The 54,489-nt window shown below is 51.4% G+C and carries 63 protein-coding genes and 2 tRNA genes (1 of these 65 cut by a window edge); 36 read left to right on the top strand and 29 right to left on the bottom strand.

The genetic code is table 11. The features are described 5' to 3' along the window. Positions 1–78: 78 nt before the first annotated feature. Positions 79–154 (bottom strand) — tRNA-Thr (locus ACP15Y_RS10830). A gap of 173 nt (positions 155–327) precedes the next feature. Between ACP15Y_RS10830 and ACP15Y_RS10825 the strand changes: the two genes are divergently transcribed. Further along, complete coding sequence (locus tag ACP15Y_RS10825) at positions 328–1,104, top strand: NAD kinase (RefSeq protein ID WP_424983079.1); 777 nt, start codon at positions 328–330, stop codon at positions 1,102–1,104. Positions 1,105–1,114: 10 nt separating this feature from the next. Here ACP15Y_RS10825 and ACP15Y_RS10820 read toward each other — a convergent pair whose 3' ends face one another. The 3 genes from ACP15Y_RS10820 to ACP15Y_RS10810 all read right to left on the bottom strand — a co-directional run bounded on the left by ACP15Y_RS10820 (position 1,115) and on the right by ACP15Y_RS10810 (position 3,882). Then, entirely contained in the window at positions 1,115–2,323 is a 1,209-nt protein-coding gene (locus ACP15Y_RS10820) for a DUF2336 domain-containing protein (protein ID WP_424983078.1), read from the bottom strand. Positions 2,324–2,416: 93 nt separating this feature from the next. Continuing rightward, positions 2,417–3,238, bottom strand: coding sequence for a lytic transglycosylase domain-containing protein (locus tag ACP15Y_RS10815; protein WP_424983077.1), 822 nt, complete (start codon positions 3,236–3,238; stop codon positions 2,417–2,419). Between the two features lie 65 nt (positions 3,239–3,303). Continuing rightward, entirely contained in the window at positions 3,304–3,882 is a 579-nt protein-coding gene (locus ACP15Y_RS10810) for a nitroreductase family protein (protein WP_424983076.1), read from the bottom strand. A gap of 116 nt (positions 3,883–3,998) precedes the next feature. Here ACP15Y_RS10810 and ACP15Y_RS10805 point away from each other — a divergent pair, with 116 nt between their 5' ends. Together ACP15Y_RS10805 and ACP15Y_RS10800 are read left to right on the top strand one after the other, a co-directional pair. Continuing rightward, entirely contained in the window at positions 3,999–4,967 is a 969-nt protein-coding gene (locus tag ACP15Y_RS10805) for a hypothetical protein (RefSeq protein WP_424983075.1), read from the top strand. A gap of 57 nt (positions 4,968–5,024) precedes the next feature. Further along, complete coding sequence (locus ACP15Y_RS10800; protein ID WP_424983074.1) at positions 5,025–5,534, top strand: hypothetical protein; 510 nt, start codon at positions 5,025–5,027, stop codon at positions 5,532–5,534. A gap of 1 nt (position 5,535) precedes the next feature. On the opposite strand, the gene thrS is transcribed toward ACP15Y_RS10800, so the two are convergent. The 3 genes from thrS to ACP15Y_RS10785 form a co-directional block, all read right to left on the bottom strand. Beyond that, positions 5,536–7,494, bottom strand: a complete 1,959-nt coding sequence (gene thrS, locus ACP15Y_RS10795) for a threonine--tRNA ligase (RefSeq protein ID WP_424983073.1) — start codon at positions 7,492–7,494, stop codon at positions 5,536–5,538. Positions 7,495–7,580: 86 nt separating this feature from the next. Beyond that, positions 7,581–7,889 (bottom strand): membrane protein insertion efficiency factor YidD, encoded by a 309-nt coding sequence (yidD, locus tag ACP15Y_RS10790; protein ID WP_424983072.1) that lies wholly within the window; start codon positions 7,887–7,889, stop codon positions 7,581–7,583. Beyond that, the gene (locus ACP15Y_RS10785) at positions 7,886–8,329 is read right to left on the bottom strand and encodes an iron-sulfur cluster assembly scaffold protein (protein ID WP_424983071.1); all 444 of its coding nucleotides are present in this window, start codon (positions 8,327–8,329) and stop codon (positions 7,886–7,888) included. The genes yidD and ACP15Y_RS10785 overlap by 4 nt, the downstream gene beginning before the upstream one ends. 169 nt (positions 8,330–8,498) lie before the next feature. Between ACP15Y_RS10785 and folE the strand changes: the two genes are divergently transcribed. Both folE and hisI read left to right on the top strand, forming a co-directional pair. Continuing rightward, the gene (gene folE, locus ACP15Y_RS10780; protein ID WP_424983070.1) at positions 8,499–9,125 is read left to right on the top strand and encodes a GTP cyclohydrolase I FolE; all 627 of its coding nucleotides are present in this window, start codon (positions 8,499–8,501) and stop codon (positions 9,123–9,125) included. Between the two features lie 47 nt (positions 9,126–9,172). Then, entirely contained in the window at positions 9,173–9,625 is a 453-nt protein-coding gene (gene hisI / locus ACP15Y_RS10775) for a phosphoribosyl-AMP cyclohydrolase (RefSeq protein WP_424983069.1), read from the top strand. Here hisI and ACP15Y_RS10770 read toward each other — a convergent pair. After that, positions 9,622–10,362 carry a rhomboid family intramembrane serine protease gene (locus tag ACP15Y_RS10770; protein ID WP_424983068.1) on the bottom strand — a complete coding sequence of 247 codons (741 nt, stop codon included), beginning with the start codon at positions 10,360–10,362 and terminating at the stop codon, positions 9,622–9,624. The two genes, hisI and ACP15Y_RS10770, sit on opposite strands and share 4 nt — an antisense overlap. 202 nt (positions 10,363–10,564) lie before the next feature. Here ACP15Y_RS10770 and ACP15Y_RS10765 point away from each other — a divergent pair, with 202 nt between their 5' ends. The 3 genes from ACP15Y_RS10765 to ACP15Y_RS10755 all read left to right on the top strand — a co-directional run bounded on the left by ACP15Y_RS10765 (position 10,565) and on the right by ACP15Y_RS10755 (position 12,732). Beyond that, on the top strand, positions 10,565–11,221 hold the full coding sequence (locus ACP15Y_RS10765) for a PAS domain-containing protein (protein WP_424983067.1): 657 nt from the start codon (positions 10,565–10,567) through the stop codon (positions 11,219–11,221). A 92-nt stretch (positions 11,222–11,313) separates the two neighbouring features. Then, a complete protein-coding gene (locus ACP15Y_RS10760) occupies positions 11,314–11,940 on the top strand; it encodes a PilZ domain-containing protein (protein WP_424983095.1) in 627 nt (208 codons plus the stop codon). A 174-nt stretch (positions 11,941–12,114) separates the two neighbouring features. Continuing rightward, positions 12,115–12,732 (top strand): transglutaminase-like cysteine peptidase, encoded by a 618-nt coding sequence (locus ACP15Y_RS10755; RefSeq protein ID WP_424983066.1) that lies wholly within the window; start codon positions 12,115–12,117, stop codon positions 12,730–12,732. A gap of 80 nt (positions 12,733–12,812) precedes the next feature. Here the strand turns inward: ACP15Y_RS10755 and ACP15Y_RS10750 are convergent, their stop codons facing one another. Then, a complete protein-coding gene (locus tag ACP15Y_RS10750; RefSeq protein WP_424983065.1) occupies positions 12,813–13,337 on the bottom strand; it encodes a gamma carbonic anhydrase family protein in 525 nt (174 codons plus the stop codon). 4 nt (positions 13,338–13,341) lie between these two features. Continuing rightward, positions 13,342–13,665 (bottom strand): DUF6949 family protein, encoded by a 324-nt coding sequence (locus ACP15Y_RS10745; RefSeq protein WP_424983064.1) that lies wholly within the window; start codon positions 13,663–13,665, stop codon positions 13,342–13,344. A gap of 159 nt (positions 13,666–13,824) precedes the next feature. Between ACP15Y_RS10745 and ACP15Y_RS10740 the strand changes: the two genes are divergently transcribed. After that, a complete protein-coding gene (locus ACP15Y_RS10740) occupies positions 13,825–14,445 on the top strand; it encodes a hypothetical protein (protein WP_424983063.1) in 621 nt (206 codons plus the stop codon). Here ACP15Y_RS10740 and ACP15Y_RS10735 read toward each other — a convergent pair. The 4 genes from ACP15Y_RS10735 to ACP15Y_RS10720 form a co-directional block, all read right to left on the bottom strand. Continuing rightward, positions 14,442–14,663: a DUF3126 family protein gene (locus ACP15Y_RS10735; RefSeq protein ID WP_424983062.1), complete on the bottom strand. Its 222-nt coding sequence runs from the start codon at positions 14,661–14,663 to the stop codon at positions 14,442–14,444. The two genes, ACP15Y_RS10740 and ACP15Y_RS10735, sit on opposite strands and share 4 nt — an antisense overlap. Before the next feature lie 81 nt (positions 14,664–14,744). After that, on the bottom strand, positions 14,745–15,083 hold the full coding sequence (locus ACP15Y_RS10730; RefSeq protein ID WP_424983061.1) for a hypothetical protein: 339 nt from the start codon (positions 15,081–15,083) through the stop codon (positions 14,745–14,747). A 24-nt stretch (positions 15,084–15,107) separates the two neighbouring features. Beyond that, on the bottom strand, positions 15,108–15,935 hold the full coding sequence (gene cysE / locus ACP15Y_RS10725) for a serine O-acetyltransferase (RefSeq protein ID WP_424983094.1): 828 nt from the start codon (positions 15,933–15,935) through the stop codon (positions 15,108–15,110). A 28-nt stretch (positions 15,936–15,963) separates the two neighbouring features. Further along, the gene (locus tag ACP15Y_RS10720; protein ID WP_424983060.1) at positions 15,964–16,725 is read right to left on the bottom strand and encodes an alpha/beta fold hydrolase; all 762 of its coding nucleotides are present in this window, start codon (positions 16,723–16,725) and stop codon (positions 15,964–15,966) included. Positions 16,726–16,862: 137 nt separating this feature from the next. Here ACP15Y_RS10720 and ACP15Y_RS10715 point away from each other — a divergent pair, with 137 nt between their 5' ends. Then, positions 16,863–17,108: a zinc-finger domain-containing protein gene (locus ACP15Y_RS10715; protein ID WP_424983059.1), complete on the top strand. Its 246-nt coding sequence runs from the start codon at positions 16,863–16,865 to the stop codon at positions 17,106–17,108. 25 nt (positions 17,109–17,133) lie between these two features. Beyond that, entirely contained in the window at positions 17,134–18,336 is a 1,203-nt protein-coding gene (locus ACP15Y_RS10710) for an FAD-dependent monooxygenase (RefSeq protein WP_424983058.1), read from the top strand. Here the strand turns inward: ACP15Y_RS10710 and ACP15Y_RS10705 are convergent. After that, positions 18,331–19,194: a pirin family protein gene (locus tag ACP15Y_RS10705; protein ID WP_424983057.1), complete on the bottom strand. Its 864-nt coding sequence runs from the start codon at positions 19,192–19,194 to the stop codon at positions 18,331–18,333. The two genes, ACP15Y_RS10710 and ACP15Y_RS10705, sit on opposite strands and share 6 nt — an antisense overlap. Before the next feature lie 190 nt (positions 19,195–19,384). On the opposite strand from ACP15Y_RS10705, the gene ACP15Y_RS10700 reads away from it, so the two are divergent. Beyond that, positions 19,385–20,665 (top strand): TCR/Tet family MFS transporter, encoded by a 1,281-nt coding sequence (locus tag ACP15Y_RS10700; protein WP_424983056.1) that lies wholly within the window; start codon positions 19,385–19,387, stop codon positions 20,663–20,665. 2 nt (positions 20,666–20,667) lie between these two features. Here ACP15Y_RS10700 and ACP15Y_RS10695 read toward each other — a convergent pair whose 3' ends face one another. Next, entirely contained in the window at positions 20,668–21,603 is a 936-nt protein-coding gene (locus ACP15Y_RS10695; RefSeq protein WP_424983055.1) for an ornithine cyclodeaminase family protein, read from the bottom strand. 143 nt (positions 21,604–21,746) lie between these two features. Here ACP15Y_RS10695 and ACP15Y_RS10690 point away from each other — a divergent pair, with 143 nt between their 5' ends. Continuing rightward, complete coding sequence (locus ACP15Y_RS10690) at positions 21,747–23,069, top strand: UDP-glucose dehydrogenase family protein (RefSeq protein ID WP_424983054.1); 1,323 nt, start codon at positions 21,747–21,749, stop codon at positions 23,067–23,069. On the opposite strand, the gene ACP15Y_RS10685 is transcribed toward ACP15Y_RS10690, so the two are convergent. Then, on the bottom strand, positions 23,066–24,502 hold the full coding sequence (locus ACP15Y_RS10685) for a mannose-1-phosphate guanylyltransferase/mannose-6-phosphate isomerase (RefSeq protein ID WP_424983053.1): 1,437 nt from the start codon (positions 24,500–24,502) through the stop codon (positions 23,066–23,068). The two genes, ACP15Y_RS10690 and ACP15Y_RS10685, sit on opposite strands and share 4 nt — an antisense overlap. A gap of 173 nt (positions 24,503–24,675) precedes the next feature. Here ACP15Y_RS10685 and ACP15Y_RS10680 point away from each other — a divergent pair. Continuing rightward, positions 24,676–24,762: transfer RNA gene (locus ACP15Y_RS10680), tRNA-Leu, on the top strand. Between the two features lie 40 nt (positions 24,763–24,802). Here the strand turns inward: ACP15Y_RS10680 and ACP15Y_RS10675 are convergent. The 4 genes from ACP15Y_RS10675 to ACP15Y_RS10660 are packed head-to-tail and all read right to left on the bottom strand — an operon-like array spanning position 24,803 to position 27,592. Then, positions 24,803–25,879 (bottom strand): hypothetical protein, encoded by a 1,077-nt coding sequence (locus ACP15Y_RS10675; RefSeq protein WP_424983052.1) that lies wholly within the window; start codon positions 25,877–25,879, stop codon positions 24,803–24,805. Beyond that, positions 25,866–26,294 (bottom strand): DUF2721 domain-containing protein, encoded by a 429-nt coding sequence (locus ACP15Y_RS10670; protein WP_424983051.1) that lies wholly within the window; start codon positions 26,292–26,294, stop codon positions 25,866–25,868. The genes ACP15Y_RS10675 and ACP15Y_RS10670 overlap by 14 nt, the downstream gene beginning before the upstream one ends. 30 nt (positions 26,295–26,324) lie before the next feature. Beyond that, positions 26,325–26,822 carry a xanthine phosphoribosyltransferase gene (gpt, locus tag ACP15Y_RS10665; protein ID WP_424983050.1) on the bottom strand — a complete coding sequence of 166 codons (498 nt, stop codon included), beginning with the start codon at positions 26,820–26,822 and terminating at the stop codon, positions 26,325–26,327. Continuing rightward, positions 26,819–27,592, bottom strand: a complete 774-nt coding sequence (locus tag ACP15Y_RS10660) for a competence/damage-inducible protein A (protein WP_424983048.1) — start codon at positions 27,590–27,592, stop codon at positions 26,819–26,821. The genes gpt and ACP15Y_RS10660 overlap by 4 nt, the downstream gene beginning before the upstream one ends. A 63-nt stretch (positions 27,593–27,655) precedes the next feature. Here ACP15Y_RS10660 and sfsA point away from each other — a divergent pair, with 63 nt between their 5' ends. The 3 genes from sfsA to radC are packed head-to-tail and all read left to right on the top strand — an operon-like array spanning position 27,656 to position 29,959. Further along, complete coding sequence (sfsA, locus tag ACP15Y_RS10655) at positions 27,656–28,366, top strand: DNA/RNA nuclease SfsA (protein ID WP_424983047.1); 711 nt, start codon at positions 27,656–27,658, stop codon at positions 28,364–28,366. 36 nt (positions 28,367–28,402) lie between these two features. Continuing rightward, a complete protein-coding gene (gene map, locus ACP15Y_RS10650) occupies positions 28,403–29,233 on the top strand; it encodes a type I methionyl aminopeptidase (RefSeq protein ID WP_424983046.1) in 831 nt (276 codons plus the stop codon). Then, entirely contained in the window at positions 29,234–29,959 is a 726-nt protein-coding gene (gene radC, locus ACP15Y_RS10645) for a RadC family protein (RefSeq protein WP_424983045.1), read from the top strand. Between the two features lie 413 nt (positions 29,960–30,372). On the opposite strand, the gene ACP15Y_RS10640 is transcribed toward radC, so the two are convergent. Continuing rightward, the gene (locus ACP15Y_RS10640; protein WP_424983044.1) at positions 30,373–31,110 is read right to left on the bottom strand and encodes a cytochrome c biogenesis CcdA family protein; all 738 of its coding nucleotides are present in this window, start codon (positions 31,108–31,110) and stop codon (positions 30,373–30,375) included. Between the two features lie 200 nt (positions 31,111–31,310). Here ACP15Y_RS10640 and rpe point away from each other — a divergent pair, with 200 nt between their 5' ends. From rpe to ACP15Y_RS10620, 4 genes are all read left to right on the top strand, one after another. Next, complete coding sequence (gene rpe / locus ACP15Y_RS10635) at positions 31,311–32,003, top strand: ribulose-phosphate 3-epimerase (protein ID WP_424983043.1); 693 nt, start codon at positions 31,311–31,313, stop codon at positions 32,001–32,003. A 25-nt stretch (positions 32,004–32,028) separates the two neighbouring features. Next, positions 32,029–33,198: an MFS transporter gene (locus ACP15Y_RS10630; RefSeq protein ID WP_424983042.1), complete on the top strand. Its 1,170-nt coding sequence runs from the start codon at positions 32,029–32,031 to the stop codon at positions 33,196–33,198. After that, a complete protein-coding gene (purB, locus tag ACP15Y_RS10625; RefSeq protein WP_424983041.1) occupies positions 33,195–34,499 on the top strand; it encodes an adenylosuccinate lyase in 1,305 nt (434 codons plus the stop codon). The genes ACP15Y_RS10630 and purB overlap by 4 nt, the downstream gene beginning before the upstream one ends. Before the next feature lie 253 nt (positions 34,500–34,752). After that, positions 34,753–35,631 (top strand): EamA family transporter, encoded by an 879-nt coding sequence (locus ACP15Y_RS10620; RefSeq protein WP_424983039.1) that lies wholly within the window; start codon positions 34,753–34,755, stop codon positions 35,629–35,631. On the opposite strand, the gene ACP15Y_RS10615 is transcribed toward ACP15Y_RS10620, so the two are convergent. After that, positions 35,628–36,098: an SRPBCC domain-containing protein gene (locus ACP15Y_RS10615; RefSeq protein WP_424983038.1), complete on the bottom strand. Its 471-nt coding sequence runs from the start codon at positions 36,096–36,098 to the stop codon at positions 35,628–35,630. The two genes, ACP15Y_RS10620 and ACP15Y_RS10615, sit on opposite strands and share 4 nt — an antisense overlap. Next, on the bottom strand, positions 36,091–36,396 hold the full coding sequence (locus tag ACP15Y_RS10610) for an ArsR/SmtB family transcription factor (RefSeq protein WP_424983037.1): 306 nt from the start codon (positions 36,394–36,396) through the stop codon (positions 36,091–36,093). Before ACP15Y_RS10610 ends, ACP15Y_RS10615 begins: the two co-directional genes overlap by 8 nt. A 118-nt stretch (positions 36,397–36,514) precedes the next feature. Here ACP15Y_RS10610 and ACP15Y_RS10605 point away from each other — a divergent pair, with 118 nt between their 5' ends. Then, on the top strand, positions 36,515–37,066 hold the full coding sequence (locus ACP15Y_RS10605) for an RBBP9/YdeN family alpha/beta hydrolase (RefSeq protein WP_424983036.1): 552 nt from the start codon (positions 36,515–36,517) through the stop codon (positions 37,064–37,066). A gap of 6 nt (positions 37,067–37,072) precedes the next feature. On the opposite strand, the gene ACP15Y_RS10600 is transcribed toward ACP15Y_RS10605, so the two are convergent. After that, positions 37,073–38,473 carry an MFS transporter gene (locus ACP15Y_RS10600; protein WP_424983035.1) on the bottom strand — a complete coding sequence of 467 codons (1,401 nt, stop codon included), beginning with the start codon at positions 38,471–38,473 and terminating at the stop codon, positions 37,073–37,075. 100 nt (positions 38,474–38,573) lie between these two features. Continuing rightward, a complete protein-coding gene (locus ACP15Y_RS10595; protein ID WP_424983034.1) occupies positions 38,574–38,900 on the bottom strand; it encodes a DUF1476 domain-containing protein in 327 nt (108 codons plus the stop codon). Positions 38,901–39,152: 252 nt separating this feature from the next. On the opposite strand from ACP15Y_RS10595, the gene purC reads away from it, so the two are divergent. From purC to ACP15Y_RS10540, 11 genes are all read left to right on the top strand, one after another. Then, positions 39,153–39,917, top strand: a complete 765-nt coding sequence (gene purC / locus ACP15Y_RS10590) for a phosphoribosylaminoimidazolesuccinocarboxamide synthase (protein WP_424983033.1) — start codon at positions 39,153–39,155, stop codon at positions 39,915–39,917. Positions 39,918–39,939: 22 nt separating this feature from the next. Continuing rightward, positions 39,940–40,182 carry a phosphoribosylformylglycinamidine synthase subunit PurS gene (purS, locus tag ACP15Y_RS10585; protein ID WP_424983032.1) on the top strand — a complete coding sequence of 81 codons (243 nt, stop codon included), beginning with the start codon at positions 39,940–39,942 and terminating at the stop codon, positions 40,180–40,182. A gap of 435 nt (positions 40,183–40,617) precedes the next feature. Beyond that, positions 40,618–41,697 carry an acyltransferase family protein gene (locus tag ACP15Y_RS10580; RefSeq protein ID WP_424983031.1) on the top strand — a complete coding sequence of 360 codons (1,080 nt, stop codon included), beginning with the start codon at positions 40,618–40,620 and terminating at the stop codon, positions 41,695–41,697. Positions 41,698–41,866: 169 nt separating this feature from the next. Continuing rightward, positions 41,867–42,556, top strand: a complete 690-nt coding sequence (gene purQ, locus ACP15Y_RS10575) for a phosphoribosylformylglycinamidine synthase subunit PurQ (RefSeq protein ID WP_424983030.1) — start codon at positions 41,867–41,869, stop codon at positions 42,554–42,556. Then, entirely contained in the window at positions 42,557–44,764 is a 2,208-nt protein-coding gene (gene purL, locus ACP15Y_RS10570; RefSeq protein WP_424983029.1) for a phosphoribosylformylglycinamidine synthase subunit PurL, read from the top strand. It abuts the gene before it with no gap. 24 nt (positions 44,765–44,788) lie between these two features. Next, a complete protein-coding gene (locus ACP15Y_RS10565; protein ID WP_117395507.1) occupies positions 44,789–45,019 on the top strand; it encodes a BolA family protein in 231 nt (76 codons plus the stop codon). Positions 45,020–45,024: 5 nt separating this feature from the next. After that, the gene (locus ACP15Y_RS10560) at positions 45,025–45,654 is read left to right on the top strand and encodes an HAD-IA family hydrolase (protein ID WP_424983028.1); all 630 of its coding nucleotides are present in this window, start codon (positions 45,025–45,027) and stop codon (positions 45,652–45,654) included. Beyond that, positions 45,651–46,511, top strand: a complete 861-nt coding sequence (locus tag ACP15Y_RS10555) for a GNAT family N-acetyltransferase (protein ID WP_424983027.1) — start codon at positions 45,651–45,653, stop codon at positions 46,509–46,511. Before ACP15Y_RS10560 ends, ACP15Y_RS10555 begins: the two co-directional genes overlap by 4 nt. A gap of 93 nt (positions 46,512–46,604) precedes the next feature. Next, positions 46,605–46,940: a Grx4 family monothiol glutaredoxin gene (grxD, locus tag ACP15Y_RS10550; protein ID WP_424983026.1), complete on the top strand. Its 336-nt coding sequence runs from the start codon at positions 46,605–46,607 to the stop codon at positions 46,938–46,940. Beyond that, complete coding sequence (locus tag ACP15Y_RS10545; protein WP_424983025.1) at positions 46,940–47,401, top strand: YtoQ family protein; 462 nt, start codon at positions 46,940–46,942, stop codon at positions 47,399–47,401. Before grxD ends, ACP15Y_RS10545 begins: the two co-directional genes overlap by 1 nt. Before the next feature lie 94 nt (positions 47,402–47,495). Then, a complete protein-coding gene (locus ACP15Y_RS10540; RefSeq protein WP_424983024.1) occupies positions 47,496–48,731 on the top strand; it encodes a multidrug effflux MFS transporter in 1,236 nt (411 codons plus the stop codon). Here the strand turns inward: ACP15Y_RS10540 and ACP15Y_RS10535 are convergent. Beyond that, a complete protein-coding gene (locus ACP15Y_RS10535; RefSeq protein ID WP_424983023.1) occupies positions 48,697–49,638 on the bottom strand; it encodes an AEC family transporter in 942 nt (313 codons plus the stop codon). The genes ACP15Y_RS10540 and ACP15Y_RS10535 overlap by 35 nt on opposite strands. 193 nt (positions 49,639–49,831) lie before the next feature. On the opposite strand from ACP15Y_RS10535, the gene ACP15Y_RS10530 reads away from it, so the two are divergent. Beyond that, the gene (locus tag ACP15Y_RS10530; RefSeq protein WP_424983022.1) at positions 49,832–51,061 is read left to right on the top strand and encodes a multidrug effflux MFS transporter; all 1,230 of its coding nucleotides are present in this window, start codon (positions 49,832–49,834) and stop codon (positions 51,059–51,061) included. Positions 51,062–51,168: 107 nt separating this feature from the next. Beyond that, positions 51,169–52,407 (top strand): MFS transporter, encoded by a 1,239-nt coding sequence (locus ACP15Y_RS10525; protein ID WP_424983021.1) that lies wholly within the window; start codon positions 51,169–51,171, stop codon positions 52,405–52,407. A 14-nt stretch (positions 52,408–52,421) separates the two neighbouring features. Here ACP15Y_RS10525 and ttcA read toward each other — a convergent pair whose 3' ends face one another. Then, the gene (gene ttcA / locus ACP15Y_RS10520; RefSeq protein WP_424983020.1) at positions 52,422–53,231 is read right to left on the bottom strand and encodes a tRNA 2-thiocytidine(32) synthetase TtcA; all 810 of its coding nucleotides are present in this window, start codon (positions 53,229–53,231) and stop codon (positions 52,422–52,424) included. 63 nt (positions 53,232–53,294) lie between these two features. Next, positions 53,295–53,684 (bottom strand): hypothetical protein, encoded by a 390-nt coding sequence (locus ACP15Y_RS10515; RefSeq protein WP_424983019.1) that lies wholly within the window; start codon positions 53,682–53,684, stop codon positions 53,295–53,297. Positions 53,685–53,878: 194 nt separating this feature from the next. Between ACP15Y_RS10515 and sbmA the strand changes: the two genes are divergently transcribed. Continuing rightward, positions 53,879–54,489: the 5' portion of a peptide antibiotic transporter SbmA gene (sbmA, locus tag ACP15Y_RS10510; RefSeq protein ID WP_424983018.1), read on the top strand. The gene runs 613 nt beyond the window's last position; only the first 611 of its 1,224 coding nucleotides appear in the window; its start codon is at positions 53,879–53,881; its stop codon lies beyond the right edge, outside the window.

The following is a 54,489-nucleotide window of genomic DNA, read 5'->3' as shown; positions in this document are numbered from 1 at the left end:
GACTTTTTTCAGTCGGACGTTCACGTTTGTTCTTTTGGGGAAATGTGGCTCAAAGCCTTGATTTTCCTAGAGGAAAAATGGTGCCGGTTGAGAGACTTGAACTCCCGACCCACTGATTACAAATCAGTTGCTCTACCAACTGAGCTAAACCGGCTCCGAGGCGCTTGCTATCACCCTAATTTAATTTGCGCAAGACTGATTTTCCAAAAATTTTTCGAAAAATCCAAGCTCTTGGAGAAACTATGTGTTTTTCACCGAATTAGACTTCCACTTCCGCCCCTGAGTATGCAATCAATAGAGCCATCAGCATCGACAAGGGTTGCGGTCGTGTCTCAGGCGAAATTTGAAAAAATCTGCTTTATTTCCAATGGTTCCGACCAGTCCAAAGCGGCATTGCAGGAGCTGGTGGTGCTCTATGGCAATTGCGAATTTGAAGATGCGGACATCATCGTGCCCTTGGGCGGCGACGGGTTGATGCTAGAAACATTGCACCGCGTGATGGACCGAGGCATCCCAGTTTATGGCATGAATTTCGGCTCCATCGGCTTTTTGATGAATGAATTTCGCACGGAAAATTTGCGCGAACGTCTACAAGCCGCAGAACAAAGTGATATCCACCCTTTGCGCATGAAGGTCACAACCAAAGCAGGTGAAACCCACGAAGCACTGGCGCTGAATGAAGTGTCTTTGCTGCGTGCATCTTATCAGGCGGCTAAATTGCAAATCTTGATCGATGGCAAGTCTCGCCTAGACGAGTTGGTGTGTGACGGCATATTGGTGGCCACCCCAGCAGGGTCAACAGCGTACAACCTTTCTGCACATGGGCCGATTTTGCCCATCGATTCGCCTCTGCTGGCCCTCACCCCAATTTCGCCCTTCCGGCCGCGGCGCTGGCGCGGGGCAATTTTGCCCAATAAAGCGGAAGTGACACTGATTCCACGCGAAGTGGACAAACGCCCAGTCAATGCGGTGGCAGACAGCAAGCCATTCAAGAAGATCACACGTGTCTCCATCAAAGAAGACCGCACGCACAAAGTGAGCTTACTTTTCGATCCGGGCCATAGCCTAGACGAACGCGTCCTCAATGAACAATTTGGCTATTAGAATTAGTTTGCTAAGCCGCTGGCAGCGCTAAGGCTTCACCGCGCAACTGCGTCACCGCCATGCGCGCTTCATTCGGTGCCCGATCGCAGAATGTAGCCATCACGCCCCGCGCCGCATTGCGCGCCAATGTCACGTTCAATTCGTTGAGATAAGCAAAAATCGCTTCCAACGTCTCAGGCACATCGCCCTCATGCTCATCAATCAAAGCCGTGATCAATTGTGACACCACAAAATGGCGCGCCGCTTGATCTTCAGCCAAGTGGTGATGACGAGAAACGGTCACCAAGCGACACATCAAGTTGCTTAACGGTGCATCAAACCCACATTTGAGGAACAAAGCATACATGCCCCGGCGAGAGCCTTTATCCAAGATGCCGCTCACTTTGCGATACGGCACGCGGGCCAATTGCCCCACACAGGCATCAAAGAAAATATGGCGGCCAAACAAATATGATTGAATCAGCAAGCGCGGGGTCAAACGCCCGCTCTCGATCAATGCTTCAATATAGGCATGGTTGCTTTGATCAGCGATGTCATCGCCAATATGGGTCGTTGCATCATCGACAAGATCCCGCATAATCCGCTTTAAGCGCGCAGGCTGTATCGCGCCTTTCACATAGCGCATCTCTGCCAGGTCGGCCGCGATTTGCTCGGTCAGCAAATATCGTCCAGCCGCTGGCAGGCTCGTCTTGTCCAGCAATGCGCCGCGCACGTCCGCATCGTCCGTCCAACGGTCACAAAGTTCCAACAAGCTACTTTCAGACAAGCGCTCAGCATTATGTTCAATCAAACGCAAATCAACCGCGCGGTTTTGCTTGGCCAATAACGCGACCACCAGTTTGGGCGAAAGCGTTTGTCGGCCCGCAATTGAAAGCAAAACAGGTTCATCCCCTGCCTTGATCAACACATTGAGATCAGCTTCCTGCAAAACAGGAGAATATTGTACAACTGCCGTTGCGATAACGGGATCATCTTGCGCAAGGGCAAACATCACAGGTCGTGGCGCATAGGCAGAGCGCAAAAGCTCATAGGCCAATGCTGCCCGCACTTTCACACTCGTATCGTCGAGAAAGCTCAACACCGCCGCATAAAGTGCCGCGTGCTCATCTGCCGGCCCATCATGGTCGAGATAGGCGCGCGCCGCGATACGCGCTGCCTGCCCACGATCTTCGGCATGGGGAGACTGAGAAAGATCAAGATAATCTTGATAACCAAGCACGCAAATTACCCTTTTACTCACAAACTAGCCCATAGATTAGCGTGCAAGAATTAAAGAAGCGTTCACCATAAATGTGGCGGTGCGGCTTTTGAGTTATTTCTTATAAAGAGAACTGAAAAAGCTTTGTTTTTCAGTACCTTTGCTAGACTCGTCAGGTGCGTAGCTGGTGGATGGCACGCCGGTGGGACGATAAAGAGATTCAAATGGATTGACCAAACTCGCTGGTTGGCGCACCGCAAAAGGCCCTTTGCTATCCAGCGCCATCTGCTGCGCCGCAAACTGGGTAGCCGCCGCTTGATCTGAGTTTTCAGGCGCGTGATGGCGCACCAAAACCTGATAAACTTCCTTGATCGTGCGCGGTTGATCGCCCTTGTAAAAAATGGGTCGGTTCGCACGGGCTTGTGGGCCAAAATGCTCTGCCGCAATCGCATTGGGCTGTTCTAGTCCCAGACTAAACAGCTTCTCCGCCCCGCCTGCACCAAGAAAATGCGCTATATAAAGTTCGCCCGGACTCGGCATACGGCCAAATTTGTCTTTCAAATATTCGCCGTTGCGCCTTGTGAACGCCGCTGCCAAATCTGCCGCCAATGCCGGATCTTCGCGCAACGCCAAAATGCCCGCCTTCTCCTGCGGGTTGATCACTTCATAGCCACGGTCTGTGCGGGTAATCTTGTTGGCCAAGTCTCCATAGCCGAGCTTGCTGCCCTCTTCCTTAATCACCTCAAGCCAGGTGCCCTCCAAAAACTGGAACAGCCCCACCGCTGAGGAAGTGGCAGCCTTAGCTTCTGGATCAAGGGAGCTTTCGCGCATGGCCGTTTGCAACAAATAGCCAAAATCCACGCCATTCTTATCCCCTGCACGCGTCAGGGCACGCGTCAGTTCTGGCGGCAAGCTATTTGGATCAATGGTGGGCACGTTAGACCCCGCAAATTATTGGTTTATCGGGTATAATAATAGCAAACTTTGCATAGTTTGCCCAATTATTCGTGCCAATAGCTCACCACATCACGAAGATTTGGTCGATCACGCTCCTGCGGGGCAACTTCAGCTGTGCCCATATGCACGAAGCCAACAAATTGTTCGCCATCTTCCGCACCTAACATTGCGGCAGCATCTGCATCGAAGCTGAACCAACGGGTCACCCAATGCGCGGCATAACCGTGCGCATGCGCAGCATGAACCAGATTAAAGCACACACAACCGGCAGACAGCATCTGTTCCAGCTCCGGCACTTTGGGATGAGCTTGCGGCTTTGCCAAAACGCCGATAGTTACGGGTGCCGGTAAAAAGCGCTTGCGCTCTACCTCGAGAACTTCATCATCCGCTTCCGGGTGCTTCTCTTTCCAAATCTGCGCCAGCTTGTCGCCAATGGCTTCCCGCATCGCACCTTGATACACCACCGTGCGCCACGGCGCGATTTTGCCATGATCTGGCACCCTGATGCCAATTTCCATGATTTGATCAAGCTCAGCCACGGTTGGCCCAGGCGTGGTCAAAAAGGGCCCGGTAACAGATCGGCGTGTTTTCAAATACTCAATCAGCGCGTCTTGATGCGGCATCAGCAATTCCTTCTGATCTGGACTTTTTATAAACCAATTGCACTTATGTCATAGCTGATGCACATTCTGAATATGCATTGCCAAATTTTGAACCAAATCTAAGCTAAAGTGCACTTATGGTCATCACAAAACGCCGCTCCGCTCCATTGGCAGCATCCCTTTTTCTTGCTTTGGGCCTTTTGGGCCAAAGCGTAGCAGCCTTTGCGCAGGAAGTGGCTCCCGTGCCGCCGCCACGGCCCGCAGGATTGGAAGGCGCGACCGAAGCACCATCGCAAACGACCACCCCGCAAACACCAACACCGACAGTGGAAAACACGCCAAAGCCCGGCAAACCCCAGCCAGTGACCATTTCCGCGAAAGTAGCGGAAGATGGGGAAATTATCCCCCAAGGCATTGTGTGGCGCGTGTTCAGCACCACGCCAAATGAACAAGGTGAGCTGGAACTGTTGGATAAATCCGAGGCGACCCCGGCAATTTTCAGCCTATCACCCGGCCAATATGTGGTGCATGCGGCCTATGGCTTGGCGCAAGCATCTGACACGGTCACGGTGGAACCCGGCCCGAATCAACTGGACATCATTTTGGATGTCGGCGGTCTAAAACTGGGCGCAGCCATTTCTGGCGACATCAACATTCCAGACCGTTTTATCCGCTTTAATGTGAACACCCGCGATGCGGAAGGACAATCTGTTCTCGTGGCACGCGCTGTGCAACCGGGACAATTGCTACACCTCAATTCCGGCACCTATTCGATCACTTCCTATTTCGGCAACGTCAACGCGACCGCCAAGGCGGATTTGCAAGTTAAACCGGGACAATTGACCGAAGCGACGCTTTATCACCGAGCCGCGCAAGTCACCTTTAAACTCGTCTCAGAGCCCGGCGGAGAAGCCATTGCCGACACCAGCTGGATCGTGAAAAACCTTTCCGGCGAAACGATTTACGAAGAAGCCACCGCTTTCCCAGCAACGGTGCTGGCGCAAGGCGAATATATATTGCTGGCCCGCCTGGGCGACCGTGTGTTCAACCGAGAATTTGAGGTTTTGCCCGGCCTGCCACGTGAAATTGAAATCATCACACAGTGATTCAACTAATCTGACTGCCCGCATTGCGCGTAGATAGCCCAAACAATGGAGTTATCTATGCGCAAGATCTTTTTGATTATGGCAACCTTTTTCTCTTTCGCCGCTGCCAGCACTGCAACTGTGGCCCAGCAATTTCCGAACCTCGACACAAAGGATTTGAACGGAAGAGAGCTCAGTCTCCCGACAGACTTTAACGCCAATCGCGCCCTTTTGCTCATCGCGTTTGAGCAAGAGCAGCAACCCCAAATCAACACTTGGCTGCCCTTTGCAGAGAAGTTGGAAAATGCAGGCCAAGCAAAGTTTTATGAATTGCCCGTTCTGCCCTCAGCCTTGCGCTTGATGGGCGGGATGATTGAAAATGGTATGCGTTCAGGCATTCCATCGCAAGCAACACGCGCGAAAACCCTGACGCTTTACACCAATGTAACGCGCTTTCGCAAAAATCTCGGGCTGGGTGGAAAAAACCAAATTTATGCCGTGGTGATTGATCGGCAAGGCCGCGTTCTAGCGGTGCAAAGCGGCGCATATTCATCAGCCAAAGCCAAGCAAATACGCGCCGCTCTATAATCTATTTCAAGTCAGGAGGTGTGGCTTCCGCCGCCAAAGCAGCAACCGCTTCTTCGACGCTCACCACCTTCTGGCCTTTTTCGCCAAGGCGACGAACTGAAACGGTGCCTTCTTCCGCTTCACGCTCACCCAGCACCAAAATTGCTGGCACTTTTTGGGTTGAATGCTCACGCACCTTATAGTTGATCTTTTCGTTGCGGAAATCAGTCTCAACCCGTAGGCCAGCCGCTTTCAGCTTCTCAACCACTTTCATGGCTGCAGGATCAACATCAGAAATAATGGTCGCGACCACAACTTGTGTAGGTGCCAACCACATGGGCATACGGCCCGCATGGTTTTCAATCAAAATGCCGATAAAGCGCTCCAAAGTGCCCAACACAGCGCGGTGCAACATAACTGGGCGTTGGCGCGAACCATCTTCTGCGATGTAAGACGCGTCCAAACGTTCCGGCAACACAAAGTCGAGCTGCAAGGTGCCACACTGCCATGAACGGCCAATGGCATCTTTCAAATGGAACTCAAGCTTCGGGCCATAAAATGCGCCCTCGCCTTCGGCAATTTCAAACTCACGGCCAGTTGCCCGCAAGGCATCGCCCAAGCCTTTTTCTGCCTGATCCCAAGTCTCGTCGCTACCTGCCCGCATATCAGGACGTGTCGCCAACAAGATTTTGACCTCGGTAAAGCCCAAATCCTGATAAACAGAATCAAGCAATGCGCAGAAAGCCTCAGTTTCTGAGGTGATCTGATCTTCACGACAGAACACGTGGCCATCATCCTGGGTCATTTGACGTACGCGCATCAAACCATGCAATGCACCATGCGCTTCGTTCCGGTGGCAACAGCCAAACTCGGCAAAGCGCAATGGCAAATCGCGATAGGATTTAATGCCCTGATTGAACACCTGAATATGCGCTGGGCAATTCATCGGCTTCAACGCCATCAATTTGGAATCAGGTGCCACATCCAACTGCTCAGCATCAGAGGCAAATTCCAAATCCGGCACCACAAACATGTCCTCACGGAACTTGCTCCAGTGGCCGGATTTTTCCCACAATTTGCTGTCCATCAGCTGCGGGGTTTTGATCTCTTTATAACCAGCAGCATTCACCTTGCGGCGAATATAGCTTTCCATTTGATTATAGATGTTGAAGCCTTTTGGATGCCAGAATACAGAACCCTGCGCCTCTTCCTGCAAATGGAAAAGGTCAAGCTCTTTACCCAATTTGCGGTGATCGCGCTTTTCAGCTTCTTCGATCATGTGCAAATAGGCTTTAAGCTGCTTTGGGTTGACCCAAGCAGTGCCATAAATGCGCGATAGCATTTTGTTGTTGCTGTCGCCGCGCCAGTAGGCACCTGCTACCTTGGTCAGTTTAAACGCCACACCAACATCTTTGGTGCTGCGCATATGCGGACCGCGGCACAAGTCAAACCATTGACCCTGCTTATAAATTTTCAGGTCTTCATCACCGGGAATGGCGTCGATCAATTCAACTTTATAGTCTTCGCCTTTGGCCGCAAAAACGCGCTTGGCTTCCTCGCGATCCCAAACTTCCTTGGTGAACACCGCACCACGCTCAATAATTTGAGCCATTTTCTTCTCAATGGCTTCAAAATCTTGCTCGGTAAAATGCTGATCACGCGCAAAGTCGTAATAAAAGCCATTCTCGATCACTGGACCGATGGTCACTTGAGTGTCCGGCCAAAGCTCTTGCACGGCCTCAGCCAACACGTGAGCACAATCGTGGCGGATCAATTCCAGCGCAGCTTCATCGTCGCGTTGCACAAATTCAATTGCGCAATCCTCATTCAATGGATCGGACAAATCAGCCAACTCGCCATTGATCCGCATCGCAACGGTTTTCTTCGCCAATGACTTAGAAATGGAGTCTACGATGGTGGTGCCGGTGGTACCCCGAGTATACTCTCGAACTGCACCATCAGGAAACGACACATTGACCATGATCTTTCTCCATTTCATCTCGTCAATTGCCACGCGCACTATTGCGTCGTGGTCCGTCAAAGAGGTTGCTTTAGCATGTTTTGAAATTATTTCCAGCGCCCAAACCGCCAAGGGGCATACCATTTTGCCTTTTTTGGCAAAGTTTCTGGCACTGGATCAAAACCTTTGGTCCCCCCGGGGCGACATCGGTAGATCCGCGCTGCCCCCATCCAGCCCCCGGGCCAAAAGCCATATTGCTTGATCGCCAACAGCGTAAATTCGGAGCAAGATGGGGCATGACGGCACGTTCGGCCCATAAAAGCCGACAGCGTGTAGCGATAAAGAGTGATCAACCCGATCGCCAGCCAGCGAAAAGGAAAATCAACAATCCGACCAATCAGCCGCAAAATGCTCATGCGCTTTTCGCTTGCAACTCAATCTGGTCGAGCGCATCACAAATCGCCTCAAAAACCAACATCACAGACGCATGGCGTTGCGGAAAGTCTTTGACTGGCTCCAAATATTTCAAATCTTCGAACCGTCCAGTTGGCGGCGGCCCATCCGCTTTAAGCATGGCTTGCATTTGCGTGCGCACAAGCCGCAACTCATCCGCCGTTGCGCCCACAATATTGTGCGCCACAATGGAGGCAGATGTCTGCCCCAACGCGCATGTCGCCACTTCATGGCCATAGGCAGCGACAGTTCCATCTTCCATCTTCAAATCAATCTCGATGGTAGAGCCGCAAACCCGCGAATGTCGGCGAGCGCTGGCATCTGGTGCATCCAAACGCGGCAAATCAGGCAAATTGCCTGCATATTCGAGAATCATTTGATTGTAGATATCGCCAAACGACATTGTGAACTCATCTGGTACGGGAGAAGACTTGTTTCTTTTTAGATAAGCATCATATAGTGCAGGTCAATCAAAACCAAGCCAGTGCCCGGAATTTCACTTTGGCGTGTGAAATGGCAATCCGTTCAGTCTCTGGCTCCGTATAATAGGTCGACGCCATCAGGAGATGATCATGGATGCGACCGTTAAACCCATAAAAAAAGACATTTCTGAGCCCAAGCCTGTCGCACGTCCTTCGCGCGCGCAGGCAGAAGAAGCCGTGCGCACCTTGCTCGCGTGGGCGGGTGAAGATGTAACCCGCGAAGGCTTGTTGGAAACCCCTAAGCGGGTGGCAAAAGCATATGAAGAATTCTTCGAGGGCTACAATCTTGACGCAGAAGAAGTGCTCAATAAGACCTTCCGCGATGTGGGCGGCTATGACGATATGGTGCTGGTGAAAGACATTCCGTTCTTTTCACACTGCGAACACCATATGGTACCGTTCGTGGGCAAAGCGCACATTGCTTATCTACCAACAGACAGCGTTGTCGGCCTATCCAAACTGGGCCGTGTAACCGATGTGTTTGCTAAGCGTTTTCAAACTCAAGAGAACCTAACCCAGCAAATCATTGATGCGATCAATGACAATCTAAATCCGCGCGGCGCCGCCGTGATGCTGGAAGCAGAACATATGTGCATGTCGCTCCGTGGCGTAAAAAAACATGGCGCGACCACCCTCACCCAACGCTTTACGGGTGTGTTTGCAGAAGAGCCAAAAGAGCAGGATCGCTTTTTCCACCTGCTCGCCCTGCAAAAATAACCACATTCGATATAGAAATCTTCATAGGCGCATTCTATAAAGCGCCTATGAGCAATTTGATCGATCCCAAATCCATTTCAAAGACTGAACTTGAAGCTGGCGAAATTTTCGCCCCGCGCTTTGATGAACATGGCCTTATTCTCGCCGTCGTCACCGATGCGGAGAGTGACGCCATATTGATGGCAGCCTATATGAATGAGGAAGCTCTTCGCCTCACCTTCGACACAGGTTACGTGCACTTTTTTTCTCGCTCTCGCAATAGCTTATGGAAAAAAGGCGAATCATCAGGCGAACTGCTGAACTTCGTTGAAATGCGGGTAGATTGCGATCAGGACATTTTGCAGGTCCGCGCCACCCAGTCAGGTTCAGGCGCCGCATGTCACACAGGCCGTAAAACCTGCTTCTACCGTGCTGTAGAAAAATCAGGTAATGGATTTGCCGTGCAAGATCTTGGCATCAATCCACTTTTCGATCCAAAAGAGCGTTACAGCAAAGGCTAAAACGGCCGCCGCTCCAACCACGCCACAGCGAAGAACCCAGCGATGAAACCCGCAATATGGGCTTCCCAAGCAACATTTGCGCCTTCCATGCCCATAAGCTGCGGAAACAGGCCGAACAATAAATTGACGCCCATCCAAACCACGGTAAAGCCGACAGCACGTTGATCTTTCAACAATTCTGCAGGGGTGGCTAAGCGCCGACCTAAAATGTGCACCTCGCCTGTCTCCTCATCCACTTCCTTCAAAAGCGGCTGATACATGAAGCGCAACGCGCCCCCCATCAAAGCGGACACCGCACCGGATGCACCGATCAAAACGGCGACAGAATTAAAGTGCAGAATCATATAGCCGATCACGCCACCAATAAGGCCCAATCCGAATACGATGGCGAATCCAACGGGCCCATAACGGCGGGCGATGGGTGTGCCGAAAACGGCGAGCCAAAGCATGTTGAAAGTGAGGTGCATCCAATCGGCATGGAGGAACCCATGCGTGAAGGGCGTCCAGAACAAGGCACCCACTCCGCCGGGCATTTCCGGCGCATATTGCAACCGCAACGGTGCAAAGCCAAAAGTTAAGAAAAACCGGTAAAATGACTCATCGGACAGAATCAGGCTGGCGCTGAAATGAAGCAAAACCATAAAAATGATGAGCGCCGTCACGACAGGCGGCAAATTCACAATCGGTGGATTTTGCCCTGAATTCTGCGGCTTTTGCTCATTTTGGGGATTATTCATGTCTACTCCAAATCCTGTAAGGTCCCGTTTATGCCCGCTATTTTCGAATTTTTCCACATCTTGCCCACCGCGTTAACCTTAATAAAGGTTTAAGGGCGATTTTTCCGATCGTTTGAGTCACATTGAGCCCAACTTAAAGATCAAAAAAACGGCGTCGAAATTCCCATCAAATTTTGACGAACCAGTGGGGCGAAACGAGACCATGCAGAAGCTAAGCACGCGCACACTCTATAATTACTGGAACAATCTACGGGGCACCCGCAGCGCGCCTGAGCGTCGCGACGTGGACCCTACTAAGATTCGTCATGCGCTGGCCAATACCTTTATTCTGGAAGCAGACAAGTTGGGCACAAGTTTCAACTTCCGTCTCGCTGGGTCACATATTTGTTCTGCCTATAATCGTGAGCTGAAAACCCGCCCTTTCCTTGATTTGTGGCGCCGCAAAGATCGCGACGCGATTGAAACATTGATCAAAGCTGTGACAGATGATCACGCCGCCGCATTGGTGACCTTCACTGGCACAAGCCAGCACAATCATCCGCTGTCATTCGAGAGCATTCTGCTGCCATTGCGCCACAATGGCGCCACCAACACCCGCATCATCGGGGCGATCACAGCCGTTGAGGAGCCCTATTGGTTCGGCACGCACCCAATCATGGATCAGAAGATCACTGGTTTGCGCCTCATCTGGCCTGACGATCACCCAACAGATCTGTCCGGTCGTGACATGCAGGCAGAGGTTGCTCCAGAAAATGACCTGGTGGACTTGCAGGAGAATTATGGCGGCTCAGTGTCTGTGTTTGGGCGCTCTGCCCGGCGCTACCAGCACTTGGCAGTCATTGACGGCGGCAAGCAATAAAAATTTGAACAATTTCAACTCACTTACACTCGGTTAACCAAAAACCGATATGGTTTGTCCACGATCTTAGTTTTGTGGATAACCTTGTGAGTATGTTGAACGCGACCGCACAGAAATTTGCTGCTCATATGCCCCCCAGTTTTGATGAGTCCCGCTTCCAAAGCGTAAAGGTCTCTCTTTTGGGGCGTTATATGCTGGAAGATCGGCGCGAATTCCCTTGTCAGGTTATCGAAATGTCGCCCGGCGATGCGCATATTATTGCGCCTGCCAGCGGACAAGTCGGCGAAAAGATCATCGCATATCTCGATCATATTGGCCGAATTGAAGGCACAATCATCGAATTGATTGATGGCGGCTTCCATATGGAAGTGAAAGTGTCGCCACGTAAACGCGACAATATTGCGGCCCAACTTACTTGGTTTGCGAACAAAGACATTCTCAACCTGCCAGAAGATCGTCGGCATGATCGGCAAGTGCCCGACATTCGCCATTCGAGCATCATTCTGGACGATGGGCGCAAATATAATTGCAAGATCATCGATATTTCTTTGTCTGGCGCGGCCATCGAAATCGATGTGCGCCCACAAATGGGTACGCCCGTCACCCTTGGTCGCATGCGCGCGCGTGTCGTGCGTCACTTTGATGATGGGATCGCGGTCGAGTTCTCCTCTGTGCAGGAGGTGTTTTCCGTGGTGCAAAGAAACCTGCACACAAACTAGCATACCGCCCCAAGCATCATTAGAACAATAGTCCCGCGGCCCCGCCGATCGGGGCTTTTTCATGCTTAACAAGCGTTGAATCTATTGGTTCAATCTTGATTAAAAGCTGAACATATTTTTTCGCGAGGGCGAAAAGTCTCTTCTTCATTCTGGTCTCTGTCAGGGAGATTTGAAATGAAGAACTTTTACGCCACTGCGCGAAAACTATTTTTGGCTATGAGTGCGTTGCCCGCTCTTTGGGCTGCACCAGCTTTGGCCATCAGCGAAGACCAAGCCTTTGTGTTGGATGTACGCGAAACATCCATCCCCATTGGACACGCACAATTTTGCCAATCTCGCCCAGCTGAGTGTGGTCAGAACTCCAATCTGATCACTTATGAGAACTTGACTCAGGCGAAATGGGATCAATTGCTGCAGGTCAACGCCCATTGGAACGAAACCATCCGCCCGATCAATGATATTGATCTGTACCAAACTGAAGAGTTTTGGACCTATCCCCGCGAATATGGCGACTGTGAAGACTATGTGCTGGCCAAGCGCCGCAGCTTGATTGAGCGCGGCTGGGCCCCAAGCACCCTTTTGATCACTGTTGTGAAGCAAGCCAATGGCGAAGGCCATGCCGTGCTGACCGTTCGCACAGACCGCGGCGACCTGATTTTGGACAACCAAGAAGGCTTGATCAAAATCTGGAGTGAAACCAACTACACCTACGTTAAGCGTCAATCTCAGCAGCATCAGGGCCGCTGGATGGAGCTTGCAGACAATCGTGGGGTTATCCTCGCGTCACGCTAATTCGGCCACCCTTCCAACCCCTGACACTCTCGGCCGAATAGAAGGGTCAGCTTCCCCGAGCTGGCCCTTCGCCTTTTCAATCAGCCTATCTCTCTTAAATCTTTTGCAAAATGCTGCGCCCGTTCAATATAACGCTGCGCCTGATCAATTCGTTCATCCATGGTGCTGGCGTCCAAAGTCTTTTTAATGCGCCCAGGCTGCCCCAACACCACGGAAAATGGCGGCACTTTTGTTCCTTCAGTGACAATCGCCCCAGCACCGACAATGCTACCCTCGCCGATCACCGCACCGTTCATCACAATGGCGCCCATGCCAACAAGCACACCTTTTTCCAATGTGCAGCCATGCACGATTGCTGAATGCCCAACAGTGCAATAGGCCCCAATAATAGCTGGAAAGCCTGGATCGCAATGCACCACTGCATTGTCTTGCACATTGCTGCCTTCACCAATGGAGATATGATCTGCATCGCCACGCAGAACGGCGCCAAACCAAATGCTTGTTTGGTCAGCAGCCGAAACCTTGCCCATCACCGACGCGGTTCGCGCAACAAAGATGGAATGGATATTTGGCTCTTCCGCGCTTAGCTGATAAAGCGGCGCCATGGGCTTAAGCGCCCAAGATGCTCAGGAATACGCTTAGCGCCAGCAAGCCCGTGATAAAGCTCCAGCCAAATGCGATGAAGGCAGATAACAAGACACCACTCATCGACAAAGAGCTTTGGCCTTCATTGCGCCAGCCCAAATGCAACATGATCATCGGCCCGCAAAGAAAGCTCATCAACAAATGACCAAGCGAGCCCAAATATGATGCGCCATCAAAGCGCAACATCGCTTCTTGTTTGAAAATCATTTGATAAAGATAGGTACCAACACCGGCCACGGCCAATCCAACTGCGACGATATAAAGTGCAATAAAGAACTCGATGGACATGGCTTCCCCGTTTGCATTTTAGAAATTTCTTAACACTTTGTTAAACATATTTCCGCCTACATCAAAAGTCACGTCCCAAAACTACGAATGGTTAATGCCGAAAGCTAGAAATTGGCCCGCAAGAAACTAAGAAAAAATACTAAAAAACAAAGTGTTATCATGAACAGCCTGTTCCTGATGGCCTTGTTATCGATTGTTGGGCTGGGGATAATTTATGGATTTGAGGCGTTAAAGCCGGAAAAAATCCAAGTTGATCCAGAATTTGTCGGCAAGAAACGCCAAATAACATTGGGCTTTGGCGAAATTTATGTGCCCGAAAACTGGATGGTCACTGAATTGGACGATGCCCAACATGCGGTAGAGGGATTGCAATTGCTGATTCCGGTCCAACTGGATTCGGAGGTGGCAGAAATCAATGTGGATTTAGTGCAGGCCAGCCGCACAACGCCAAGCGCATTTCTGCTCGACGCGCTCTATATACATCGCTTCTCATCTGACCCGGCAAAGTACCAATATGGACTTGTTGGTCGTCAGCTAAAGGATGGTGATGGATATAAGGATGAAAGTGTCTGGTATGATCCATTACGGCCACAACCCTTTGTTGCCAAGTGCGTAAAGCCATTGGCGGATGAAATTGAAGCACCAAATTGTTTGGAAACAAAGCTGGTCACCAAGCGTGTCGCTGCGGTGATCAAATTTCCGGAGCAAGTTTTGCCCCAGTGGAAGGCGTTTGACGCACAAATGCGCGCCAAACTCAACATCATGACAAAGGCGGATTAACCCGCAACTTCGTCCAAATCGATATCCAAAATTGCCATTTGGAAGTTGAAAGAGCGCTCGCCCTCATCTTCATCCAGATAAAGCACGCCGATAAACTCTTCACCGAGATAAACCTCAGCCGAATCTGTCTTTTTAGGGCGCGCCTTCACCAGCAATTGCGGATTGCCAAATTTTGCCTGCAAATATTTCTGCAGGTTCACCAGTTCTTCTTTTGTCATTATGCACTCCGCATCTTCTAATTCGTTTGATGGGGCAAGATAGTCAGTTTTGCCCAAGCCTCAAGTTGTGGTGAGATATTTTTAGAAACTATCCTCACCTTCCACAAAAATATGGAATTGTTTGCGCCATTCGTCCTTTTGATAGCGCCACAAAGACATATGTGTCGTCAACCGACCATCTGCCTCAGGCACGCGAAAGGCCAAACAATAGCTGTCTTTTTGCCCCTGCTCGCACCACATTAGACGTGCGTCATCTGCAGACAACCGAGCGGAACGCAGCAGCGCGGTGAATTGTTCCCCATCAAGCGCGTTGCCATTTGGAGCAAAGCTCACAAAATCCTCAGCAAAAGCGGTGCCAGCAATTTCGCCATGAGCCAAGACTTTTTGCTCACGCGCCCAGACCATTTCTGCCGCGTTCATTTGATCACCTAAATCCATAATAAATTAGTTGGGCTCGTCGATCAGCATTTGGTCCATGCGCAGCGCTGGCTCAGCGCATCCAGCCTCGCCCACCACTTTGGCTGGCACACCAGCCACGGTCATGCAGGTTGGCACGTCTCGCAACACAACAGAACCAGCAGCCACGCGAGCGCAATTGCCAATCTTGATGTTGCCCAAAATCTTCGCCCCAGCACCAATCATAACGCCAGAACCGATTTTTGGATGCCGGTCACCATCTTCTTTACCCGTCCCACCAAGAGTTACTGCATGGAGAATAGAGACATTGTCGCCAACCACAGCCGTTTCGCCAATCACCAGGCCAGTCGCGTGGTCGACCATGATACCAGCACCAAGCCGCGCGGCAGGGTGAATGTCCACTTGAAATACCTGAGACACGCGACTTTGCAGATATTTCGCAAAATCCTTGCGCCCCGCATTCCACAACTCGTGGAAGAAGCGATAGGTTTGAATGGCTTGAAAACCCTTGAAATAGAGCAAAGGCTCAATCGCGCGATTGGTCGCGGGATCACGTTCCAATGTCGCCGCCAAATCTGTGCGGAAATAGTTCGCCAATTCAGGCTTCGCCTGCAACATATCGTCAAAGGCGCGGCGGATGATCGCTGCCGACATATCCGCATGTTCCAACAGTTCAGACAAACGATAGGCCATCGCCTCTTCTAAACTGTTATGATTCAGCACATTTGAGATCACAAAGTTGGAAAACGCAGGTTCATCAGCCATGATTTGCCGCGCTTCAGCGCACACATCATGCCACACCGGGTCCACAATTCTGGGTTTTTCCTCGCGGTTGACGTTGCCAGCCATAGCCATATCCAATTCGTTCATCAAAACTATTGCTCTATCCTGCGGGATAGACGCGTTTAAAGAAGTCTAGCACACCTTCTTTAAACTGTTTATCCCCAGTCGCGCGCATGTGATCACGCCCTTCAATCACAAGACTTTCACCACGATCCATCAAGGCAGCCAAGGGTTCTGGCCGTCCGCCAACTTCATCCTCGCTACCAACAGCAACCAAAACGGGCACGTCAATTTTGGCAACATCTTGTTCAGAAATCTTTTGCCGAGAACTACCCATACACGCCGCCAAGGCCTTCAAATCACTCTTGGTATGTTCGGCAAAAATGCGAAAGGTCCGCCCCGTGCGATCTGTCACCGCTTCCAAGGTTGGCGCCAACAAGGCATCAACGATTGTAGTTGAATTGCTCATGCCCACAGTCATGCGTTCGCCCAGCCCGCCAAATACCGCACAAGCGATCTTGTCCGGCGCAGTCATTGACACATAGGCTGAAATGCGTGCGCCCATGGAATAACCCATAATCGCGACTTGTTTAACGCCGAGATAGTCAATCAAATTGATCGAGTCTTTAGCCATCTCACTAGAGGGATAAGCGCCAGTATCATAGATTTTTTCTGATTTACCATGGCCGCGATTATCAATGGTCACCACGCGATAGCCCGCTTCAACCAGCGCATCCACCCAACCAGTATCAACCCAGTTCACTTTGCCATTGGAGGCAAACCCGTGCACCAAGAGCACTGTTGGCCCTTCACCATAGATCGAAAAGGCAATTTCATAGCCTTCAGATGTAAAAGTTGGCATCGCGCGTTATTCCCTGTTCAACAAACCAAAACTTTACACTTTCAAGTGGTGTTTGCTCTGGTTTTTTCCATTTGTCTCGGTTAATGTCCGCCACACTTAACCTCTCGCATTCAATTGGGCAATGAGTCGATAAGACAATGGCAAATCAAATCACACCACATTTTCAAAACAGCATGGGCGTCGCTAAAATTGAAATCGGCACCAAAGAGTTTAAGTGCATCGGTGCGCTGCCGCCATATGATCACCCACATGTCTATTTGGACATGGGCGATGAAACTGAAATTGTGTGCCCCTATTGCTCGACCCATTATGTGTATAATGCAGACCTCGACAGCGCTGCCGCGTCCCCTGCTGAAGCAGCCTATAACAAAAAGTCAGCTTAATTCTTAATCAAAGCTGGAGTGCCGAATGGCCAACAGCGACAAGACGATCTCAATTGCCGGGGCTGGCATTGCGGGCCTCACCATGGCTATTGCGCTGGCCAAGTTTGGCTTTCGCGTTGTGGTGGCGGAAAAGCAAAGCACGCCAGGTGAATTTGGTGCAGGATTGCAAATCAGCCCGAACGCGCGACGGGTCATCAACACCCTTGGCCTTGATGAAGATTTTGCGGCCAACAGTTTCGCGCCCGAAGCCGTAGACATCTATCCGCACAAGCACCAAACACCCATTAATTCAGTGAAATTGGGCGAATTTGCCACCAAACGATATGACGGCGTGCCCTACGCCGTGGCGCATCGGGCTGATCTTCTAAACTGCCTTTATCGCGCGGCAAAAAAGTTTGCCAATATCGATATGCATTTTGGGATTGAAGAGATTGACGCCACCCAAACTGCAGATGGCGTTTCAATTCTATTGAAAGACAAATCCGGCGCGCCCTATCCGGTGACAGCCCGCGCCCATATCGGTGCCGACGGCGTGCGCTCACAAACGCGCATTGACCACATCAATGGCAAAAAACCTAATTTCACTGGATATGTGGCTTGGCGCGCCCTCGCGCCCATTGATCACATCGCCAAATTTTTACCAACGGATCACACGTCACTTTTTTGGGGACCAGACTACCACGCCGTCCTCTACCCGCTGCCACACCAGCAAAGCGTCAACATCGCCCTATTTTCAACGCATAGGCACAAATCAATCGCACGCAACCAAGAGCTGAATCTAAATCCGGACAAGCTTTCTATTAAAGAAAACAGCACTTTATCGCCCCTTCTAGATTCACTTTATGATCAGTTCACACCGTGGCCGCTTTTCGGCATTACGTGTGATGATTGGTACAAAGGAAATATCGCATTAATCGGCGATGCAGCTCACGCCATGTTGCCCTTTCAAGCGCAAGGTGCGGCCATGGGTATGGAAGATGCAGGCTTGCTTGCGGTGCTGATGGCCGCTGAGCCAGACAATGCAAAGGCCTTCGCGCAATATCAAAAATTGCGCAAACCCCGCGTCGACAAGGTGCAAAAACAGTCAGCGGAAAATGGGAAAATCTTCCATATGCGCCCGCCAAAGGCGTGGGCGCGGAATTTTGTCGTTGCGCGCCAGTCGCCTGACGCGCAACTTAAAAGACTTGATTGGATCTATAGTCATGACCCATTTGAGGGCATGCTATAAGGCTGGGCCAAACTTACCTGCCGAATAGTCTTGGAATGCGTGATAAATCTCGCTCTTTGTATTCATCACAAAGGGTCCACCCTTCGCAATCGGCTCATCCAGCGCATGGCCTGTGGCCAGCACAAAGCGTCCGCCAGTATCGCTGTGCACTTCCACTGCGTCACCTGCCTTGCTCAATTCAATCAAACTGCCTTCGCCATAAAGCGCTGTGGTCCCATCTGCATCCAAAATGCTGACAGTGCCTTCCACCACCAAAATGAAACCTTGGCGTCCTTCAAGTGGCTCTGCAAACGTGCCGCCGGACAACAATTCCACATCAAGGATAAACGGCCGCGTTTCCCGATCCAGAAAATGCCCCTTTGTGCCTTGGCTGGTTTCGCCCGCAATCACGCGCAGGTTGGTTTTCTCACGTTTCTCCACTTCCAGCTTGGAAATGTCGAGATTGGTATATTCGGGCTGATCCGATTTTTGGGAAGCTGGCAAATTCAACCAGAACTGCAAGCCAGACAAATCGTCATCGCCTTCCACTCGTGGCATTTCTGAGTGGATAATGCCACCAGCGGCTTTCATCCATTGCACACCACCGGGCCCCACTTCTGCCGTGTTGCCGATATTGTCGCGGTGACCCATAAAGCCGCTAAGCATCAAGGTGATGGTTTCAAACCCGCGGTGTGGATGCGGCGGAAAACCGGGAATTGACCCCTTAGGGCTTTCCACTTTAAACCAGTCCAGCATCAAGAAAGGGTTGATCACATCAATATCGGGCGTGCCGATATAGCGATGCACCATAATCCCTTCACCTTCTTGTACATAATGGCCACGACTCGTTTTTGCTGCATGTTTTAAATTGGACGTCATATTCGCCTCCATTTTCTGTACCAGCGAAAATAGGCGCATTTTGATTTACAAAAATAGCGGTAACGGCAAAGGATTGTTCACGTTCTTAAATCTAATAGGGAGATTTCCACCCTCGGGTGGTTCAATATTGACTTGCGTTCCCTATATCCAACATGTCTATTGACGCAAAATACCCGCCTAAAGGAACATCATGACAGCAGCAAAGAATTCAAAGCTGGCGCTGGCCTTCATTCTGATCACTGTTCTCATCGATATTATCGGGCTGGGCATCATCATTCCTGTGCTGCCGCACCTGATCGAAGAGCTGACAGGCGGCACAGTGGCGGAAGCGGCCGTTTATGGCGGCTTTTTGCTGTTTGTTTATGCGTTGATGCAATTTATCTTCTCACCCATTCTCGGCAATCTGAGCGATCGCTTTGGTCGTCGGCCCGTTTTGCTCTTGTCGCTATTGGGTCTAACGCTGGATTATATGTTGATGGGCTTCGCTCCCACTATTATCTGGCTGTTTGTCGGGCGCGTTCTATCTGGCATTATGGGCGCTGCCGTCTCCACCGCCACCGCCTATATTGCTGACATTTCCACCCGCGAGAAACGCGCACAGAATTTCGGCCTGATCGGCGCTGCCTTTGGCGCTGGCTTTATCATTGGCCCTGTGGTGGGCGGTCAGCTGGGCGAATTTGGTCCCCGCGTACCCTTCTTCGCGGCAGCGGGACTCGCCTTTGTCAATTTGATCTTTGGCTATTTCGTCTTGCCGGAAAGCTTGACAATGCGCAAACGGCGCCGCTTTGAGATCAAGCGCGCCAATCCGCTGGGCACGCTCATGTCCTTGCGCAAATTCCCGTTTGTACTGTCCTTTATCGCTGTACTGTTTTTCTTCTCGCTGGCCGCCCAAACCTATCCCAGCATCTGGAACTTCTTCACCATCGAACGGTTTGACTGGTCGCCATCGCAAGTGGGCTATTCCTTGGGTGCATTTGGCATCATGTTTGCCATTGTGCAGGCCATCATCATCCGCCCCTCCATGAAATGGTTTGGCGAAGTCAAAACCGTCATGATCGGCATGAGCTTTGCAGTTTTTGCCTTCTTCGGCATGGCTTTTATCGACACGCCATTGGGGCTTTACACATTCCTTGCCATGGGCGCCATGGGCGGCTTGGTCGTGCCTGGCCTTACCGGGCTTATGGCCAACCGTGTGGATGATAACGCGCAAGGTGAGCTGCAAGGTGGCATCAACGCGGTCAACTCGATCACCTCGATCATTGGCCCCTTGGCGGCTACACAACTCTTTTCGTTTTTCACCACCTCGCCCAAGGCTTTCACCTATTTCCCAGGTGTGCCATTCTTCGCCGCTGGTATAGCGGTAACGCTGGGCGCAGCGTGGTTTGTGGTGACATCAGTTCGCGCAGGATTGTTGCTGCGGCGCAAAGCCCATTATGGACAATCCGCCGCCACAAACGAACCCGACGAATAACCTTATTTCCCAGCCCAAATGTCGTAAATGGCGTTGGCCACCATCAAATCGAGATGGGCACCGCCGCCATTTTTGAATAGCGTGATATCATCATCACCTGCACGTAAAGTGCAATCGGGCTGCACCATGTCATAATAGTCCGCCAGCACATCTGCTGCGCTGATCACCCCACGCGCGATGGGATCTTTCAACTCACCAATATGATCGATGGTTGTCTCACGACTATCGACAAACAGTTTCGCTTTTTGCATTAACGCATCGTCTGCTTCGCGCATCCCATCCTTGAAAGCACCGATCAAATCGAAATGCGTGCCCGGCTTGGCCCACTCGCCCTTGATAAAGGGCTCCCGCGCCATTGTCGCGCTGGTCACAATATCAGCCTCGCCAACCGCAACCGCCAAATCTTCCACCGCTTCACACTGCTTTTTCTCAGCCAGTTCCTGCGCATTCGCATAGGTCCGGCTCCAAATTTGGATGCGCTCAAGGTCGGGGAAAATCTCGCGATACGCATCAACAAGTGATTCCGCCACCACGCCAGAGCCAACCACCAGCAAGTTGCGCGATGTCTTACGTGCCAACAAGCGTGCACCCAACACAGAATCAGTCGCCGTTTTCCATTTGGTCACCAGCGCCCCGTCAATCAGCGCTTTGATCTGCCCCGCATCGTCATCAAACAAAATCACCACACCATGGATGGTTGGGATTGCAGGTTCGCGCTGTGCATTTTTTGGATAAACCGTCACCGCTTTCATCGCCAAGCCAAGATCATCAATCCAGGCTGCACGGTTCAGCATGGTGGAATTGTCTTCCACGCGATTCAAAAACAAATCGCCCAATCGCGCTTTGCTGCGCTTGTGCCCATCAAAAATTGCATCCGCAATGCTGGTCCAGCGCAACTGATCTTCAACTTCATTCCGGTCGATAAATGGAATTGACATATTGATCCCCTTTTTTCCCCATAGTGCAAAATTGCTGCTGCAAATTCAAAGCGGATGCGTCGATTTTCGACCATTTGCACGATAATGTCGTAGAAATTACATAAAGAAGAGGCTAAGTCCGAGCCAATGAATGGAGTAAATCTATGAAAATCGCAGTTATTGGCGTGGGTTATGTGGGCTTGGTGTCTGGTGTGTGCTTGGCCGAAATAGGTCACGAGGTGACCTGTGTTGATTTGGACGCGCAAAAGATCAACAAGCTTAACCAAAATATCGTACCGATCTTTGAACCGGGCCTAAGCGACATGGTCGCCACCAACCGCGAAACAAGCCGACTGCACTTCACCACAGACTTGGAAGACGCGCTGAAAGACGCTGAAGCTGCGTTTATTGCAGTAGGCACTCCATCACGCGAAAGCGATGGCCATGCCGACTTGAGCTATATCTACGCCGCTGCAAAAAGCATCGCCGAAAAAGCCGCGAAGCCTCTTGTGATCATCAACAAGTCTACTGTCCCCGTTGGCACTGGCGATGAGGTTGAGGAGATCGTAAAATCTGCTCGACCGGACCTGCAGTTCGATATTGTGTCTAACCCCGAATTTCTGCGCGAGGGCGCGGCCATCAAGGACTTTATGGCCCCCGATCGAATCGTGGTCGGCGTGGAAAGCGAACATGCGCAAAAGGTACTAGCCGAGATTTACGCGCCATTTGCGCAAAAGAACTATCCCATTCTTTATGTGAACCGCCGTACCAGCGAACTCTCCAAATATGCCGCCAACTCCTTTTTGGCGCTCAAGCTGGCGTACATCAATGAAGTGGCTGAACTGTGCGAAGTGGTGGGTGCGGATATCAAAGGCGTATCCAAAGGCATTGGCCTTGATCCGCGTATAGGTGAAAAGTTCCTCAATGCGGGTCCCGGCTATGGTGGCTCCTGCTTCCCAAAGGACACGCTGGCCCTTGTGCGCACCGCGCAAGATCATGAGCGCCCGCTGCGCCTCATCGAGATGATCGTGTCGATCAACGAATATCGCAAACGCGCCATGTCCCGCAAAATCGCGCACATGTGCGAAAATGGAGTCAAAGGCAAGAAGATCGCCATTTTGGGCCTCACCTTTAAACCCAACACCGACGATATGCGCGAAGCCCCCTCCATTTCCATCATTCAAGGCCTGCAAGATATGGGTGCCGAGATTTGTGCCTATGATCCCGAAGGCATGGAAAATGCAAAGCATATCCTTAAAGACGTGACCTATTGCGACAGCGCCCTCGCCTGCATTGACCAAGCAGATGCGATGGTGATTGTGACGGAATGGGATGAGTTCCGCGATCTGCCTTTTGCCGAGATTAAAAAGAAAATGCGCAAACCCGTTCTCGTGGATCTGCGCAATCTTTATGATGGTCAAACCCTCAAGGCTGAGGGCTTTGATTATCAATGTGTCGGTCGGCCGCTCGAAACAGTGATGTCTTAGGACCGTCCAAACTCATCTTCGAGGCGGATAATATCATCCTCACCGAAATAGGAGCCGGTTTGAACCTCAATCAGCTCAAGCATGATCTTGCCCGGATTGGCCAAACGGTGCACTTCGCCTTGTGGAATGTAGACTGACTGGTTTTCGCCCAACATCTGCACCTTATCGCCGACAGTCACTTCTGCGGTGCCCGTTACCACAACCCAGTGCTCTGCTCGGTGGTGGTGTTTCTGTAAGCTCAATTGCTTGCCCGGCTTCACAAACAAACGCTTCACCTGAAAACGCTCGCCCATGACGAGGGAAGAATAGCCGCCCCACGGGCGATAGCTGGTTTTGTGGGTTTCCGTCAGCGCTTGGGTCTCTTCATGCCCTTTAAGGTGCTTCACAATATCCCCCACACGCTGCGCTTCGTTCAGATTGCCCACAAAAACGGCATCTTCACTCACCACAACGGCTACATTTTCCAGCCCATGCACGGCCACATGCCCTGCATCAGAATAAACAAGGCTGTTTTTGGTGTCAGACAAGGTCACCTCACCGCGCGCAACATTGCCGCCCGCATCGCCTTCGCCCACCTTCCACACAGCATCCCAGCTGCCAAGGTCAGACCAAGAAAACGCGCTCGGCACAACAACGGCACGATCCGTCTTCTCAAAAATCGCATAATCGACTGAAATGTCAGGCGCTTGCTCGAAGCTCTCTTTATCAAGCCGAACAAAATCCAGATCACTTGCCGCCTTGGAAACTGCATCGCTCACCGCCGCATGGGTCTCTTGTGCCAACTGCTCACATTCCGCAACAAACCCATCCCGCGGCATCATAAAGGTGCCGGAGTTCCAATAGTAACCGCCAGCGTCCAACATCTCCTGCGCTCGCTCAAGCTGCGGCTTCTCCACAAACTCAGCAACCTTATGCCCGCCATTGGCCAAGCCTTCGCCCTGCTTGATATAGCCATAGCCCGTCGCAGGCTCGGTTGGCGTTATGCCAAAAGTCACCAGCGCACCATCCTGCGCACAGTTTGCGGCCAACTTCACCGCGTCTTGATAGCCTGCATCGGCTTTCACCTTATGATCAGATGCCAGCACATAGATCAGCTGATCTTCTTCATCTTGCTGCTTCAAATAAAGCGCAGCGGCCAAAATGGCGGCCGTGGTGTTCCGTGCCGCTGGCTCCAGCAAAATTGCACCAAGCTCAATGCCCATTTCCTGCGCCTGCTCCGCCACCAAAAACCGATATTCGTCATTGGTCACAATAATCGGCGCCGCAAACCGATCAGAATCAGCCACCCGCTGCAATGTCTCTTGGAACAGACTGTCCTGCCCCGCCAGCGCCAAAAATTGCTTGGGCCGAGACGACCGCGAAATCGGCCATAACCGCGTGCCGCGCCCACCAGCCATAATCACTGGAACAATTTTTGAAAGCTGATCAACCATAAGGATTTCCCGTTGGTAGGGGTAAACATTGTCGAATAAAGTCAAGACACTATACGGAAGCAACATGACGATCAATCGCCACGCCAGCCCATTTCCCCAATGGCGGCGATTCCCATTTGCAATGTGATTTTTTTTCGACTATGAAAATGCCACTCTCGGGGTCACCCGACGCTGCGGACGTGGTGAAATTGGTAAACACAAGGGACTTAAAATCCCTCGCCCTAACCGGCTTACGGGTTCAAGTCCCGTCGTCCGCACCAAAACTTCTCCCCCCTTCCCCGAATGAGATTCCCCCCCCAATCAAAGCCCCGCCCAATAGGCGTAAAAAGTCGACTCAACGATTTTTCCAGTTTTACGCCGTCTATTCTCGTTTAGAGAGGTGTGGCGACCATTCAAAAAATAGGAATTTTTGACTTCAGGCAGGAGTTCATTTGAAAAGCTATAAAGGCAATCCTCAAGCCGAAAAGCAGCAAAATAATCGCGCAACTTGTCCTGCCACGCGCGGATGTTCGGATGGTCAAATGCTGCGAAAAGCGGCATTCTGAAAACTATCCCTTTTTTGAAATAGTCAACAGACAATGCCCCATTGAATAAAGGCATATGGGCACTCCATCCCATGAAATGGAACTTGTTCTGCCCATATTTCACGAGCCCATAGCCATAGTCGAAATCCTGATATTTGGGGTCCGCGATGTAGTCGACGATTACATTTATCTTCGCCTGATATGCTTTCGGCAGTTTGCGGAACATGTGCGCGAAAACAAAAATGTCATGAACCAGCGGCAGGTCTAACGACCCATTTTCATAAAGAGCCGGGTTAACAAGCCGCTTCGAACGATAGGACTTGGGTATGGAAAAGACTTCTGGCTCCACATAAACATCGAATTTGAGCGGCGAAGTGGCGACAAAATCATGAAGCGTATCGATCCGGTCCAACACTATTTGACGGACGATTTCATCTTCATCTCCGCCGATTAAAAGATATCCGGCCACAATGTAGCGCGCCAAAGCGCCATAAACTTCAGTGTTCCCACAATCGCGAACAAAATCGAGATAGCGCATCCGCAATTCCAGTGAGAGAATATCCTTGCTTTTCACGCCGAATGACAGAAGTTTGCCAAAACAATTCTCAAAGCACGCATCACTGCTGCCGAGGATGGTTGCCATCTCCACAATGTCCGGAAATTTGCTCTTCCAATAGGAGATTTCTGGCAGCGCGAGAAGGTTCGCATAGTTTTCTTCAAACGCCGCGCTGGTCTCGTCGCCCTCAAGTTTGAACAGCAAATTTCGGATGGTGACACCACAATTGCTTTTCAAGTACGCAAGCTGCTGCTCGCGCTCTAGTGCATTGTGAATGTGGGTGTCACTTGGTGCCAACTCGCTTTACAGCCTTTAACTTGATCAATGCCCGCTCCCGCGCGACAGTTAGCTGCATCAAAAACAGCACAAGCGCGACAGTCAAGAGCGCCATCGCGGCGATAAAGCTAAAGGAGATATAGGCCGTAAGGTCTGGCTCCACATGGTCGCCAAGGAAAATCAGAATAACCACGATGCAAACCAATATCGCGGTCATCACGCATAGGCGGCTCGACCACATAATATAATGAATGCGGCGCACATCGCGGGCGCAACCGGCATCCCAATCTTCATCAGACTTGAGTTGGTCAACCGCACGCGAAAGGTGGGTGCCTAGCACGTTCAGCAAGCCACCAATAGCAGCCAACAAAAAGACAGGCGCGAAAGAAAGTTGAATTTCTTCCGCGATTGACGACGTCGAAACAAGCGTTTCCATAGATAAAGCTGTGTCCACTCAGAAAATTGATTAGTCGCCCACACCATCGCGGATTGGCGGCGCGTAAGACACATCCATATCCCAGGGGAAGTAAATCCAAGTGTCCTGGGAAACTTCGGTGACAAAGCTATTCACCAAATCCCGCGCCAAAGGCTTGGCATAAACGGTGGAAAAATGCGCATTTGGCAACATGGCCTGCACAGCGCGACCAGTTTTGCCTGTGTCCACCAAATCATCAATGATCAACACGCGACCAGTTTTATCGAGATCAACGATTTCCTGACAGATCGGTTTCACAACTTCCAATTCGCCCTGATCTTTATAATCATATGATTTAACGGACACGCTTTCGATCACCCGAATGCCCAGCTCACGCGCGATAATCGCAGCAGGCACAAGGCCGCCACGGGTGATGCAAACGATGGCGTCAAACGGCTCTTCATTCATCAAGCGCCAAGCCAAAGCGCGGCTGTCGCGGTGAAATTGATCCCAAGAAACCGGAAATGATTTATTCTGCGGTTCGGTCATATTGTGGGTCCCTGTCCCTTTTTTGCTTTCTCAAACAGATCGTCCACAATCGCCTGAGCCTCGTGGCGCACCTGCTCCAATATTTTTTCATCGCTAGAGCGCATAACAATCTGGGTCATATAGTCTTTAGACCCCAATTGCGGATAAGAGCCAATTTTTACCGTTTGGTATGAAGATTGCAATGCTGCAAGCGGTGCAGAAAGCACACCTTCCCCAACTTGTGAGTTCACAAACACGGAATATTGCGGCACGCCGGTCTTCAATGTTGGCGCAATGCTCTCCAACATGGCCTGCAAAATCTTCGGCACCCCAGCCATCACAAACACATTCTCGATCTGAATGCCCGGCGCACCCGAAACCAGATTGTCGATCAACTCACCGCCTTCAGGTATCCGCGCCATACGCAAACGCCCTTCGGTCATTTCATAATCTACAAACCGCGCCTGCATCGCATCAATCGCACGCTGGTCGACGTTCAACTCAACACTAAACGCCTTGGCCACCGCATCGGCAGTAATGTCATCATGGGTTGGCCCAATGCCGCCACTGGTGAACACATAATCATATTTGGACCGCAGCGCATTAATGGCCGCAACGATCTCGTCAATCTCGTCCGCCACAATGCGGGCCTCGCTAAGATCGATGCTTAGATCGGCACAAAAATCTGCCACCGTGCCAATATTTTTATCCTTGGTGCGGCCAGAAAGAATTTCATCGCCCACCACAAGCATGGCGGCGGTTACAGCTTTGGGTTGGTCTTGTTTTGTCATCATGTCTTTGAAATAAAGGATCGAACTTGAATTGCAACTTATTTCAACGTTTGGACCACTCAATTGGATTTCCCTTCCCCGCTGCTGCACGGCACGCTGATCAAACGCTACAAACGGTTCTTGGCCGATATTCGCTTGGATGATGGCGAGATCATCACAGCCCACTGCGCCAATCCCGGTGCCATGTTGGGGTTGAAAGAGCCGGGCCTGCCTGTCTGGCTGTCTAAATCCGACAATCCAAAACGCAAGCTGCAATATTCGTGGGAACTCACCGAGGTGAACGGCCATCTGGTGGGCATAAACACGGCACTACCGAACCGCATCGTGGCCGAAGCTCTGCTCAACAAACAGATCAAAGAGCTTGCCGCCTACAACAACATTCGACCCGAGGTTAAATATGGCGAAAAATCCCGCATCGATTTTCTGCTCACAGCCGACGGCCTGCCCGATTGTTATGTGGAAGTGAAAAATGTGCACTTGCTGCGCGAGGGTTCTCTTGCAGAATTTCCAGACAGCAAAACCGCGCGCGGCGTTAAACATCTGGGCGAACTTAGCAATATGGTCGCCGCGGGCCACCGCGCAATAAATCTTTATTTGGTCCAGCGCACTGATTGCACCCAGTTCAGTTTCGCAGCTGATTTAGATCCGGCCTACGCCCAAGCGGCTGAAAATGCCTTGAATGCGGGCGTTGAATTTCTATGTTATGATTGCACGATCGATCAGAACCAAATATGCCTCCACCGACCTCTTCCAATTTTACCTGTGAAGCGGTAGGTTCAGCGCAAATACGAGAATTAAAAAGAGCATTCCATGGTCACCTATACCCAAGCAAAACCCGATCAAAAACGCACACCCGGCATTATTCCGCTGCACGGTGAAGAAGGTTTTGAGGGCATGCGCAAAGCCGGCAATCTGGCCGCCCAAGCGTTGGATATGCTTTATGAATATGCCCAACCCGGCGTCACCACCGCTGAGCTCGACCGTCGCGCATTTGAATTTGCGATGGACAATAATGCTGTGCCCGCCACGCTGAATTATCGTGGCTACCGCCACTCAATCTGCACCAGCATCAACCATGTGGTGTGCCACGGCATTCCAAACGAAAAGCCGCTGAAAAATGGCGATATCGTCAATATCGACATCACCTTGATTGTTGATGGTTGGCATGGCGACACGTCACGCATGTACCCAATTGGCGATGTGTCACGCAAAGCAGAACGCTTGATCGAAGTGACCTATGAAAGCCTTTTCCGCGCGTTGGAAGTCGCCAAACCCGGCAAAACAACAGGCGACATTGGCCACGCCATTCAAAGCTTTGCCGAAGCAGAACGTTGCGGCGTGGTGCGCGACTTTGTGGGCCATGGCCTTGGCCGCTTGTTCCATGACGAACCAAACATTCTACACTTTGGCGACCATGGCACTGGCCCAGAGCTGAAAGCTGGCATGATCTTCACCATCGAGCCAATGATCAATTTGGGCCGCCCAGACGTGAAAATCCTGGGCGATGGCTGGACCGCTGTCACCAGAGACCGCACGCTATCTGCCCAGTGCGAGCATTCAATCGGCATCACCGAACATGGGTGCGAAATCTTCACCCAGTCGCCAAATGGTTTGTTCAACCCACTCGAAGCGCGGCGGTAAATGAGCGACGCAGACGAGTCTCAAGCCGATCAGCCAGCCCTGGGCAAAAAGCCTAAGCTGCATTATCACGGCCACCGCGACCGTCTGCGCCAACGTTTCGAACGCGACCTCGGCTCGTCCTTCGAAGATTATGAATTGCTAGAGCTCTTGCTCTTCCGCATTCTGCCGCGCCGCGACACCAAACCCATCGCCAAGCAATTAATCACCCGCTTTGGCAGCTTTTCCCAAGTCCTCGCCGCCCCGGCCAATTTGCTGCAGGAAATTGATGGCATTGGCCCCACCGCGGCCATGGACATCAAAATCATGCTCGCCGCCGCAAAACGCTATTCAAAGGATGCCTTGCCCGAACGGCCAATCCTCAATTCGTGGGATGCGCTGCTCGATTATTGCAAATCAGAAATGGCTTTTGAGGATAAAGAACAGTTCCGCCTGCTCTTTTTAGACAAGCGCAACAAACTAATCGCCGACGAAGTGCAGCAAATCGGCACGGTGGACCACACCCCTGTCTATCCACGCGAAGTCATCAAACGCTGCCTAGAACTCTCCGCCACCGCCATGATCCTTGTGCACAATCACCCCTCTGGTGATCCAACCCCGTCCAACGCCGACATCCAAATGACCCGCGCCATCGCCGACATCGCCAAGCCCCTAGGCATCACCCTGCACGACCACATCATCATCGCTAAAGATGGTCACAGCTCCCTACGCGCGCTGAAACTGTTTTAAAATTGCTCGATAAATATTTCTGAGCATACCCCACGCAGCCATCCCGGCCCTGAGCCGGGATCAAGTCCGGGGCGGCCAATTACATTAACCCGACACCAACCAACCCCACCCGTCATTTCCGGACTTGATCTTGCAATCCATTTGCGACGTCAAAACCCACAAGTGCTCGATGTAAAATCACTTCCGTTTCCACAAGCGGACACATCAAATGGATTCCCGGATCAAGTCCGGAAATGACGCTGTGCGTTTACGTCAAATTCTTTGCAGGAAAATCACGAGGCTAGTCAACAATGCACCATCCATCCACTCTGTGCCCAGTGCGCAAAGAGATTGTAGGATGCGTGCCGCCGCCCCTATTCAAAATAGGGGCAAGGCGCGCCGACGCCAAAGCTCGACGCGCAATGGGCACAGCCCTAGCCGAAGTTTTGGAGGACGGGGAATGTCTCCAACAACCAAAAACTAATCCGCGTAAAATCACCCGTCAGGAACAACACACCTGTGATGATCAAAAACACGCCCATCACCTTCTCGACGGTGCCAAGGTGCTTTTTGAAATTCTGGAAGAAATTCATAAATGGACGAATGGCCAATGCGGCAGCAAAAAACGGCAAGCCAAGCCCAGCGGAATAAACCGCCAATAGCCCAGCCCCCTGCCACGCGGTTTCAGATGTGCCCGCTATTGGCAAAATCGCGGCCAGGATTGGCCCAATGCATGGCGTCCAACCAAGGGCGAAGGCCAAACCAAGCCCGTAGCCCCCAAGGGGGCCAGTGGCCGTGGTCGGCCCACTCATCCGCGCTTGACGATAGAGCAAGCCGATGCGTAGTAGGCCGAGGAAGTGCAAACCCATAACAATAATTACGATGCCCGCCAATGGCACCAGCCAATCCAGCGCGGAACGCAAGGCGCTGCCCAAGAAGGTGGCCGAAGCGCCCATAAGGATAAAGACGGTTGAAAAACCCAAGATAAAGAACAGCGATGTGGTCACGGTCTTCCACCAGACTTTGCTGCCGGTGTTGCTTTCATCTTGCAGCTGCTCAAATGTTGTGCCCGCCATATAGGAGAGATAAGGCGGCACCAGCGGCAACACGCAGGGCGACAAAAAGCTCAAAACACCTGCGCCAAATACAACTGGTAAACTGATGGAAAGCATCACAACATCCTTGCTTGTTTTGCAACGCGCCTCTTTTGAACCCGTCAAAAGCCAAAAGCAAGCGACCAGATGTCGCTCTAACGCAATTGTGAGAACAGGTGAAGATTCATCCTTTGGGCAATTGGCATTTGATAACCATTGTGCTAACCCCGCTTACATATCCCAAAATATAGCTGGCTAAAGATCAGGGGAGCCCCCAAATGAGCCAATTGCCAATCAAAATTGCACCTTCAATTCTTTCTGCTGATTTTGCCCGTTTGGGCGACGAAGTCCGCGCCATTGATGAAGGCGGCGCCGAATGGGTGCATGTGGATGTGATGGACGGTCACTTTGTGCCCAACATCACCATTGGTCCAATGATTGTGGAGGCCATTCGCCCCGTCACCAAGAAAATCTTGGACGTGCATTTGATGATCGCGCCAGCTGATCCTTATCTTGAAGCTTTTGCCAAGGCTGGGTCTGACATTATCACGGTGCATGCCGAAGCAGGCCCGCACCTTGATCGTTCCCTTCAGGCCATCAAGTCCATGGGCAAAAAAGCCGGTGTCTCTCTCAATCCTTCTACCCCTGTCTCTGTGATTGAGAATGTTATTGACCGGTTAGACCTCATTTTGATTATGAGCGTAAACCCCGGATTTGGAGGACAAAGCTTTATCCCCCAAGCCATTGAAAAAATTAAACAAGCCAAAGCATTGATTGGCGATCGCCCAATTGACCTTGAGGTTGATGGTGGGGTCACCGCAAATAATGCTGAGGAAATTGCACGCGCCGGGGCAAATGCACTGGTGGCTGGGTCAGCCATCTATAAAGGCAATGACCCTGCAAATTATGCCCCACGCATAAGCGATATTCGCCAGGCCGCTGAAAAAGGTCTGCAATCGCGCCGAACGTAACCGCACATCATAAAGGTCCCTATTTATGTCTATGCGCAATTGGCTCTTCTTTGTTTTCTTCTCTCAGCCGGTCGCGCTTGGCGCCTGGCTTCCGCGCATTCCTGAGGTGCAAGAAAAACTTGCCCTCAGCCCTGCTGAACTTGCAATCGCCCTTATCGGCGCCCCCATCGGCACTTTGTCGTCCCTGCTGGTGGCTGGTCGCATTGGCGATTGGCTCGGCGCCCAAAAAACAATGCTGATTTTCTACCCATTGTTCTTTTTGGCGATGACCCTCCCCTTCCTCGCCAACTCCCAGCTCACTTTGATGCTTTCTTTGGCCGTAATGGGGTCTACGCTGTCCATTCTCGAACTCGGCATGAATGTATCTGCTGACCTTTACGAGAAACAGCGCAAAAAGCTGGTGATGAGCCGCGCCCACGGTCTTTGGAGTCTTGGCTTGATGACGGGCACAATCGTCGGCTCAGCGTCAGCCGCCGTGCGCTTCGATCCATTTTTGATGGAAGTGGCAATTTTCGCTGTTCTTATCCTGCCAAGCCTTTATGCGGTGAAACAGGTAAATCTGGATCAACCAGCGCCAGCTGCCACAGCAAACACTGGCAAAACACGCTTCACCATGCCCCACATCCTGCTGCTGGGCATATGCTTGTTCACCTTCGGCACCACATTGACTGAAGGCGCCGTTGCCGATTGGGCGGCGATCTTCATGCGTGATATTCACGGCGCGTCCCATGGCTTCGCAGGCTTGTCCCTCACCTTCTTCACCATGTCCGTAGCGCTGACGCGTTTGACTGGTGATAAGCTGCGCGAGCATTTCTCCACCACAGACCTAGCCCGCACATTGGCCATTATCGGCGTGATGGGTCTTGGCGTGATTTACATTGCCCCCAATGCGATTATTGCCATGCTGGGCTTTGCCATGCTGGGCAGCGGCGTTGCCCTTGGCTTCCCGCTCGCGGTAACGGCTGCGGCCAACGCGCCCGGCAAAAGCTCCGCGTCCAACGTGGCCGTGCTCTCTTTCTTGGCGCTTACCGGCTTTTTGGTCGGCCCAATTTCCATCGGTTTTGTCGCTGAAGTCACCAACATTAAAATCGGCTTGATGGTCATCACGCCAATGTTGGCGGTCAGCGCCGTGCTTGCCAGCACGCTAAAACCTTCTTCCTCCCACACTGAAACGAGTGAAAGTCAAACCACATGATCCCCCGTTATTCACGCGATGAAATGGTGTCCATCTGGTCACCAGAATCCAAATTCCGCATTTGGTTCGAAATCGAAGCCCATGCCGCATCTGCGCAAGCCAAACTCGGCATCGTGCCAGAAGAAGCTGCCAAAATTGTATGGGAAAAAGGCGAAAACGCCCAGTTCGACGTTGAGCGGATTGATGAAATCGAACGCGAAGTTAAACATGACGTGATTGCATTTCTCACCCACTTGGCTGAGATTGTTGGTCCCGAAGCCCGCTTTGTGCACCAGGGCATGACCTCATCTGACGTGTTGGACACTTGCCTTTCCGTGCAATTGACCCGCGCGGCAGACTTGCTTTTGGCCGATATGGACAAACTGCTCGCCGCCCTCAAAAAGCGTGCCTATGAGCAAAAAGACACCATCACCATTGGTCGCTCTCACGGCATCCACGCCGAGCCAACCACCTTCGGCGTTAAATTGGCGCAAGCCTATGCAGAATTTGACCGCTGTAAAAAGCGTCTCGAAATCGCCCGCGAAGAAATCGCCACATGCGCCATTTCTGGCGCGGTTGGCACCTTCGCCAATATCGACCCTTCCGTTGAGCAATATGTCGCGGAAAAGCTGGGCTTGGCCATCGAGCCTGTTTCCACTCAGGTGATCCCACGCGACCGTCACGCTATGTTCTTCGCCGTGTTGGGCGTGGTGGCCTCTTCCATCGAACGTTTGGCCACCGAAGTGCGTCACTTGCAGCGGACCGAAGTGTTGGAAGCAGAAGAATTCTTCTCCAAAGGCCAAAAAGGCTCTTCCGCGATGCCGCACAAGCGCAACCCAGTATTGACTGAAAACCTCACAGGTTTGGCCCGCATCGTGCGCGGCATGGTCACCCCGGCGCTGGAAAACGTTGCCCTTTGGCACGAGCGTGACATCTCGCACTCTTCTGTTGAGCGCATGATCGGCCCAGACGCGACCGTCACCCTCGATTTCGCTTTGGCACGTTTGACCAATGTGGTGGAAAATCTGGTTGTGTACCCAGAAAACATGAAAGCCAATATGGACAAGCTGGGCGGCTTGCACAATTCGCAACGCGTTTTGTTGGCCCTCACCCAAGCTGGTCTGTCCCGAGAAGATAGCTACCGCGCCGTTCAACGCAACGCCATGAAGGTTTGGCGCGGCGAAGGCGAATTTGCTGCCTTCTTGAAAGCAGACGAAGAAGTGTCCAACGCCCTGAGTGATGCCCAAATCGACGATATGTTTGATGATGGCTACCACCTCAAACATGTTGATACGATTTTCGCCCGAGTCTTCGGCGAATAAACATGCAAAAGCCCGGCATTTTTGCCGGGCTTTTCTTTGATCAGCACTTTTGATCTTTCCATCTCAAAATATGATAAGCAGGCGAAACCTGCATATAAGTCACTGCAAAATAACGTCTTTTGAAATAAAAATACATTCAATAAATTGATTTTGATTTATTTTTTGCTTCGTATGAAAAATGTGCCTGCTTGACCAAAGTCAGCGGTACTGTCCTAATCGCGCCAGTTTTTGATATGATGCGCGGAATGCCTTTATGCCCGTAAAAGATTTCTTCCTTGCCCTGCTCGTTGTGGCCATTTGGGGCTTCAATTTTGTCGCCATCAAAGTGGGCGTAAATGACATTCCGCCGCTCATGCTCAATGCCATGCGCTTCTCGCTCGTTGTGATCCCATGGATCTTTTTCATCAAAAAGCCCAATATTGGCTGGAGCTACATTATCGGCTTCGGCATGTTTTTAGGCGTCATCCAATTCGGTTTGCTCTTCACCGCCATGAAATGGGGCATGAGCGCATCGCTGTCCTCCATCGTTTTGCAACTGCAGGCTTTCTTCACCATTCTATTTGCGTTTTTGCTGTTGGGCGAAAAGCCCAAAAGCTGGCAGATCATGGGTGCCTTCGTCGCCTTTTCTGGCATCGGCATCATCGCAGCAGAGCGTTATACCGGCGGTGCGCTTGTGCCGTTTCTGATGTGCGTTGCCGCCGCCTCCTCTTGGGGCGTGGCCAACATCATCACTAAAAAGGCCGGGCAAGTTGATATGCTCAACTTCGTGGTTTGGGGCAGTTTAATCCCGCCGATCCCACTGCTGATCTTATCGTTCATGCTTGAAGATCATGCCGCGATCTGGGCCGTATTCACCAACCCGCAGCCGCTCTCCATCGCCGCCGCCTTTTATTTGGCCTACCCGACCACCATTTTGGGCTTCGGCATTTGGAACCAATTGCTCAAAAAGCATCCTGCCAGCCTTGTCGCCCCATTTTCGCTGATGGTGCCCGTGTTCGGCGTCCTGTCCGGCACAATATTCTTGGGCGAGAGCATGAGCAGCGCCGCCATCATTGGCGGCACCATCATCTTGCTGGGACTGATGCTGAATGTTTTTGGCGGCCGCCTATTTGTCAAACGCGCGTCGGCTTAGGCCGCCAACGCGACAAACCGATCAGCAAACCCGCGCATCATATCGGCCCATGCATTTGGCGATTCAAATGCCGCCTTCATCTCTGCCGCCCGTTCGCCATAATTCTCTAGCAAGCGATGCGTCAGCGTCACCTCGGTCATGTCACCTTTGCTCTCAAAGGTCACATAGACTTCCGTGTCCAGCGCCTCATCACGCGCCCAATCAGCAGTGAGCTGCCAGCACAACAGCAGATGGTCGCCCCGCTCAAAGCTTTTCACAAAGCCCCAATCGGCTTCATTGCCTTGGCTATCATGCTCATACCAGCGCCCCTGCGGAGTTAACTCCACCACCACATCCTGCACTTCATTTTGCAAAATAGAATGGCTTTTCGGCCACCAGCTGCCCATCCGCGCCACAAACACATCAAAGGCTTTGCCTGCATCCGCAGGCACCATCACTTTTTTCGAAACGCTCATTGTCTCAGCCATTTTTGTCCTCCCTGAATTCCTGCTGATAATTTGCCAAAGCCTCATCCCAAAATTCATCCATCCAGCGCCGAAGCCCTGCCAGCCCGCGCTGATCCGCAAAATAGATCTGCCGTGTGCCTTCTCTTTTGGCCCCAACCAATCCCGCCTGCAGCAACACTTTTAGATGTTGTGACACGGCAGGTCGGCTCACTGGCAATTGATCAGCCAATGGCTGCACATGGCTGGGGTGCCTCGCCACCAACTCAAATATTTGCCGTCGCGTCGGATCGGCCAACGCATCCCATGCTTGCTGTTCCATCATCACACCAAATGTTAGCATTCACTTACGGTAAGTAATTACTTACGAGGAGTCAAGATATGAAATTTTGATCGACTTTTCCCTTGCGCCATCCCGCAAAAATCGGCATCACACTCATATGAAAATCGCAGAAGCAGACATATTGATTGTGCCCGGTTTAGGCGGCGCCAGCGCCGACCACTGGCAAACAAATTGGGTCAACAAAATGCCCACCGCACAACTGGTAGAGCAAGAAAACTGGACCAATCCTGACCCGGAAAAATGGTCAGATAAGCTGCATCATGCCGTTATGATGAGCACTCGCCCTGTGGTGCTGGTGGGCCATTCGCTGGGCGTGCACACGATTTCCCGCACCGCGCAAAAGCTGACCGACACCAAAGTGGCTGGCGCCTTTTTGGTGACGCCGCCGGATATTGAAAACAACAAGAATGTGTCGAAGAAATCAAAGCGCTTCGCGCCCATTGTGCAAGATCCTATGCCCTTCCCCTCGCTGCTGATCGGATCAAGCAATGATCCATTTTGCGATGTGGAAGCCGCCGCTCAAATGGCTGCCGCATGGGGTTCTGTCTTCAACGACGCAGGCGAAATTGGTCACGTCAATCCAAAGTCCGGCTTTGGCCCTTGGCCAGAGGGCCTCATGGCTTTCGCCAATTTAATGCGCCGCATCTAAAGCCTGCTATCCAGCACTATGTGAAGGCCACACGGGATGGTGACGGTCGATTTTAAAGCTATGGCTGTGCACAATCTCATCATGCTTGTGCGGATGGGTGTGCGGTTCTGGTCCCTCCCAACCTTCATGTTCGTGCTGGTGATGGTCCCCATGAAAATGCACATGGTCGTGATAAACCTCATCATGCCGATGCGTCATGGGCGCATAGCTCTCCTTAGGCCAAAACAGCTTTGCCACGATCAACGCCACAAGGCTCAGCGCTGCGAAAGCATAAAGCGTTGCGCCCATGCCTAAGACGCTTGGTAAAAAGCCAGCCATTGGATAGGCCAGCAACCAACATGCGTGCGACAATGCAAATTGCGCCGCAAGCAGCTTGGGCAAGTCCTCTTCATTTGCAGAGCGTTTAAATACACGGCCAGCAGGCGTTTGCACCAAGCTATATCCGAGGCCAAGCAAAGGCCAAATCATCAGCAAAAACACATAGGTCAATCCGCCAAACATAATTGCGGTGAGCGATACACCCGCAAGTAGGATCGTTGCCCCGGCAAACATCACCCGGCGGTCGCCCCACCTTTGCGTCAACTTCGGCACAAGAAATGCTGCAATTAAAGACCCACTGCCAAATGCGGCCATGGCAAATGCCAGCTCGCTTTCGCCCAAGCCCAATTGCTCGCGCACCAACACCACGCTATTGACGATCACCATCGCCCCGGCGAAGGCCACAAGAAAATAGAGCACGAAAACTCCGCGCAATCTGGGTGTTTTTGCATAAATCTGGAAACCCTGCGTCAGCTTGCGCTTCAGCGGATCGGCCACATTGTCCAACGACAATGGCGGCACAGTCGCCCTGGCCACAAGCATAGCAGAAATCAAAAACGCAATGCCGTTCACCACAAAGAAACTCTCAAAGCTCACAAACACCAGCAACAGCGCCGCAATGGTCGGGCTCAACAAATTTTCCAAATCATAGGCCATGCGCGACAGGCTGAGCGCTTTGGTATAATCCTCATCCTTCTCGAATAATTGCGGAATGACAGACTGGAATGTGGGCGTGAAACCCGCCGACGCTGCATTAAGCACAAACATCAGCAGATAAATCTGCCAAATCTCCGTCACAAAAGGCAGCGCCAGAACGCAAAGCGCCCGCACCACATCAAGTCCAATCAACACCTGCTTGCGCAATTGCCCCGGTATAATGGCACTAATCACTGGTGCTATAAAAATATAGGCAATCATTTTGAGTGTCAGCGCGGTGCCCAACACTTGGCCTGCGTCTGCTCCAGCCAAATCATAGGCCAAAAGCGCCAGCGCAATGGTGGTCAGGCCAGTGCCCGCCAGCGCAATCACCTGCGCCCCATAAAGCTTGCGATAATCAGAGTTTTTCAACACGCCAAGCGAAATTTGCATAATGCCTCCAAACAGAGTTGCAGATTTCCATGTTCCCGCACAAAAGAAAAGGCCCGAACTGCTAAGTTCGAGCCCTCAAAATTCATCGATACAGTGAAGCCTAGTCGGCTTCTTTAACCTGCATCTCCGCTTTCACATAAAGCGTGCGCATTTTGTCGCGCAAATCAGCTTCTGAAACGTCAACGCCAGCCGCTTTAAAATCGCCGCTTACTTTGCGGTAAACATCTTCATCGCCAGCTTCTTCAAAATCTGATGCAACAACTTCAGTCACATAAGCATTCACGTCTGCATCGTCAGTTTTGCCCAAAAGGCCAGCGGCCCATAGGCCCAACAATTTGTTGCGCCGCGCTTCAATTTTAAACTTCAGCGCTTCGTCATGGGCATATTTGGCTTCTTCTGCCTTTTCGCGATCGTCAAATCCGGCCATTTTGGTCTCCGTGAAATAAAAAGGGAACACCCTTCAAACAAACTCCAGCTACGAGATAAAGCGAAAAGGGAGGAAAATCAACGATTCTGCGGCGCAATTTGCAAATTCGCGGCAATTGGCCGCTCAAATTTGACATTCATCCTCAAAACCCACAAAGAATGCGGTAATAATTGATTAAAGACTTGCTTTTTACCCCCAAAAAGGGACATGAAGCGACCATACATTACATTTCAGGAATCGCGGGTATTGAACATGAGCCGTCGGCGCCGCCTCTATGAAGGCAAAGCGAAAGTTCTCTATGAAGGTCCAGAACCGGGAACCTTGGTGCAACATTTTAAAGATGATGCCACCGCGGGTAACGGCGAAAAGCATGAAGTGATTGACGGCAAAGGCGTGTTGAACAACCGCATTTCCGAATTTATCTTCACCCATGTGAATGATCTGGGCATTCCAACCCATTTTATCAAACGCCTCAATATGCGCGAACAATTGATCCGCGAAGTTGAGATCATTCCACTAGAGGTGGTTGTGCGCAATGTGGCCGCTGGCTCCATTTGCAAGCGTTTAGGTGTTGAAAGTGGCACACGCCTGCCCCGCTCCATCATCGAATTCTACTATAAAGACGATAAGCTCAACGACCCGATTGTCGCCGAAGAGCATATCACTGCGTTTGGCTGGGCCAATCCGCAAGAGCTGGATGACATCATGTCCATGGCTGTGCGCATCAATGACTTTTTATGCGGCATGTTCATGGCGGCTGGCATTCAGCTGGTCGATTTCAAGATCGAACTTGGCCGTCTTTATGAAGATGACACCATGCGCATTGTGTTGGCCGATGAAATTTCGCCAGACAGCTGCCGCTTGTGGGATGTCAAAACACAAAACAAGCTGGATAAAGACCGCTTCCGCCAAGATTTAGGTGGCCTTGTGGACGCCTATCGCGAAGTCGCCCAACGTTTGGGCATCTTGTCCGAAGCTGATAACGCGCTGGCCACTGGCCCTCGCCTTGTACAATAATCAAAGATTGAGACGAAGATAAATGCACGCACGCATATTTGTTACATTGAAAAATGGCGTATTGGACCCACAAGGACAAGCCATTGAAGGCTCCTTGTCCAGCTTGGGCTTTGAGGGTGTAGACGCGGTCCGCCAAGGCAAGATCTTTGATGTTAAACTCGAAGAAACCGATCACGAAACAGCAAAAGAAAAACTCGCCCAAATGTGCGAGAAGCTGCTTGCCAATACAGTGATCGAGAACTATTCCATCGAGATCGTCGACTAATTAACGATAATTTCTTCACCAATTGCGGCCACATTGTGGGAACAATGTGGCATCTGGCGCGTTGGCTATACAAATAAAAATGTCACAACCATATGATAGGGACGGTGAATAGATACTTTTCGCCGAATGGGTAACTCTTTATGATTAAACGACTTTCGCTTACAGCAGCATTTTTTCTTGCCTTGGCGATTATGGCTGGCGCTTACGGAACCGTTCCAATCACATAAGCAAATTGCCACATTTCAGTTTTAAATATTGTATTTAGGGAGGCTCCAACGCCTCCCTTTTTTGTTAATAAAATATGTAAAGTTTTAGTTTTTAAGCAGAACAATTAACCTCAACATTGATTAGTTACCGATCAAAAGAATGTAACCATTTTTTTGTTTACCTATCCGCTGTATAAACAGAACAACTATACTTGCAAGGGTGGACATAATGGCAAGCGCAAAACGTTTAGACTGGGTAGATGCCGCGAAAGGAATTTCGATCCTTTTGGTGGTGATGATGCATTCAACATTAGGTGTGGGGCAAGACGCTGGCGATATCGGCTTTATGCATTATGCCGTCACCTACTCCGCGCCATTTCGGATGCCAGAGTTCTTTTTGATATCAGGCCTATTCTTATCCTACGTAATTGGTCGCGACTGGGGCCGATATGCTGATCGGCGTGTGGTCCATTATCTCTATTTCTACGCGCTTTGGGCAATCATCCAGCTCTTTTTCAAGAACGTCGTCGCCTCGGGCGACATTGCGGGCTTTGTATCTGGTATCTTCTTCGCCATTTTCGAGCCTTATTCGATCTTGTGGTTCATTTACATGCTGGCGTTTTTCTCTGCCGTCACAAAATGGCTTTACAATAACCACGTGCCACATTGGTTGGTGCTCGCAGTCACCGCCGTGTTGCAAATGCTGCCTACAGGCAATCAGAGCACAATCATCGCCTATTTTGCTGAATATTATGTATTCTTCTATGCAGGTTATGCTTTGGCACCCCAAATATTCAAGCTGACGCGCTGGGCGCAAGACAACGCGCTGCTTGCCATGCTCGCTCTGGTCGCATGGGCTGGCATAAACTTTGGCCTCGTATTTTGGCCAAGTGTCGATATGCAACCAGACCACGTTACCGCAGGATATGCTGCTCTACCGGGCATTCACCTTGTGCTGGCTTTTGCTGGCACCACTGCGATCTGTGTGTTCTCTGCCCTATTGGCAAAGTTCAACATGGCAAAGCCTTTGGCATGGATTGGCGAGCGTTCACTTGCCGTCTATGTGGCTTTCGTGATCCCCATGGCAATCTTCCGCACCATCCTGTTTAAACTGGGCATCATTTCCGATGTCGGCGTGATGAGCGTATTGGTCATCATCGTGGCGGCAACAGCGTCATTGATTGCCTATGAGATTGTACAGAAAATCGGATTTGGCAAGTTTTTGTATGAGCGGCCTGAGTGGGCGAAACTTCAGGCAAGCCGGGAAAAACCTGACCAAGAAGTCAAAAACAGCGCTCCAGCTGAATAGTTTTTGCAAAAAACCGAGAATTCTTTGAAAAAAGCGGCGCGAGACCTCTCGCGCCTCTTGCTTTTTGGGGGCTTTTTGAACCATTAAGAGCCAAACCCAACCGCATCTTTTAAGCGCCCATAACGCAGATGCAAATTGTGCCTTTGCACACCGAAAAGGAATCACGCTCATGAAGTCTGCAGTGATTGTCTTCCCCGGCCTCAACCGCGATAGAGACATGATCGCCGCACTTGAAAAAGTGACGGGAGAAAAACCACATCTAGCTTGGCACGGCGATAGCGACTTGCCAGACGTTGATTTGGTTGTGGTCCCCGGCGGTTTCTCATATGGCGACTATCTGCGCGCTGGCGCCATCGCCGCCCGTTCGCCGATGCTTAAGCGGGTGAAGGAACATGCTGATCGTGGCGGATTGACTTTGGGCGTGTGCAACGGCTTCCAAATCCTCACCGAAACGGGTCTCCTGCCCGGCGCATTGATGCGGAATCGGGATTTGAAGTTTTTGTGCAAAGTGATTCATTTAAAAGCAGAAAACACCACTTCGCCTTTCACCACCGCCTATAAGGGCCACGAGGCATTCCCATGCCCCATCGCTCACCATGATGGCAATTACTTCATTGATCAGGATGGGTTGAAAGCGCTTGAAGATAACGGCCAAATCGCGTTCCGCTATTGCGATGAAAACGGCAATGTCACCATCGAAGCCAACCCGAACGGCTCCATTGAAAACATCGCCGGCATCACCAACAAGCAAGGCAATGTGCTGGGCATGATGCCTCACCCGGAAAACCTTATCGAAGCAGCCCATGGCGGCATTGAAGGCCGCTACATCTTTGACAGCCTAGTGGCAGCGGTGGCGTAAATGTTGAAAAATCAAAATATCGAAATCACACCCGAATTGATCGCCAGCCATGGCATCAATGAAGAAGAATACGCCAAAATTCTTGAGCTGATTGGCCGCGAACCGACATATACCGAGTTAGGCATTTTCTCTGCCATGTGGAACGAGCACTGCTCTTACAAATCCTCAAAGAAATGGCTGAAAACGCTTCCGACAACTGGCGACCGCGTAATCCACGGCCCTGGCGAAAATGCCGGCGTTGTGGACATTGATGATGGCCACGCCGTGGTCTTCAAAATGGAAAGCCACAACCACCCATCCTACATCGAGCCATACCAAGGCGCTGCGACAGGCGTTGGCGGCATTCTGCGTGACGTCTTCACCATGGGCGCGCGGCCCATCGCAGCGATGAACGCCCTGCGCTTTGGCGCACCAGATCACGAAAAAACCCGTCACCTCGTGTCCGGCGTTGTGGCTGGCGTTGGTGGCTATGGCAACTCTTTCGGCGTACCCACAGTTGGCGGCGAAGTTGAATTCGACCCCCGTTACAATGGCAACATCTTGGTCAATGCGTTCGCCGCGGGCCTTGCCGATGCCGATAAAATCTTCCTTTGCGCGGCCAAAGGCGTTGGACTACCCATCGTTTATCTCGGTGCAAAAACCGGCCGCGATGGCGTTGGTGGCGCGACAATGGCGTCTGCCGAGTTCGGCGACGACATCGATGAAAAACGCCCCACCGTTCAGGTTGGCGACCCGTTCACTGAAAAATGCTTGCTCGAAGCCTGCTTGGAACTGATGCAGACCGGCGCGGTGATCTCCATTCAGGACATGGGCGCCGCTGGCCTCACCTGTTCTGCTGTGGAGATGGGCGCGCAGGGCAATCTCGGCGTTGAGCTTTATCTTGATGACGTGCCCACGCGCGAAGAAGCGATGACGGCTTACGAAATGATGCTGTCTGAAAGCCAAGAGCGGATGTTAATGGTGCTTGATCCTGAAAAAGAGGATGTGGCCAAAGCTATCTTCCACAAATGGGATCTCGACTTTGCCATCGTCGGCAAAACAACAGACGATCTGCGCTTCCGCGTGATCCACGAAGGCACAGAAGTCGCGAACTTGCCGATTAAAGATTTGGGCGATGAAGCCCCTGAATATGATCGTCCACGCACAGCATATCCTGCGCCCTCAACACTTGGCGAAATCGACAGCAATATCGATATCTCGCAAGCCTTGTTGACCCTCGTGGGCAACGCAAATGGCGCATCGCGCCGCTGGGTTTGGGAGCAATATGATACGCTGATCCAAGGCAATTCAGTGCAAGTGCCCGGTGGTGACGCTGGTGTCGTGCGTGTGGAAGGTGCAGACGGCAAAAAAGCCCTCGCCTTCTCCGTTGACGTGACCCCACGATATTGCGAAGCCAATCCGCGCGAAGGCGGCAAGCAGGCCGTTGCGGAATGCTGGCGCAACCTCTCTGCTGTTGGCGCGCTACCGTTGGCCTCAACCGACAATCTGAATTTCGGCAATCCTGAAAAGCCAGAAATTATGGAGCAGTTCTCGCAGGCCATTCTCGGCATTGGCGATGCCTGCCGCGCGCTTGAGTTCCCAATCGTCTCGGGCAACGTGTCGCTTTACAACGAAACCAACGGCATTGGTATTTTGCCAACCCCGGCCATTGGCGGCGTTGGCCTGCTGAAAGACTGGGCAAAAATGATGACTCTTTCCTTCAAAGAAGAAGGCGAAGTGATTCTTTTGATTGGCGAAAAAGGCACACACCTTGGTCAATCCGCCCTGCTGCGCGATTGCTTCAACCGCATCGAAGGCGATGCCCCTCCTGTCGATCTTGCGAAAGAAGCCAAGCATGGCGCCCTGATCCGCGAGCTTATTGATCAGCAACAACTCACCGCTTGTCACGATCTCTCGGATGGTGGCCTTGTGGTTGCACTGGCTGAGATGGCCATGAAGGGCAAAATCGGCGCGCAGCTTGAGCTTTCAAATGATCTGGGTGAATTGTTCGGTGAAGACCAAGCCCGCTATATCGTCACGGTAAAATCTGATAATCTTGAGTCGGTTCTGGCCGCTGCCAAAGCACAAAATGTGCCGGTGACCCAATTGGGCACTGTGGGTGGCGATAAGCTGGAAGCAAAAGATATATTTGCCGTATCGATTGCGGAACTCAGCGATTTCCATGAAAGCTGGTTCCCAGACTATATGGCAGCAGAAGCGGCGCAATAGCCGCCTAATTGGAGATTGTTGTTTATGTCTATTGGTACCGCTGAAATCGAACGTTTGATCACTGAAGCCATTCCTGGCGCAGAAGTGAATGCGGATACAGATGACGGCCATCACTATACCGCTGTTGTTGTGGCAGAAGCCTTCCGCGGCAAATCCCGCGTGCAACAGCACCAAATGGTCAATGCAGCGCTGAAACAAGTGCTCGATAGCGGCGAACTTCACGCCCTTGCCTTGAAAACAAACGCACCGGAATAATTCCGGTGCGGTCCATTCTCTTTGATGTGGATGGGGTTGTCATCCACTCCCTTTTTCACCAAGATCCCGCACGCCAACGAGTGTGGAGCCAGCACATTGAAATGGATTTCGGTATCAGCCGTGATTCATTCAATGAATTTTTCCGGCTAAATTACGCTGAGATCGTCACGGGCAAAACGTCCATCGTCACCGCGATGGACGCATTCCTGCCGAACATCAATGCAGGCCACATCAACAGCCTCGACTTGCTGGAATATTGGTTCAAAAACGATACACCCGTAAACCGCCAACTACTCGACGGCATCAAAAAGCTCAAGCAAAAAGCAGACGTTAAAATCTACCTCGTCACCAATCAGGAGCACCTTCGCGCCTTCTATCTGTGGCACGATCTAAAGCTGAGCCACATCTTCGATGATATGTTCTACGCCGCCCGTTTGGGCGTTGCGAAACCTGACCCAGCCTTTTTCCAAAAGGTAGATCAACTGCTTGGCCTACAAAGCGAAAAACCAATATTCTTTGACGATGGGCAAAAAAACGTAGATGCTGGCAATCAGCAAGGTTGGGAATCGAACCTGTTTGTTACTGAGAAAGATTTTTTTGAGCACCCTTGGGTGAAAAAACATTTGGAGCGATGACGGTAAGAATTGTCCCGATTGCCGACAGTCACTGGTCCCACCTGCCCGACATTCATCGGGCAGCGATTCTCGCTGTCTCTGATGAATATTATGATCAAACAGCCCGTGAAAGCTGGGCGACTGGCCTCATTCCAGAAGGCTATAAGCACTCAGCTGAAGATGGCGAAATTTTCCATGTCGCCATAGATGAGAACGACAAACCCATAGGTTTTTGTGGCTATCGCGGCTATGAAATCACAGCCCTTTTTGTTACGCCCGAACACCAGCGCAAGGGCGTGGCGACCGCGCTTTACCACAAAGCCATCGATGAAATGCTAAAAGGGCGGCCTGAAAAAATCATCCTTACGTCAAGCCATGCCGCCGTTGGGTTTTACGAAAAACAAGGGTTCTTTACCCTGCAAGAGCGAGAAGAAATCACCCGTGGGGGCGAGTTTATCTCTGTTTTTGATATGGAGGCGCCGATTGACCGCCCGCCGCATGAAGGGCGTGAGCTTGAATTGATGCTGGCTGGTTCCAAAAAAATTTCTTATTTCGGTGAAAAAGACCCGGAAAATACATTTCTTCCCTATGTCTTAAGCAAACAGATTAAACGCTATGTGTGGCAGGAACGCGCGGACTATCTGGAGCAATTGCTGAAAGATGGCGGCGAGCTGGACATCAATCCAGTTGCCCCGGTCATTTATTATTTGCCGCAATTTGAGGCCGACAAAGACCGCCTGCTCGAGCTTTTGCGCAAACACATGATCGAGGGTCGATATAGTTTAGTTGAAGAGATCGAAATGGGCGATCTTCTCGGCTATCCTACTTATGCGGTGAAAGCCTTTTTGGAGCGTATGCGCGCCATGCGACAAAAATGATGAGACTGATCCTCGACATTTAATCACGACTGTCCTATTTAGGCAGCAGGTTCACCTTGTCGGGCCTTAACCCCGAATATAAAGGAAAGCATTATGAGCGACATCAACGCATTTATCGACGAACAAGTAAAAAACAATGACGTGTTCCTGTTCATGAAGGGCACTCCAGATTTCCCGCAATGTGGTTTTTCCGGCCAAGTGGCGCAAATCTTGAATTATTTGGAAGTCGAATATGCCAGCGCCAACGTGCTTGAAAGCGACGAATTGCGCGAAGGCATCAAGCAATATTCAAACTGGCCAACTATTCCACAGCTCTATGTGAAGGGCGAATTTGTTGGCGGCTGCGACATTATCCGTGAAATGGCGCAAGAAGGCGAATTACAACAGCTTTTTGTCGATAAAGGCATCCAAGCCAAACAGGCCAGCTAATGACCCGCATTTGGAACGTCTATCTTTCGGGCGAAATCCACACCGATTGGCGCGAAGCGATTGAGAAGGGCTGCGAGGCAGCAGAACTTCCCGTTGAATTTTCTGCACCGGTCACCGATCATGGTGCGTCAGACGATTGCGGCGTCGCCATTATGGGCGAAGAGCCAAACAAATTTTGGCACGACCATAAGGGCGCAAAGCTGAATGCCATCCGCACCCGCACTTTGCTGGGCGAAGCGGATATCGTTATTGTGCGCTTTGGCGAAAAATATAAGCAGTGGAATGCCGCCTTCGACGCCGGATTCGCTGCGGCACTTGGCTTGCCATTGATCGTGATGCATGGCGCTGATCATCAACACGCGCTCAAAGAAGTTGATGCATCGGCCCTTGCTGTAATTGAAACACCGGATCAAGCGGTGCAAATCCTTGATTATGTGATCAACGGCAAATTGCCCGCTTAAAATTTTACGCCCTGGCGGAAATAGTTCGTCAGGGCTTGCCAATTGGTCAAACCTGTCGCATCAATAAAGCACTTTTTGTTGATTGCGAGTATTGATGCGTCTTAAGCTGAATCCCAATACAAATTATGTTGAGTTTGTGCTGCTGGCCGCCACGTTGATGGCGCTTAATGCCGTGGCCATCGACATAATGTTGCCCGCCTTGCCCGAAATCGCATCATCACTCGGCGCCATCGGCGACAATCAACAGCAATTGGTGATCACTTATTATTTGATTGGTTTTGGCCTCAGCCAGCTGTTTTATGGCCCATTGTCAGACGCGATTGGCCGCCGCAACACCGCTTTCATCGGCATTTTAATCTTCTTTGTGCCCGTCGCCCTAGCCTCGTTTGTCACCGATTTCAATTCCTTGCTTGCCCTTCGATTGGTGCAGGGCCTAGGCGCAGGCGCCTCCCGCGTGATCGCATTTGCCGTGGTTCGCGACGTATTTGAAGGCAAAAAGCTGGCCAAAACCATGTCGCTGATCGTTATGGTGTTTATGGCCATGCCCATCATTGCGCCAAGTCTAGGTCAGCTTTTAATCCTCTTCCTACCTTGGCAAAGCGTTTTCGCCTTTATGGCCATCATGGCCGTTGTCGCTTTAGTCTGGGTGTTTCTGCGGTTGCCCGAAACATTGTCGATTGAAAACACACGTGCTTTCCGCCCCAAAATCATTTTGGAAGGTTTCCGCATTGTGTTCACCACACCGTCGTCACTCCTGTTTGGCTGGGCACAGGCGTTGCTGCTTGGTGCGATTATCGGCTTCTTGGGCACATCGCCCCAGATTTATTTGGAGATTTATGACCTTGGCGCCATCTATCCCCTGATGATCGCCCTCACCGCCTCGAACATGGCGGTCGCATCCTTCATCAATTCGCGTTTGGTCGATAAATTCTCGGTCGAAAAAGTTGCCTTGGCCGCCAGCGCCACATTCGCGCTGTTGGGCGCGGTGTGGTTGATGTTTGCACTCACTATGGGCGTATTGCCACTCTGGCTTTTGGTGCTATTGCACCAACCGCTCAATTTCTGCTTCGGCTTGGCGGGGGTCAATCAAAACACAATGGCCATGGTGCCCATGAAACGGGTGGCAGGCACCGCAGCCTCTGTACTCGGATTTATCTCCAGCGCAGGCGGCGCTGTGATTGGCGCCATAATTGGCAGCTTTTACAACGACACAGTAGCCCCGATCGCGGCGGGCTTTATGGTTGTGGGCATTCTCTCATGCATGGCCAGCATGTGGGGCGCGAAACTGCAGCCCGCTATGCCCCAACCCACCAACGTGCCAGTAAAATAATCAAAGGCAGCGTGAAGAAGGACACTGCCGTCTGCACTGTGGCAATGGACGCGTAAAGCTCGGCATCGCCGCCCATCTTCTTGGCCAGCACATAGCCATTCATGGCCGTTGGCACACCTGCGCTAATCATCAAAATCACCAATGCATCTCCAGTCACACCAAACAGCACCGCAAAACCAAACATAATCAGCGGCACCAAAATCAGCTTACCCACGACAGCAACGCCAACAACCGGGCTTGGCTTCAGCGCGGCACGCAAGCTAAGCCCTGCCCCTAGCGCCAATAGCGAGATGCCCAACGCGGCACGACCCAGCAGATCTAAAAAGGTCAGCACCGGATCCCACACAGGGATATTGGCGAAATTGACTACCATGCCCACAACGCACCCCCATAGAATCGGATTGCGAGAAATCTGCTTCAACACATTGAAATAACTAAATTTATACTCTTCGGAAAAAACAGAAAGCACAGTCACATTCACCAATTGCAGCGCGGGCACCAAAGCCACAAATGCTACTGCAATAACCGCTAGGCCCGGTTCGCCGAAAAACTTGAGCACCAGCGCCATGGCGATAAAGCCATGCCAACGGGTCACCGTTTGAAACAACGTCGTATATTGCGGCCGCCGAAGCTGCATCACATTGCGAAAAAACGGATAAAGCGCCAACATGAGTGCCGAAATGGTGATGATCATGCCCATCAGCACCATCAGGATTTTATCGAATTCAATGGTGCTCAAATCCGTATTGATCAAAGTGCTCGCCAAAAGCGACGGGAACAAAATCCAAAAGCACAGCTCGTCCACTACTTGCCATTTGCTTGCCTCGACAAAATTGAACCGTCTTAGCAAAAAGCCCAGCACAATAATCGCGAAAACCGGCAAAATACTCTCAAAAACACCCAGCATTGGCACTCCTTTTGACGCATTGAGTAGCGCCCCAACCCAAGGAATTATGTCGGTTTGCAGCCCCGGTCAACCAATTGGTCAAACCTATTGCGCTTTTTTGCCGCAACTGGCATGATTGTCCTACATTTCGACAAAGCTGTTTCGCGATTCCTCCCAAAATTTTCGCACGGCCAAAACCTTGTTCAGGTGATCAATGAAAATTGCAAAATTGAATCCGTCCGTAAACCGGATTGAGTTTATCGGTCTGGCTGCGCTGATTATGGCGCTGAACGCCTTGGCCATCGATGTCATGCTGCCCGCTTTGCCCATGATTGGCGAAGCCATGCATGTGGAAGCAGAAAATCATCGGCAGTTCATCGTCACCTTCTTTTTGATCGGGTTTGGCTTCTCACAGCTCTTTTTCGGCCCGCTTTGCGACGCCATTGGCCGCCGCGCCACCTTCCTCGTTGGCGTCACCATCTATATAGCTGCTGCGATTGGTGGGGCCATGACCACCGAGCTGAACGCCATGCTGGCCATGCGCGTCATCCAAGGTTTGGGTGCAGGCGCTTCCCGCGTTGTGGCCCTTTCAATGGTGCGCGATTGCTTTGGCGGCCGCGCAATGGCGGAAGTCATGTCACTGATCATGATGGTCTTTATGATCATGCCCGTGCTGGCACCAACCTTCGGCCAACTGATTATTATGTTTGGCCCGTGGCAATATATCTATTTCGCCATGGCCCTCATCGCTATTGCTGCAGCAGCGTGGACCATTCTGCGCCTGCCAGAAACATTGGCCGAAGAAAACCGGCGCGCCTTCCGCCCCAAAATCATCGTTGAGGGCTTCGCCATCGTTTTTTCAAACCGCCCTGCTTTGGCATATGGATTGGCGAACATGGTCGCCTTGGGGGCGCTATTCGGCTTTTTGGCCCCGTCACAGCAGATTTATGGCGAGCTTTACGGCCTTGGCCCATGGTTTCCGGCAGCCTTTGCCGCCATCGCCACCGTGATGTCGCTCGCGTCTTTCATCAATTCGCGCATGGTGGGCCGTTTCGGTATGCGTAAGCTTTCGCATAGTGCTTTGATTGGTTTCATTGCTCTCAGCCTGCTCTGGTCAATCCTTGCGTATCTCAATGCACTGCCGCTGTGGGCCTTTATGGCCATTCAGGCCCCTGTGATGTTCTTGTTCGGCCTGATGGGCACCAACTTTAACTCACTTTCGATGGAGCCGTTGGGGCGGGTTGCGGGCACCGCTGCGTCCGTTTTTGGCTTTATGCAAACCGTGGGCGGCGCACTTCTCGGCACTGTCATTGGTCAAGCCTATAACGGCTCGGTTCTTCCCATTGCATTGGGCTATGTGATCTTGGGCAGCATCAGCCTATGCTTTGTTCTGATCGCTGAAAAAGGAAAATTGTTCAAAGCGCAATTTGATCCAATCAGCTGACATATAAAGGCGCTAGCCTGTCGGGCGGTGAAATGGGGATCAATAATTTTGATTTGCCCATTTCCGTCTATCAGTGCAATTTATGTGCCTAACCTTGCGAGATATCGATGACCAGCACTGCCACAACTCCCGCCGCAACTGCGCGCAATCCGCTCACCTTGATCATTATATCAGGCTGTTTGATCGCGATGATGTCCTTTGGTGTGCGGTCAACCGCTGGTCTATTCACCTTGCCACTCACATCAGAGTTTGGCTGGTCACGCGAAACTTGGGGCTTGGCCTTTGCGGTGCAAAACCTCATCTGGGGTTTGATCCAGCCGATCGCTGGTGGCTTCGCCGATAAGCATGGCACAGCCAAAACGCTGATCATTGGCACAATCATCTATTCTCTCGGCGTCCTTTTGCTGGCCTATGGCGGCACTGAGCTCACCTTGTTCCTCGGCGCCGGCCTTTTGATGGGCCTCGGCATCGGCACAGCCTCCTTCGCCGTCGTTATGGCTGCCTTCGGCCGAGCCGTTCCAGCAGAAAAACGCAGCTTTGTGTTTGGTATTGCAACGGCTGCCTCCTCCGCAGGCCAATTCGTATTCGCACCCGTCGGCCAACAACTCATCAACGGCTTTGGCTGGCAAAATGCGTTGTTGATCTTCGCCATCACCCTATTGGCGATCATTCCACTGTCATTCTTCCTGCGCGGCAAAACCGAGCACCAAGAAGATGATGGCCGCGATATGCCATTGTTTGAAACGCTGCGCGAGGCATTCAAATATCGGTCCTATGTTTTGTTGGTGGCAGGCTTCTTCGTCTGTGGCTTCCATTTGGCGTTCGTCACGGTGCACATGCCTGCCTATCTCGTGCAATGTGGCCTCAGCCCCACCGTTGGCAGCTGGGCATTGGCCTTGATCGGCCTGTTTAACATTGTCGGCTCTCTGGGCGCCGGCTACCTTGCTGGGCGTTTGCCGAAACAATTTCTACTGGCAAGCATCTATCTCAGCCGCGTTGTGATCACAGGGCTTTTCTTGCTCTTGCCGATTTCGGAATGGACCACATATATCTTTGCCGCAATCACGGGCTTGTTGTGGTTGGCTACTGTGCCGCCAACCGCCGCCTTAGTGACCAATTTCTTCGGCCCCAAATATATGGGTATGTTGTACGGCTTTGCCTTCCTGTCGCACCAAATTGGTTCATTCTTCGGCGTATGGCTCGGCGGTGTCAGCTTTGACCTAACAGGCAATTATGATCTGGTTTGGTATCTGGGCATGATGATTGGTCTATTGTCCGCCGCGCTGCATTTGCCAATCAGAGAAAAACGCGCCGACCATTTCGCAGCGATTGCGCCCGGCCAATAATCGGGCAAACTGCTTTAGGAAAAGTCGAACAATTTGGGATCCAGCAAATGGCTGGCATTCACATTCTGCAGGGCCGCAAACATGCGGTCCTTCCGCCCCGGCGACTTCCGTTCCATATCAACAAGCATCTGTTTCATCATTTGCCGCTGCAATCCATCTTGCGATCCGCACAGATCACAAGGGATAATTGGGAATTGCATCCCGTCAGCAAATTTTAGCAAATCCTGCTCTTCACACAGGGAAAGCGGCCGCAACACCGCCAAATCTCCCTCATCATTGATCAGCTTTGGTGGCATTGTCGCCATCTTGCCCCCAAAGAACATATTGAGCAGAAATGTCTCCAAAACATCGTCACGATGGTGTCCCAACACAACGGCAGAACATGCCTCTTCCCGCGCAATGCGGTATAGGTGGCCCCGCCTTAATCGAGAGCAGAGTGAACAATAAGTGTTTCCCTCAGCTACCTTATCCGTCACAATGGAATAGGTGTCGCGATATTCGATGCGATGAGAAATGCCTAAACTGTCAAGATAGCTCGGCAATATCTCCTTGGGAAAATTTGGTTGGCCCTGATCCAAATTGCACGCCAATATCTCTTGCTTCAGCACGCCACGTGATTGCAATTCCAACAACAGCGCCAGCAACCCATATGAATCTTTGCCGCCAGAAAGCGCGACCAACCAGCGCCCTTTAACATCGTGCATATGATAGGTGTTTAGCGCGGTTTCCACCTGCCGCAACAAACGCTTGCGCAGCTTGCCAAACTCAACCGATTTTGGCATGTCCGCAAATAGATTTTGAATGGGTGTGGTGGACTGATCCATGGGCACGCTCATAAATTGATACACGCCCCGGCATATCGCTATTTGCAACGAGAATAAAGCCGTTTAGGCGTTTTCTTCCGCCTTGCGCCTCGCTTCAGCCTTCGCTTTCTCACGTTCTTTGATTTGCGCCAGCGAGCGCCAGAAAACCACATATACAGCGAAATCACTGGTGAAGCTCATAAATTCATGCGGCACATCAGCTTCAACCGGCACCACATCGCCCATCTGCATTTCATGGCGATCGCCCGCAATTGAGATATCTGCACGGCCACGAATAGCAATGTAAATGATGTTCACACCCGGCGGTGCGGGATAGGTGCCTGTTTTGGGCGTATAGAGCTGAACCGAAAGCGTATCTGAGGAAAACGCAGGCGCAAACCAAACACCGTTCGGCCACTTGCGCGTGGCCGGCCCCGGGAGCTTTTCTAGCAAGTCGTCAAATTTGACACGCATATTTCACCTGCAATTGCGCAATGTCGTTTTTTCGATAGTTTTAAACGTCAAAAATTAAAAATATGGCCTGAATTATACACCAATTGATCAAATATAACACAAATGCCGTTAATAAATTCGTGAGATCGCCGGAAAGCGTTTGCACACCTTCAAATAAATGCATCTAATTGTGACAGATCTTGGGAGGGATTCATATGTTTCGATCATTCTTTCCGGCACCAAAGCTTTTCTTCGGCAGCGCCGCAGTTTGGGCTGCACTGTGCTTTTTGATTTGGTTCACCATCGGCCCAGCGCTTCAAAGCGTCATTAGTCTAGACCCAATCCTCACACCAAATCCCGGCGACGACCCCACGCCCTTTCTGACCAATCAGAAAGTGTGGCTCTATCAATATGTGATAATGTCCACGTATCTGTTCTGTGTGCCGTGGTACTTTATTCAACGGCACAGATGGTATTGGTGGTCGGTTGTAGGGTCTGCCACAATCGTTCTGATGCTATTTGCCAATGTGCAAGTGCAAGCATGGCTAAATGACTGGTACGGCGATTTCTTTAATATTGTACAGACCGCGCTGACTGACCCTGGCAGTGTCGCACCGGAAGACTATTGGGGAAATCTGATTTTCGTCTTTTATGTCGCTGCCCCTAATATATTGTTGATCGTGTTGATTAATTTCGTCACCAGTCACTATGTGTTCCGTTGGCGGACGGCAATAAACTTCTTTTATATGAGCTTCTGGTCACACCTGCGCCATGTGGAAGGGGCGTCCCAACGTATTCAAGAAGACGCAATGCGGTTTGCAGATGG

Source organism: Maritalea sp. S77 (genome assembly GCF_049801075.1).
GTDB lineage: Bacteria > Pseudomonadota > Alphaproteobacteria > Rhizobiales > Devosiaceae > Maritalea.
The sequence above is the reverse complement of the archived record's forward strand: the minus strand, read 5'-3'. Positions and strand labels throughout refer to the sequence as shown.

Coding starts and splice junctions, on each gene's coding strand:
- ACP15Y_RS10770 (WP_424983068.1), bottom strand. CDS start 10,362: ATGAATAATCCCCAAAATGAGCAAAAGCCGCAGAATTCAGGGCAAAAT.
- rpe (WP_424983043.1), top strand. CDS start 31,311: ATGAGCCAATTGCCAATCAAAATTGCACCTTCAATTCTTTCTGCTGAT.
- ACP15Y_RS10760 (WP_424983095.1), top strand. CDS start 11,314: ATGTTGAACGCGACCGCACAGAAATTTGCTGCTCATATGCCCCCCAGT.
- gpt (WP_424983050.1), bottom strand. CDS start 26,822: ATGACCGAACCGCAGAATAAATCATTTCCGGTTTCTTGGGATCAATTT.
- purL (WP_424983029.1), top strand. CDS start 42,557: ATGTTGAAAAATCAAAATATCGAAATCACACCCGAATTGATCGCCAGC.
- ACP15Y_RS10615 (WP_424983038.1), bottom strand. CDS start 36,098: ATGGCTGAGACAATGAGCGTTTCGAAAAAAGTGATGGTGCCTGCGGAT.
- ACP15Y_RS10545 (WP_424983025.1), top strand. CDS start 46,940: ATGACCCGCATTTGGAACGTCTATCTTTCGGGCGAAATCCACACCGAT.
- ACP15Y_RS10630 (WP_424983042.1), top strand. CDS start 32,029: ATGTCTATGCGCAATTGGCTCTTCTTTGTTTTCTTCTCTCAGCCGGTC.
- ACP15Y_RS10705 (WP_424983057.1), bottom strand. CDS start 19,194: ATGACGTCCAATTTAAAACATGCAGCAAAAACGAGTCGTGGCCATTAT.
- ACP15Y_RS10765 (WP_424983067.1), top strand. CDS start 10,565: ATGCAGAAGCTAAGCACGCGCACACTCTATAATTACTGGAACAATCTA.
- ACP15Y_RS10600 (WP_424983035.1), bottom strand. CDS start 38,473: ATGCAAATTTCGCTTGGCGTGTTGAAAAACTCTGATTATCGCAAGCTT.
- ACP15Y_RS10740 (WP_424983063.1), top strand. CDS start 13,825: ATGAACAGCCTGTTCCTGATGGCCTTGTTATCGATTGTTGGGCTGGGG.
- ACP15Y_RS10755 (WP_424983066.1), top strand. CDS start 12,115: ATGAAGAACTTTTACGCCACTGCGCGAAAACTATTTTTGGCTATGAGT.
- thrS (WP_424983073.1), bottom strand. CDS start 7,494: ATGGTCAATGTGTCGTTTCCTGATGGTGCAGTTCGAGAGTATACTCGG.
- ACP15Y_RS10810 (WP_424983076.1), bottom strand. CDS start 3,882: ATGCCGCATCAAGACGCGCTGATTGAGTATTTGAAAACACGCCGATCT.
- folE (WP_424983070.1), top strand. CDS start 8,499: ATGGATGCGACCGTTAAACCCATAAAAAAAGACATTTCTGAGCCCAAG.
- purS (WP_424983032.1), top strand. CDS start 39,940: ATGCACGCACGCATATTTGTTACATTGAAAAATGGCGTATTGGACCCA.
- ACP15Y_RS10540 (WP_424983024.1), top strand. CDS start 47,496: ATGCGTCTTAAGCTGAATCCCAATACAAATTATGTTGAGTTTGTGCTG.
- purC (WP_424983033.1), top strand. CDS start 39,153: ATGAGCCGTCGGCGCCGCCTCTATGAAGGCAAAGCGAAAGTTCTCTAT.
- purQ (WP_424983030.1), top strand. CDS start 41,867: ATGAAGTCTGCAGTGATTGTCTTCCCCGGCCTCAACCGCGATAGAGAC.
- ACP15Y_RS10530 (WP_424983022.1), top strand. CDS start 49,832: ATGAAAATTGCAAAATTGAATCCGTCCGTAAACCGGATTGAGTTTATC.
- ACP15Y_RS10580 (WP_424983031.1), top strand. CDS start 40,618: ATGGCAAGCGCAAAACGTTTAGACTGGGTAGATGCCGCGAAAGGAATT.
- ACP15Y_RS10715 (WP_424983059.1), top strand. CDS start 16,863: ATGGCAAATCAAATCACACCACATTTTCAAAACAGCATGGGCGTCGCT.
- ACP15Y_RS10620 (WP_424983039.1), top strand. CDS start 34,753: ATGCCCGTAAAAGATTTCTTCCTTGCCCTGCTCGTTGTGGCCATTTGG.
- ACP15Y_RS10555 (WP_424983027.1), top strand. CDS start 45,651: ATGACGGTAAGAATTGTCCCGATTGCCGACAGTCACTGGTCCCACCTG.
- hisI (WP_424983069.1), top strand. CDS start 9,173: ATGAGCAATTTGATCGATCCCAAATCCATTTCAAAGACTGAACTTGAA.
- ttcA (WP_424983020.1), bottom strand. CDS start 53,231: ATGGATCAGTCCACCACACCCATTCAAAATCTATTTGCGGACATGCCA.
- radC (WP_424983045.1), top strand. CDS start 29,234: ATGAGCGACGCAGACGAGTCTCAAGCCGATCAGCCAGCCCTGGGCAAA.
- ACP15Y_RS10720 (WP_424983060.1), bottom strand. CDS start 16,725: ATGCCAACTTTTACATCTGAAGGCTATGAAATTGCCTTTTCGATCTAT.
- ACP15Y_RS10610 (WP_424983037.1), bottom strand. CDS start 36,396: ATGGAACAGCAAGCATGGGATGCGTTGGCCGATCCGACGCGACGGCAA.
- cysE (WP_424983094.1), bottom strand. CDS start 15,935: ATGGCTATGGCTGGCAACGTCAACCGCGAGGAAAAACCCAGAATTGTG.
- ACP15Y_RS10730 (WP_424983061.1), bottom strand. CDS start 15,083: ATGAACGCGGCAGAAATGGTCTGGGCGCGTGAGCAAAAAGTCTTGGCT.
- ACP15Y_RS10685 (WP_424983053.1), bottom strand. CDS start 24,502: ATGGTTGATCAGCTTTCAAAAATTGTTCCAGTGATTATGGCTGGTGGG.
- ACP15Y_RS10660 (WP_424983048.1), bottom strand. CDS start 27,592: ATGACAAAACAAGACCAACCCAAAGCTGTAACCGCCGCCATGCTTGTG.
- ACP15Y_RS10515 (WP_424983019.1), bottom strand. CDS start 53,684: ATGCGTGTCAAATTTGACGACTTGCTAGAAAAGCTCCCGGGGCCGGCC.
- ACP15Y_RS10745 (WP_424983064.1), bottom strand. CDS start 13,665: ATGTCCATCGAGTTCTTTATTGCACTTTATATCGTCGCAGTTGGATTG.
- map (WP_424983046.1), top strand. CDS start 28,403: ATGGTCACCTATACCCAAGCAAAACCCGATCAAAAACGCACACCCGGC.
- ACP15Y_RS10735 (WP_424983062.1), bottom strand. CDS start 14,663: ATGACAAAAGAAGAACTGGTGAACCTGCAGAAATATTTGCAGGCAAAA.
- ACP15Y_RS10535 (WP_424983023.1), bottom strand. CDS start 49,638: ATGCTGGGTGTTTTTGAGAGTATTTTGCCGGTTTTCGCGATTATTGTG.
- ACP15Y_RS10525 (WP_424983021.1), top strand. CDS start 51,169: ATGACCAGCACTGCCACAACTCCCGCCGCAACTGCGCGCAATCCGCTC.
- ACP15Y_RS10700 (WP_424983056.1), top strand. CDS start 19,385: ATGACAGCAGCAAAGAATTCAAAGCTGGCGCTGGCCTTCATTCTGATC.
- ACP15Y_RS10805 (WP_424983075.1), top strand. CDS start 3,999: ATGGTCATCACAAAACGCCGCTCCGCTCCATTGGCAGCATCCCTTTTT.
- ACP15Y_RS10565 (WP_117395507.1), top strand. CDS start 44,789: ATGTCTATTGGTACCGCTGAAATCGAACGTTTGATCACTGAAGCCATT.
- ACP15Y_RS10690 (WP_424983054.1), top strand. CDS start 21,747: ATGAAAATCGCAGTTATTGGCGTGGGTTATGTGGGCTTGGTGTCTGGT.
- ACP15Y_RS10710 (WP_424983058.1), top strand. CDS start 17,134: ATGGCCAACAGCGACAAGACGATCTCAATTGCCGGGGCTGGCATTGCG.
- ACP15Y_RS10595 (WP_424983034.1), bottom strand. CDS start 38,900: ATGGCCGGATTTGACGATCGCGAAAAGGCAGAAGAAGCCAAATATGCC.
- ACP15Y_RS10605 (WP_424983036.1), top strand. CDS start 36,515: ATGAAAATCGCAGAAGCAGACATATTGATTGTGCCCGGTTTAGGCGGC.
- purB (WP_424983041.1), top strand. CDS start 33,195: ATGATCCCCCGTTATTCACGCGATGAAATGGTGTCCATCTGGTCACCA.
- ACP15Y_RS10800 (WP_424983074.1), top strand. CDS start 5,025: ATGCGCAAGATCTTTTTGATTATGGCAACCTTTTTCTCTTTCGCCGCT.
- yidD (WP_424983072.1), bottom strand. CDS start 7,889: ATGAGCATTTTGCGGCTGATTGGTCGGATTGTTGATTTTCCTTTTCGC.
- grxD (WP_424983026.1), top strand. CDS start 46,605: ATGAGCGACATCAACGCATTTATCGACGAACAAGTAAAAAACAATGAC.
- ACP15Y_RS10785 (WP_424983071.1), bottom strand. CDS start 8,329: ATGTCGTTTGGCGATATCTACAATCAAATGATTCTCGAATATGCAGGC.
- ACP15Y_RS10750 (WP_424983065.1), bottom strand. CDS start 13,337: ATGGCGCCGCTTTATCAGCTAAGCGCGGAAGAGCCAAATATCCATTCC.
- ACP15Y_RS10640 (WP_424983044.1), bottom strand. CDS start 31,110: ATGCTTTCCATCAGTTTACCAGTTGTATTTGGCGCAGGTGTTTTGAGC.
- ACP15Y_RS10670 (WP_424983051.1), bottom strand. CDS start 26,294: ATGGAAACGCTTGTTTCGACGTCGTCAATCGCGGAAGAAATTCAACTT.
- ACP15Y_RS10695 (WP_424983055.1), bottom strand. CDS start 21,603: ATGTCAATTCCATTTATCGACCGGAATGAAGTTGAAGATCAGTTGCGC.